The sequence below is a fragment of the Ruegeria sp. YKSF57 genome (assembly GCF_059612585.1).
Map to the genome: position 1 here is coordinate 1 of NZ_JBXWQW010000027.1, position 55,864 is coordinate 55,864.

51 protein-coding genes, 2 tRNA genes, 1 pseudogene and 2 riboswitches (1 of these 56 cut by a window edge) are annotated in these 55,864 nt (G+C 61.7%); of the genes and pseudogenes, 41 read left to right on the top strand and 13 right to left on the bottom strand.

The window, feature by feature from the left end:
* The 3 genes and pseudogenes from AC2FLX_RS12765 to AC2FLX_RS12775 form a co-directional block, all read left to right on the top strand.
* On the top strand, positions 1 to 474 hold a 474-nt coding region (locus tag AC2FLX_RS12765), incomplete at its 5' end, for a hypothetical protein (RefSeq protein WP_496875441.1).
* A 284-nt stretch (positions 475 to 758) separates the two neighbouring features.
* Positions 759 to 834 (top strand) — tRNA-Thr (locus AC2FLX_RS12770).
* A 127-nt stretch (positions 835 to 961) separates the two neighbouring features.
* Positions 962 to 1,284, top strand: a pseudogene (locus tag AC2FLX_RS12775) (transposase); the annotation flags it as partial.
* 283 nt (positions 1,285 to 1,567) lie between these two features.
* Here AC2FLX_RS12775 and AC2FLX_RS12780 read toward each other — a convergent pair.
* From AC2FLX_RS12780 to AC2FLX_RS12800, 5 genes are all read right to left on the bottom strand, one after another.
* On the bottom strand, positions 1,568 to 1,696 hold the full coding sequence (locus tag AC2FLX_RS12780) for a hypothetical protein (protein ID WP_496811000.1): 129 nt from the start codon (positions 1,694 to 1,696) through the stop codon (positions 1,568 to 1,570).
* Positions 1,697 to 1,720: 24 nt separating this feature from the next.
* Positions 1,721 to 2,644: an alpha/beta hydrolase gene (locus AC2FLX_RS12785; protein WP_496810983.1), complete on the bottom strand. Its 924-nt coding sequence runs from the start codon at positions 2,642 to 2,644 to the stop codon at positions 1,721 to 1,723.
* An 11-nt stretch (positions 2,645 to 2,655) separates the two neighbouring features.
* On the bottom strand, positions 2,656 to 4,545 hold the full coding sequence (locus AC2FLX_RS12790; RefSeq protein ID WP_496810984.1) for an acyl-CoA synthetase: 1,890 nt from the start codon (positions 4,543 to 4,545) through the stop codon (positions 2,656 to 2,658).
* A gap of 150 nt (positions 4,546 to 4,695) precedes the next feature.
* Complete coding sequence (locus tag AC2FLX_RS12795) at positions 4,696 to 6,516, bottom strand: ABC transporter transmembrane domain-containing protein (RefSeq protein ID WP_480751318.1); 1,821 nt, start codon at positions 6,514 to 6,516, stop codon at positions 4,696 to 4,698.
* Between the two features lie 135 nt (positions 6,517 to 6,651).
* Positions 6,652 to 6,725, bottom strand: a tRNA-Gly gene (locus AC2FLX_RS12800).
* Between the two features lie 519 nt (positions 6,726 to 7,244).
* Here AC2FLX_RS12800 and AC2FLX_RS12805 point away from each other — a divergent pair.
* Together AC2FLX_RS12805 and AC2FLX_RS12810 are read left to right on the top strand one after the other, a co-directional pair.
* Positions 7,245 to 8,888 (top strand): tetratricopeptide repeat protein, encoded by a 1,644-nt coding sequence (locus AC2FLX_RS12805; RefSeq protein WP_480751316.1) that lies wholly within the window; start codon positions 7,245 to 7,247, stop codon positions 8,886 to 8,888.
* Between the two features lie 197 nt (positions 8,889 to 9,085).
* A complete protein-coding gene (locus AC2FLX_RS12810; RefSeq protein WP_496810985.1) occupies positions 9,086 to 10,975 on the top strand; it encodes a PhoX family protein in 1,890 nt (629 codons plus the stop codon).
* Positions 10,976 to 11,046: 71 nt separating this feature from the next.
* Here the strand turns inward: AC2FLX_RS12810 and AC2FLX_RS12815 are convergent, their stop codons facing one another.
* Positions 11,047 to 12,057 carry an NAD(P)-dependent oxidoreductase gene (locus tag AC2FLX_RS12815; RefSeq protein ID WP_496810986.1) on the bottom strand — a complete coding sequence of 337 codons (1,011 nt, stop codon included), beginning with the start codon at positions 12,055 to 12,057 and terminating at the stop codon, positions 11,047 to 11,049.
* Positions 12,058 to 12,135: 78 nt separating this feature from the next.
* Between AC2FLX_RS12815 and AC2FLX_RS12820 the strand changes: the two genes are divergently transcribed.
* The 8 genes from AC2FLX_RS12820 (at position 12,136) to cobJ (ending at position 21,347) form a co-directional block, all read left to right on the top strand.
* Positions 12,136 to 13,020, top strand: a complete 885-nt coding sequence (locus AC2FLX_RS12820; RefSeq protein ID WP_496810987.1) for a LysR family transcriptional regulator — start codon at positions 12,136 to 12,138, stop codon at positions 13,018 to 13,020.
* A gap of 71 nt (positions 13,021 to 13,091) precedes the next feature.
* Positions 13,092 to 13,298, top strand: a riboswitch (cobalamin riboswitch).
* A 70-nt stretch (positions 13,299 to 13,368) separates the two neighbouring features.
* Positions 13,369 to 13,752, top strand: a complete 384-nt coding sequence (locus AC2FLX_RS12825; protein WP_496745665.1) for a DUF1636 family protein — start codon at positions 13,369 to 13,371, stop codon at positions 13,750 to 13,752.
* A gap of 3 nt (positions 13,753 to 13,755) precedes the next feature.
* Positions 13,756 to 14,811, top strand: a complete 1,056-nt coding sequence (cobW, locus tag AC2FLX_RS12830) for a cobalamin biosynthesis protein CobW (protein ID WP_480751308.1) — start codon at positions 13,756 to 13,758, stop codon at positions 14,809 to 14,811.
* Between the two features lie 15 nt (positions 14,812 to 14,826).
* A complete protein-coding gene (cobN, locus tag AC2FLX_RS12835; RefSeq protein ID WP_496810988.1) occupies positions 14,827 to 18,120 on the top strand; it encodes a cobaltochelatase subunit CobN in 3,294 nt (1,097 codons plus the stop codon).
* Positions 18,117 to 19,244, top strand: a complete 1,128-nt coding sequence (gene cobG, locus AC2FLX_RS12840) for a precorrin-3B synthase (protein ID WP_496745669.1) — start codon at positions 18,117 to 18,119, stop codon at positions 19,242 to 19,244. Before cobN ends, cobG begins: the two co-directional genes overlap by 4 nt.
* The gene (locus tag AC2FLX_RS12845; RefSeq protein WP_480751303.1) at positions 19,244 to 19,873 is read left to right on the top strand and encodes a precorrin-8X methylmutase; all 630 of its coding nucleotides are present in this window, start codon (positions 19,244 to 19,246) and stop codon (positions 19,871 to 19,873) included. The genes cobG and AC2FLX_RS12845 overlap by 1 nt, the downstream gene beginning before the upstream one ends.
* Positions 19,870 to 20,598, top strand: a complete 729-nt coding sequence (locus tag AC2FLX_RS12850; protein WP_480751302.1) for a precorrin-2 C(20)-methyltransferase — start codon at positions 19,870 to 19,872, stop codon at positions 20,596 to 20,598. Before AC2FLX_RS12845 ends, AC2FLX_RS12850 begins: the two co-directional genes overlap by 4 nt.
* A complete protein-coding gene (cobJ, locus tag AC2FLX_RS12855) occupies positions 20,595 to 21,347 on the top strand; it encodes a precorrin-3B C(17)-methyltransferase (protein WP_496810989.1) in 753 nt (250 codons plus the stop codon). Before AC2FLX_RS12850 ends, cobJ begins: the two co-directional genes overlap by 4 nt.
* Here the strand turns inward: cobJ and AC2FLX_RS12860 are convergent.
* On the bottom strand, positions 21,320 to 22,069 hold the full coding sequence (locus tag AC2FLX_RS12860) for a cobalt-precorrin-6A reductase (RefSeq protein ID WP_496810990.1): 750 nt from the start codon (positions 22,067 to 22,069) through the stop codon (positions 21,320 to 21,322). The genes cobJ and AC2FLX_RS12860 overlap by 28 nt on opposite strands.
* On the opposite strand from AC2FLX_RS12860, the gene cbiE reads away from it, so the two are divergent.
* The 9 genes from cbiE to AC2FLX_RS12905 all read left to right on the top strand — a co-directional run bounded on the left by cbiE (position 22,068) and on the right by AC2FLX_RS12905 (position 28,898).
* Positions 22,068 to 23,267: a precorrin-6y C5,15-methyltransferase (decarboxylating) subunit CbiE gene (gene cbiE / locus AC2FLX_RS12865; RefSeq protein ID WP_496810991.1), complete on the top strand. Its 1,200-nt coding sequence runs from the start codon at positions 22,068 to 22,070 to the stop codon at positions 23,265 to 23,267. The two genes, AC2FLX_RS12860 and cbiE, sit on opposite strands and share 2 nt — an antisense overlap.
* Positions 23,249 to 23,632, top strand: a complete 384-nt coding sequence (locus AC2FLX_RS12870; protein ID WP_496810992.1) for a cobalamin biosynthesis protein — start codon at positions 23,249 to 23,251, stop codon at positions 23,630 to 23,632. The genes cbiE and AC2FLX_RS12870 overlap by 19 nt, the downstream gene beginning before the upstream one ends.
* Complete coding sequence (gene cobM / locus AC2FLX_RS12875) at positions 23,629 to 24,423, top strand: precorrin-4 C(11)-methyltransferase (RefSeq protein WP_480751295.1); 795 nt, start codon at positions 23,629 to 23,631, stop codon at positions 24,421 to 24,423. The genes AC2FLX_RS12870 and cobM overlap by 4 nt, the downstream gene beginning before the upstream one ends.
* A complete protein-coding gene (locus tag AC2FLX_RS12880; protein WP_496745679.1) occupies positions 24,410 to 25,732 on the top strand; it encodes a cobyrinic acid a,c-diamide synthase CobB in 1,323 nt (440 codons plus the stop codon). The genes cobM and AC2FLX_RS12880 overlap by 14 nt, the downstream gene beginning before the upstream one ends.
* On the top strand, positions 25,729 to 26,457 hold the full coding sequence (cobA, locus tag AC2FLX_RS12885) for a uroporphyrinogen-III C-methyltransferase (protein ID WP_496807682.1): 729 nt from the start codon (positions 25,729 to 25,731) through the stop codon (positions 26,455 to 26,457). The genes AC2FLX_RS12880 and cobA overlap by 4 nt, the downstream gene beginning before the upstream one ends.
* On the top strand, positions 26,450 to 27,193 hold the full coding sequence (gene cobF, locus AC2FLX_RS12890) for a precorrin-6A synthase (deacetylating) (protein ID WP_496810993.1): 744 nt from the start codon (positions 26,450 to 26,452) through the stop codon (positions 27,191 to 27,193). The genes cobA and cobF overlap by 8 nt, the downstream gene beginning before the upstream one ends.
* A gap of 43 nt (positions 27,194 to 27,236) precedes the next feature.
* A riboswitch (cobalamin riboswitch) is annotated at positions 27,237 to 27,447 on the top strand.
* A 35-nt stretch (positions 27,448 to 27,482) separates the two neighbouring features.
* Positions 27,483 to 27,653: a CbtB domain-containing protein gene (locus AC2FLX_RS12895; protein ID WP_496810994.1), complete on the top strand. Its 171-nt coding sequence runs from the start codon at positions 27,483 to 27,485 to the stop codon at positions 27,651 to 27,653.
* A 3-nt stretch (positions 27,654 to 27,656) separates the two neighbouring features.
* Complete coding sequence (locus AC2FLX_RS12900; RefSeq protein WP_496810995.1) at positions 27,657 to 28,349, top strand: CbtA family protein; 693 nt, start codon at positions 27,657 to 27,659, stop codon at positions 28,347 to 28,349.
* Positions 28,350 to 28,415: 66 nt separating this feature from the next.
* Complete coding sequence (locus tag AC2FLX_RS12905; RefSeq protein ID WP_496810996.1) at positions 28,416 to 28,898, top strand: hypothetical protein; 483 nt, start codon at positions 28,416 to 28,418, stop codon at positions 28,896 to 28,898.
* Here the strand turns inward: AC2FLX_RS12905 and AC2FLX_RS12910 are convergent.
* Positions 28,886 to 29,245, bottom strand: a complete 360-nt coding sequence (locus tag AC2FLX_RS12910) for a DUF1636 family protein (protein WP_496745687.1) — start codon at positions 29,243 to 29,245, stop codon at positions 28,886 to 28,888. The genes AC2FLX_RS12905 and AC2FLX_RS12910 overlap by 13 nt on opposite strands.
* A 147-nt stretch (positions 29,246 to 29,392) precedes the next feature.
* Here AC2FLX_RS12910 and AC2FLX_RS12915 point away from each other — a divergent pair, with 147 nt between their 5' ends.
* The 7 genes from AC2FLX_RS12915 (at position 29,393) to mdoH (ending at position 38,887) form a co-directional block, all read left to right on the top strand.
* On the top strand, positions 29,393 to 29,857 hold the full coding sequence (locus tag AC2FLX_RS12915) for a DUF302 domain-containing protein (protein ID WP_480751282.1): 465 nt from the start codon (positions 29,393 to 29,395) through the stop codon (positions 29,855 to 29,857).
* A 77-nt stretch (positions 29,858 to 29,934) separates the two neighbouring features.
* Positions 29,935 to 31,554, top strand: coding sequence for a thiamine pyrophosphate-binding protein (locus tag AC2FLX_RS12920; protein WP_496810997.1), 1,620 nt, complete (start codon positions 29,935 to 29,937; stop codon positions 31,552 to 31,554).
* Positions 31,541 to 32,725: a CaiB/BaiF CoA transferase family protein gene (locus AC2FLX_RS12925; protein ID WP_496810998.1), complete on the top strand. Its 1,185-nt coding sequence runs from the start codon at positions 31,541 to 31,543 to the stop codon at positions 32,723 to 32,725. The genes AC2FLX_RS12920 and AC2FLX_RS12925 overlap by 14 nt, the downstream gene beginning before the upstream one ends.
* Before the next feature lie 180 nt (positions 32,726 to 32,905).
* Complete coding sequence (locus AC2FLX_RS12930) at positions 32,906 to 34,276, top strand: tetratricopeptide repeat protein (RefSeq protein WP_496875442.1); 1,371 nt, start codon at positions 32,906 to 32,908, stop codon at positions 34,274 to 34,276.
* Between the two features lie 29 nt (positions 34,277 to 34,305).
* Positions 34,306 to 35,523, top strand: coding sequence for an OpgC family protein (locus AC2FLX_RS12935; RefSeq protein WP_480751276.1), 1,218 nt, complete (start codon positions 34,306 to 34,308; stop codon positions 35,521 to 35,523).
* Positions 35,520 to 37,019, top strand: a complete 1,500-nt coding sequence (locus tag AC2FLX_RS12940; RefSeq protein ID WP_480751275.1) for an OpgD/OpgG family glucan biosynthesis protein — start codon at positions 35,520 to 35,522, stop codon at positions 37,017 to 37,019. Before AC2FLX_RS12935 ends, AC2FLX_RS12940 begins: the two co-directional genes overlap by 4 nt.
* Positions 37,016 to 38,887, top strand: coding sequence for a glucans biosynthesis glucosyltransferase MdoH (gene mdoH / locus AC2FLX_RS12945; RefSeq protein ID WP_496745697.1), 1,872 nt, complete (start codon positions 37,016 to 37,018; stop codon positions 38,885 to 38,887). The genes AC2FLX_RS12940 and mdoH overlap by 4 nt, the downstream gene beginning before the upstream one ends.
* Here the strand turns inward: mdoH and AC2FLX_RS12950 are convergent, their stop codons facing one another.
* Positions 38,888 to 39,712, bottom strand: a complete 825-nt coding sequence (locus AC2FLX_RS12950) for a CE1 family esterase (RefSeq protein ID WP_480751271.1) — start codon at positions 39,710 to 39,712, stop codon at positions 38,888 to 38,890. It lies immediately after the preceding gene.
* Positions 39,709 to 40,161, bottom strand: a complete 453-nt coding sequence (locus AC2FLX_RS12955; protein WP_496810752.1) for a rhodanese-like domain-containing protein — start codon at positions 40,159 to 40,161, stop codon at positions 39,709 to 39,711. The genes AC2FLX_RS12950 and AC2FLX_RS12955 overlap by 4 nt, the downstream gene beginning before the upstream one ends.
* 251 nt (positions 40,162 to 40,412) lie before the next feature.
* Here AC2FLX_RS12955 and AC2FLX_RS12960 point away from each other — a divergent pair, with 251 nt between their 5' ends.
* The 7 genes from AC2FLX_RS12960 to selD are packed head-to-tail and all read left to right on the top strand — an operon-like array spanning position 40,413 to position 48,507.
* The gene (locus AC2FLX_RS12960; protein ID WP_496810753.1) at positions 40,413 to 43,289 is read left to right on the top strand and encodes a monovalent cation/H+ antiporter subunit A; all 2,877 of its coding nucleotides are present in this window, start codon (positions 40,413 to 40,415) and stop codon (positions 43,287 to 43,289) included.
* 1 nt (position 43,290) lies between these two features.
* Complete coding sequence (locus tag AC2FLX_RS12965; RefSeq protein WP_480751267.1) at positions 43,291 to 43,650, top strand: Na+/H+ antiporter subunit C; 360 nt, start codon at positions 43,291 to 43,293, stop codon at positions 43,648 to 43,650.
* Positions 43,647 to 45,188: a monovalent cation/H+ antiporter subunit D gene (locus AC2FLX_RS12970; protein ID WP_496745701.1), complete on the top strand. Its 1,542-nt coding sequence runs from the start codon at positions 43,647 to 43,649 to the stop codon at positions 45,186 to 45,188. Before AC2FLX_RS12965 ends, AC2FLX_RS12970 begins: the two co-directional genes overlap by 4 nt.
* Positions 45,185 to 45,682 (top strand): Na+/H+ antiporter subunit E, encoded by a 498-nt coding sequence (locus AC2FLX_RS12975; RefSeq protein WP_496810754.1) that lies wholly within the window; start codon positions 45,185 to 45,187, stop codon positions 45,680 to 45,682. Before AC2FLX_RS12970 ends, AC2FLX_RS12975 begins: the two co-directional genes overlap by 4 nt.
* The gene (locus AC2FLX_RS12980; protein ID WP_480751261.1) at positions 45,679 to 45,948 is read left to right on the top strand and encodes a K+/H+ antiporter subunit F; all 270 of its coding nucleotides are present in this window, start codon (positions 45,679 to 45,681) and stop codon (positions 45,946 to 45,948) included. Before AC2FLX_RS12975 ends, AC2FLX_RS12980 begins: the two co-directional genes overlap by 4 nt.
* A 7-nt stretch (positions 45,949 to 45,955) precedes the next feature.
* The gene (locus tag AC2FLX_RS12985) at positions 45,956 to 46,342 is read left to right on the top strand and encodes a Na+/H+ antiporter subunit G (RefSeq protein ID WP_480751259.1); all 387 of its coding nucleotides are present in this window, start codon (positions 45,956 to 45,958) and stop codon (positions 46,340 to 46,342) included.
* Positions 46,343 to 46,347: 5 nt separating this feature from the next.
* Positions 46,348 to 48,507 carry a selenide, water dikinase SelD gene (selD, locus tag AC2FLX_RS12990; RefSeq protein ID WP_496810755.1) on the top strand — a complete coding sequence of 720 codons (2,160 nt, stop codon included), beginning with the start codon at positions 46,348 to 46,350 and terminating at the stop codon, positions 48,505 to 48,507.
* On the opposite strand, the gene mnmH is transcribed toward selD, so the two are convergent.
* Both mnmH and AC2FLX_RS13000 read right to left on the bottom strand, forming a co-directional pair.
* The gene (mnmH, locus tag AC2FLX_RS12995; protein ID WP_496810756.1) at positions 48,498 to 49,550 is read right to left on the bottom strand and encodes a tRNA 2-selenouridine(34) synthase MnmH; all 1,053 of its coding nucleotides are present in this window, start codon (positions 49,548 to 49,550) and stop codon (positions 48,498 to 48,500) included. The two genes, selD and mnmH, sit on opposite strands and share 10 nt — an antisense overlap.
* A gap of 52 nt (positions 49,551 to 49,602) precedes the next feature.
* The gene (locus AC2FLX_RS13000) at positions 49,603 to 50,277 is read right to left on the bottom strand and encodes an SOS response-associated peptidase (protein ID WP_496810757.1); all 675 of its coding nucleotides are present in this window, start codon (positions 50,275 to 50,277) and stop codon (positions 49,603 to 49,605) included.
* Positions 50,278 to 50,298: 21 nt separating this feature from the next.
* On the opposite strand from AC2FLX_RS13000, the gene AC2FLX_RS13005 reads away from it, so the two are divergent.
* Positions 50,299 to 52,122, top strand: a complete 1,824-nt coding sequence (locus tag AC2FLX_RS13005; RefSeq protein WP_496810758.1) for a tetratricopeptide repeat-containing sulfotransferase family protein — start codon at positions 50,299 to 50,301, stop codon at positions 52,120 to 52,122.
* Here AC2FLX_RS13005 and AC2FLX_RS13010 read toward each other — a convergent pair whose 3' ends face one another.
* Entirely contained in the window at positions 52,123 to 53,700 is a 1,578-nt protein-coding gene (locus AC2FLX_RS13010; RefSeq protein ID WP_480751253.1) for a bifunctional metallophosphatase/5'-nucleotidase, read from the bottom strand.
* A 131-nt stretch (positions 53,701 to 53,831) separates the two neighbouring features.
* Between AC2FLX_RS13010 and AC2FLX_RS13015 the strand changes: the two genes are divergently transcribed.
* The 4 genes in view from AC2FLX_RS13015 to arsC are tightly spaced (each overlapping or abutting the next) and all read left to right on the top strand, a layout consistent with a single transcriptional unit that may run on beyond the window.
* Complete coding sequence (locus AC2FLX_RS13015) at positions 53,832 to 54,170, top strand: DUF952 domain-containing protein (protein ID WP_480751324.1); 339 nt, start codon at positions 53,832 to 53,834, stop codon at positions 54,168 to 54,170.
* The gene (locus AC2FLX_RS13020) at positions 54,167 to 54,598 is read left to right on the top strand and encodes a DUF1330 domain-containing protein (protein ID WP_480751252.1); all 432 of its coding nucleotides are present in this window, start codon (positions 54,167 to 54,169) and stop codon (positions 54,596 to 54,598) included. The genes AC2FLX_RS13015 and AC2FLX_RS13020 overlap by 4 nt, the downstream gene beginning before the upstream one ends.
* Complete coding sequence (locus tag AC2FLX_RS13025; protein WP_496810759.1) at positions 54,595 to 55,653, top strand: quinone-dependent dihydroorotate dehydrogenase; 1,059 nt, start codon at positions 54,595 to 54,597, stop codon at positions 55,651 to 55,653. The genes AC2FLX_RS13020 and AC2FLX_RS13025 overlap by 4 nt, the downstream gene beginning before the upstream one ends.
* Positions 55,650 to 55,864, top strand: the 5' portion of a protein-coding gene (gene arsC / locus AC2FLX_RS13030; protein ID WP_480751249.1) for an arsenate reductase (glutaredoxin). It continues 127 nt past the right edge of the window; the window shows 215 of its 342 coding nt (coding positions 1–215); the start codon lies at positions 55,650 to 55,652; the stop codon falls past the right edge of the window. Before AC2FLX_RS13025 ends, arsC begins: the two co-directional genes overlap by 4 nt.

The following is a 55,864-nucleotide window of genomic DNA, read 5'->3' on the forward strand; positions in this document are numbered from 1 at the left end:
CCCATCATCGCCTCAGTTTGTCGCCTCGCTTCGCAGCCAATCCAGAACTCAATCCGTCCCAGCCGCTCCATCCAGCCCCCCAACAGCACCTCAGCGCCGCCGGTGAGGGGCTATTTACGTACTCCCATCGAACCTTGCAACCCCTCTTTTCAAAAAAAACACAAAACATCGCAACCTCAGTTAAAATCATTATTTTTCAATCAGGTAAAAGAACTTCAGAAACCTGACGCCGGCAATAAAGCGCGAAACTTGATGAAAAAAGGAAAGCCAGCGCCGACTCGGCCACGCAAAGGCGGAATACGGTGCCTCGCGAATATCGGCTTTTTGCGTTGCCGCAGCACGCTCACCGGTGCTGATTGTCAATATACCTGTAGCGAGCATGGCAATTCAAAAGGCATGAATCCGCAGATCAAAGCCGTTCAACAACATCGAGGATATTCTCTCTGGCGCCCGACCCATTCGTTCTTTCGTTAATCGGGCCTGGCTCAAATTCACCCGCGCCCACGCTTGCAGCCTCAAGGGCATGCAGCGCCACACGACCCAAATATCAGCTAGCGTCGCGAATATGCGGGAGACCAACATGAAACCGCTTGTCTCTGTTACGGGCCAGTACTATAGAGAGGCCCGGCGCGATCGCATCCGACTTGGAACAAGAAACTGCACATGATCAACGCCCGACTCGCCAAGGACAGATTTTGTCCGAGAGACAGGGCCACTGCTCAGCAGCCAGTGAAGATGGGAAGGCCGTACAAAAGGTTGCCGCTGTAGCTCAGCTGGTAGAGCACGTCATTCGTAATGATGGGGTCGGGGGTTCGAGTCCCTTCAGCGGCACCAGTTATTCCCTGAAAACAATAACTTAGAAAATGCGTGACGCTCATAGAGCGAAAGTTTCAATGTATCTACAATGAGGTGTGGCGCAGGTTCTAGGGCAACGGGGTGCACGTCTCCGTCTACCCCTTGCGCCAAGCCGTTCTTCGCCGGTCCCGAGGCGGTGCTGGCCTGTCTGTGCCGATACACCCATCGGGTAGCGATCTCAATTCAGCGCTTGGTCTGCGCCGGCGATGATACCGTGGCCTTCCGCTGGAAAGGCTACCGGATCAAATCGGGTGATTGCATGAAGGTCATGCGGCTCGACACGGGCGAGTTCATCCACCGGTTCCACATGCAGCCCTGCCCGATCGGTACCACCGCATCCGCCGCTACGGCCTGCTGGCAAGCGCCGCCCGCAAGGCCAACATCGCGAAGATCCGCACGTTGCTGGGCGAGGAAGCGACCGCGCAGGAAACAGGCCGCATGATGAAACGCCCGGCGATCCCATCCACCGCTCACCGGTTGCTTCGGTCAACTCGGCCGACCCCCCTTGTCCGCGGTGATGAGGAATGCCGCGCAGAAGGCGCCATCCCGCCTCTATCGCGCATAAATTCAGACCAGACCCACAGGCGGAACTCGCAGTCGGCTGCCTCAAGATCCAACACCATCGCCGCCTTCGCATTCACAGCCCCAGCCGACAGCGCTCTTTCCCCATTGGCAGAACCAAAACACTGCGGCTTCCTCCCTGAGAGGTTTGTCAACGCGAGCCGCGGTCAGTTCCAGCCAATCCCGCACGCAAGGGCCCGCGTCGAAAATCCTTCATTTTCCAGACGTTTTTTTTCATGCGCAGCCCTTTTTTGTCAGATGACCTGAAGGTCAAAGTCATCTGGCTTTCTCCTGCCTTACGGGATCAATCGTAGGACCAGATCCCCTGCCCCAGCGCTTCGATGGCGACAGTGATCCGTTCGAAACTGTCACGGGCGCGCCCGACGGAGGTTCGCGCCCGCAGATACCCGTGAACCAGCCCGGCTTCGTTGACCCACTGAACCAAACCGTCCGTTTCCTCGATCCGGTTCCGATAGGCTTTTCCATCGTCGCGAAGCGGGTCGCAATCGGCGGTGAAAATCACCGTGGACGGCAGGCCGGAATAGTCCTGATCCTGCAACGGTTCATAGGTCGGATCACCGGACGGTTCCGCGTCTTCGTGGCGGATGCTTTTGTAGAAAAGCACGTCGTCGCGCGTCAGCATCGGTGCTTGCGCATGTTCGATGTAGGAGCCGCTTTCAACATCTCCGCCCAAAAGCGGATAGATCAGGACCTGCCCCAGGATGCTGTCCAGACGCCCGCGCGCATAGTGGGCGACACAAGCCGCCAGAGTGCCCCCGGCGCTGTCACCGGCCAATATCAGCGGCTCTGCGAATTCGGAGGCGGCCCATTTCACCGCGGTCCAGCTGTCCTGAAACTGGGCCGGGTGGCGGTGTTCCGGGCACAGGCGATAGTCCACGGCGACCACCCGGTAACCGGTCTGGGCGCAGATATCGGCGCAGGTATCGTCGTGGCTGTCCAGCCCGCCCAAAACGAACCCGCCGCCATGGAAATAGACAACTGTCCTCGTCGGATCGCCTGCCGAATAGACGCGAACCGGAACGCCATTTGCCTCCCGGTCCTCGGATTCGACGCCATAGGGGCGTTCCTGCCGGAACTGGCGGCACATCTCGTCATAGACGCGCCGCTGTTCGGCAATCGACAGAGTTGCCGCGTCTTCCGGGTAACTCTCGGCCGTTCGAGCGATGAAGGCCCAGGTTTCTTCGTCGATCAGACGCTCATAGTCCATTGCCCCTCCGCTCAGGCTGCCCATTCCCAAGGCCGGGTAAAGGTACCCAGAACCTTGTTGACATCGTCCTCGGAGGAGCCGTTCGCGTCAAGCAGCGCGACAAGGCCGCGTTTCTTGTCATCATCGACGGAGACGACGCGCGCGGCGACACCGGCCTTTTCGAGAGCACCGTTGTAGACGCGGGTGATCGCCTGTTTGCGCAGTTCCGGCTTGAACACCTTGCCCACGGCGGTCTTGGGCAATTCAGGCAGGATGGTCATGTGCTTGGGATGCGCCGCGCGTTCGTGGACGTGGATCTTGCAGTATTCCAGCAATTCCGCTTCGGTCACGGTCTTGCCCTCGACAAGCTCGACAAAGGCGCAGGGCACTTCGCCGGAATGCGCATCGGGCTGTCCGATGGCGCCGGCAAAGGCCACCGCTTCGTGACCCAGCAGCGCCTCTTCGATATCGGCGGGATCGATGTTGTGGCCGCCGCGAATGATCAGATCCTTGGCGCGGCCGGTGATCCACAGGTAGCCGTCCCCGTCGAACCGGCCCAGATCGCCGGTGCGCAGGTATTTGTCGAAGTGATAAAGGTTCTTGTTCTTGTCGACCTCGGTATAGGTGTTTCCGGCATAGACACCGGGGTTTGACACACAGATCTCGCCCACCTCGTCCGTAGCGCATTCGCCCGGCCCGTCCGGTCCGTCCTTGAGGATCTTCACATCCGTGTAGGGGAACGGGATACCGATCGAGCCGATTTTCTTTTCACCATCCACCGGGTTGCACGAGACCAGGCATGTTGCCTCGGTCAGGCCATAGCCTTCGACGATGGTCACGCCGGTGGCCTGTTCGAATCGGCGGAAAAGTTCCACCGGCAGCGGCGCCGAACCGGAGAAAGCGGTTTTCACGCTGGAGATATCGGCATCGACCGGGCGTTGCATCTTGGCCGAGATCGCCGTCGGGACGGTGATGATGAAACTGACCTTCCAGCGTTCGATCAGCTTCCAGAAATTGTCGAACACACCATCGCCGCGATACCCGGCGGGCGTCGGGAATACCACATGTGCACCCGAGGCGACGGCGGCCATGACGATGACGTGGCAGGCAAAAACGTGGAACATCGGCAGCGGGCACATGATGATGTCCTCTTCGGAGAACAAAAGCGTATGACCAAGCCAGCCGTTGTAGATCATGCCCGAATAAGTGTGCTGCGCCACTTTCGGCATGCCGGTTGTGCCGCCGGTATGGAAATAGCAGGCCACCCGATCCTGGGCGCTGTCCGCAAAACCGAGCGTCGTGGGTTGTTTCGCCAGTTCCTTGTTGAAATCCAGATAGTCGGCGTGGGCCAGATGTTCCTTGTCTTCCAGTTTCGGGCGGATGAAAGGCACGATCCAGGATTTCGGCGGCGTCAGGTACCGGTTCAGGTCGATCTCCAGCACCGTATTGACGTGCGGGGCGTGGCGCACCGCCTCGGCCACTTTTTGCGCCACATCCGTTTTCGGAAAGGGTTTCAGCGTGACCACGACCTTGGCATTGGTTTCGCGCAGGATGGCGGCGATCTGTTCGGGTTCCAGCAGCGGATTGATCGGGTTCACGATCCCGGCCACTGCGCCGCCCATCATGGTGATCAGCGTTTCGTTGCAATTGGGCAGGACATAAGCGACCACGTCCTTTTCGCCCACTCCGAGCGTGCGGAAGAGGTTGGCGGCCTGATTGACCTTACCCAGCAGATCGAACCAGGTCAGCGTTTCGGCCTTGTCCTTTGCGCCGGACAGAATCTGGAAACTGATCGCCTTGTGATTGGGAAATTTGGCCGCTGTCCGCGACAGCAACTGGTGAAATGTCACCGGCAGATCACGGTCCTGCCACGGCATCTCGTTTTCAATACGTGCCTTGTCTTCCTTCCCAACGAATGCCATGCGGCTCCTCCCCTTATTGTCCCAGCCTGGCGCGGGTTTTCCACCCCAAGATGAGAGCAAATTCCCGCCAGTGCAAGCGAGGGTTAACGGGAGGGATTCGGGATGGATAGAATGACGCTGCGGCGATTGGCAAAGTGCCGGGGCGTCACCTTATTCAGCCGCGACACCATCGGTGAATTGCAGCCGCGCCAGCCGCGCATAGAGGCCGTCCTGCGCCACCAGATCGGCATGGGTGCCCTGCGCCACGATGCGGCCTTCCTCCATCACAACGATGCGGTCCGCCTTTTTCACGGTGGCCAGACGGTGCGCGACGATCAGCGTGGTCCGGCCCGCGCTGAGTTCATCGACCGCACCCTGAACCGCGCGTTCGCTTTCGGCATCAAGGGCTGAGGTCGCCTCGTCCAGCAGCAGCACCGGGGCGTCGCGCAGGATGGCGCGCGCGATGGCGATGCGCTGTTTTTGCCCGCCCGACAGCATCACCCCGCGTTCGCCGACGAAACTGTCATAACCTTCCGGCAGGGCGGCGATGAAATCATGCGCTGCTGCTGCGCGTGCGGCATCTTCGACCTCGGTATCGGTTGCCTCGGGGCGGCCAAAGCGGATGTTTTCGCGCGCCGACGTTGCAAATATGACGGGGTCTTGCGGCACCAGGGCGATGTGACGGCGGAAATCCGATCGTGCAAGCGTGCGCAGGTCAACCCCATCCAGCGTCACCGCCCCCTGATCGGGATCATAGAAGCGCTGGATCAACTGGATCACGGTGGTCTTGCCAGCCCCGGACGGGCCGACGAAGGCCACGGTTTCCCCGGGATTGACGGCAAGGGTCATCTCGTCGAGCGCCGCCACCTCGGGTCGTGACGGATAGCGGAAGCTGACATTGTCAAAACCGATGGCGCCTTTGACAGGTTGCGTCAGCGAAACCGGGTTTGCAGGGTCGGTGACGGCATCCTGCGCGTTCAACAGTTCGACAAGGCGTTCCGTCGCGCCGGCGGCGCGTTGCAGCTCGCTCCAGATTTCGGACAGCGCGCCGACCGATCCGGCCATGATCACCGAATAGATCACGAACTGGATCAGCGTGCCTTCGGTCATGATCCCGGCGCGCACGTCGTTCGCACCCATCCACAGGACGCCGACGATGCCGGTGAAGACCAGAAAGATCACGATGACCGTCAACACGGCTCGGGTATGAATTCGGCGCAGCGACACCGAGTAAGAGGTTTCGGTCAGGTCCGAGAACTGTTTGCGGCTGGCGGTTTCATGCGTGAAGGCCTGTACCGTCTGGACTGCGCCCAGCGCCTCGCCGGCATTGCCCGACGAGGCGGCGATCCAGTCCTGGTTTTCGCGGCTTATGCCGCGCAGACGGCGGCCCAGAACGAGGATCGGCACCACCACGACCGGGATCAGCAGCAGAACCATCGCCGTCAGCTTGGCCGAGGTCAGCAGCATCAGCACCAGACCGCCCAGGAACATCAGCATGTTGCGCAGGGCGATGGAGACGGAAGACCCCAGAACCGACTGGATCAATGTCGTGTCGGTGGTGATCCGGCTGAGCACCTCGCCCGTCATGATCCGTTCGAAGAATTCGGGGCTCATCCCGATCACCCGGTCGAAAACGGCCTTGCGGATGTCGGCGACGACGCGCTCACCCAGCCGGGTGACCAGCATGTATCTGACCCCGGTGCCCACCGCGAGAATCGCGGCGATTCCCAGCGCGGCCAGAAAATACTGGTCCAGCAATTCGCCGTCTTCGATCCGGAAATGATCGACGACCCGCCGTACGGCCAATGGCAGCGTCAATGTCATGCTTGCGGTGACGACAAGCGCCACGGTCGCACCGAACATCAGCAACTTGTAGGGCTTCATGAACGGCCAGAGCGATGCCAGAACGCCCAGTTTTTTCGAGACGGCCCGCTCTTCGCTGGCGCCGGGTGCCGGGGTTGCTGCCGATTTTGCCGCGCGGTTCCTTGCCATGTCAGGCCCTTGTCGTCTTGTCCGTCATAATCGCATGCTTCATGGCCGCAGCGCCGCATGGGGTCAAGGCAAAGGGGGCGAATCCTCGATGCAAAGACCGTTTTTGCCGCAGCGAACTGGAAAGATGGGCTGAGTTGGAGCGGGTAGACGGAATCGAACCGACATAGCCTGCTTGGAAGGCAGGGGCTTTACCATTAAGCTATACCCGCTCAGCGTCTTGGCTGATTATGTCACCGCCATGGGATCGTCAAGCGGGAAATCCATCGCGCGCGTGCCTTCTTTCGATCCGGTTTGCGCGGCACTCTTAAGATGACAGAACGGGTCTCGTGTGTTCAGATGGGTTTCCAAGGAGCTACGATTTCTCACCAAGTCGATCTGCGGGCAATTCCATGAGCAAGCCGTTACCGCGCAAGACCCCTGAACCGAAACCGGCAAAACGGCGGTGCCACCGATGTCACGGCTCGGGCCGGTCACCCTGTCAGATCTGCAGCGGTTCCGGTCAGGTTTTCAAAAGAAAGGATATTCAGGGCAAATCCCACTACGACCGCTGCACCGGATGTTTTGGACTGAAAATGACACGTTGCGTGACCTGCGGCGGTGAGGGGTTCCTCTGACGGCTGGTCAGGCGTTTCGGCAATGATCACGGTTTTGTGGTATCCTTGCCCATCCGCCGGTCGCGCAGCCAACAGGCCGCGTTTGCAGACTGGCCTTTTGTGGGGGCGCATATCATGACAGATTTTGACTTGGGAACCTATTCACGCAAGATCACCACCTCATCACCCGAAGCACAGCGATTGTTCGATCAGGGGCTGATCTGGCTGTATGGGTACAATCACGAAGCGGCGGCGGAGTGTTTTCAGAAGGCCGCCGATATTGACCCCGGCTGCGGCATCGCCTTTTGGGGCGTCGCTCATGCGATTGGCCCGAACTACAACAAGCCGTGGGAGTTCTTCGAGCCGGACGAGCGTGTTGCAACGCTGAAGCGGGCACATGAGGCGATTGCCGCCGCGATGGCGGCGCGTGACAAGGTTTCCCCGGTCGAGACGGCCTTGATCGAAGCGCTGGCAGACCGGTTTCCGACCGATCCGGAGATCGAGGATTACGGCCCGTGGAACGACGCCTTTTCGGATTCGATGCGTAAGGTTTACGCGGCGCACAACAAGGATCTCGACGTGGCCTGCATCTTTGCCGAGGCGCTGATGAACCGGACCCCCTGGCAGCTTTGGGATCTGGCCAAGGGCGAACCCGCCGAAGGCGCCTCGACCGTCGAGGCGCTGGCGGCGCTGGAAACCGCGTTTGACACCCTGCCCGGTGCCTGGGACCATCCCGGTCTGCTGCACATGTACATTCACCTGATGGAAATGTCGCCCACGCCCGAAAAGGCGCTGCGTCATGGCGACCGGCTGGTCGATCTGGTGCCCGACAGCGGGCATCTGGTGCATATGGCGACCCATATCGACGTGCTGTGCGGTGACTATCAGAACGTGGTCTGGCGCAATCACCGCGCGGCACAAGTGGATCGAAAATACGAAGCGATGGCGGGGGGTGAGAATTTCTATACCGTCTACCGCATCCACAATGTCCATTTCGAAGCTTATGGCGCGATGTTTCTTGGACAGCCGGATAAGGCGTTGGCCGCGTCCGAAGAGTTGATGCGAATGTTGCCGGACAATGTGGTGCGGTTTTTCCCGGACCTGTTCGAATCGTTTTATGGCAAGAAGATTCACGTGATGGTGCGGTTCGGGCAATGGCAGGACATCCTTGACGAACCCTTCCCCGAGGATCGTGAGCTTTACAGTTACACCACCGCCGCCATGCATCAGGCGCGGGCCATTGCGCTGGCCAATCTTGGCCGCGCGGACGAAGCCAAGGCAGAGCGCGAACGCGCGGTAGAGGCACGCAAGGCGGTGCCCGAGGGACGTCTGGTGTTCAACAACACCGCCGAGGACGTGCTGATGATCGGCGAAGCGATGATGGATGGCGAAATCGCGTTCAAGGCCGGGGACCGCGAAGGCGGGCTGGCGCACCTGCGCCGCTCGGTCAAGCTGGACGACAGCCTGGTCTATGACGAGCCGTGGGGCTGGATGCAGCCGACCCGGCATGCGTTGGGCGCGCTGTTGATGGAAGACCAGAAGTTCGAAGAAGCCGAGGCGGTTTACCGTGCCGATCTGGGGCTGGACGACACGCTTGCGCGCGCCTGCCAGCATCCGCGCAACATCTGGAGCCTGCACGGCTTGCACGAATGCCTTGTGCGGCGCGGCGAACTGACCGAGGCCAAGCATATCAAACTGCAGCTTGATCAGGCCGCGGCACGGGCGACCGTGCCGGTGCATGCCTCGTGTTATTGCCGCAGTCGAGCCAAAGCGGCCTAGGAGCCTTCCTGCCTTCCGATATGAAATGACCGAAATGCCGCCCCGTGTTCGGGGCGGTATCTTTTTCGGGCGACTGAAAAAACTGTGGAGCCCGGCAAAGCAATTGTCACTTGCCTGTTACACCCGTTCAACGAGTTGTCATACTCGCTCTCTACATCCTTGGCTCACCGACATATTACGCTAATTGGGAGGCATCCATGAAAGAAGTCGTTTCAAAAAACCTGTCTGCTGACGACTGGGACGAGATAAATTTTTCTCGCCCCGAAAAGAACGACTTTGACCGCGTCGTCGAAAGCGCGATTTCGCGCCGGGGCTTTCTGGGCGGCGTACTGGCCTTTGGGTCTGGTGCCGCGGCCATGGGCGCCGGGCTGTTGAAGCCAACGGCAGCCCATGCGGTTCAGGGGTCGCGTTTTGCCTTTGCTCCGATTGCGGCACAGACCGACGGAACCGTTCACGTGCCCGAGGGATATTCCTGGAAGGTTCTGATGCGCTGGGGCGACCCGCTGTTTTCCGAAGCGGACGGGTATGACATCACCGACGGCGGCCCGCTTGAGAACTCGGACAAGATTTTCGGTGAGAACACCGACGGGATGGAAACCTTTTCGTTTCAGGGGCGGGACCTGATCGCCATCAATCACGAATACCCGAATGAGGATATCAATCTGCCCGCGGCGCAGGATGGCAAGCCGATCAGTGCCCAGGATGTTCTGAAGCTGCAGAACATTCAGGGCGTGACCGTGATGGAGATTGCCGAAGGCCCTGACGGTTGGATCGTGGTCAGGGACAGCCCGTTCAACCGCCGTATCCATCACAACACGCCGATGAAGATCGTTGGCCCCGCTGCCGGGCATGACCTGTTGAAGACCAAGGCCGACCCGACCGGAACCAGGTCTCTGGGAACGATGAACAACTGTGGCGCAGGCAAGACGCCGTGGGGCACGTACCTGACCTGTGAAGAAAACTTCAACGGATACTTCGGATCGTCTGACGAGCAGGCCGGGTATGCTCCGCAGGTCGCAAGCGGCTATGAACGCTATGGCATCAAGGCGGAAAGCCGGAACGGCTACGAGCTTTTCGATCCGCGGTTTGACACGTCGAAAACCCCCAACGAGCCGCACCGCGCGGGATGGATTGTCGAGATTGACCCTGCCAATCCCCAAGGCACGCCGGTCAAGCATACCGGCCTTGGCCGGTTCAAGCACGAAAACGCCGAGGTCGTGGTGGTGCCGGACGGTCGCGTCGTCGTCTATATGGGCGATGACGAGCGGGGCGAGTACCTGTATCGTTTTGTCTCCAACGGCACCTACCGGCCTGGCGGAACCACCGAAGGGCTGCTGGATGACGGCACGCTTTTTGTTGCCAGGTTCAACGACGACCAGACCGGCGAATGGCTGGCCCTGACGCCGGATACAACCGGGATGAATGCCGCCGAGATCGCGATTTTTACCCGAATGGCCGCGTCTATCGTGGGCGGCACCACGATGGACCGTCCTGAGTGGGTGGCGGCGAACCCCGTGGCGGTCGAGGCCTATTGCTGTCTGACCAACAACAAGAATCGGGGCGTCAAACCAAATGCCGGTGGCGATGATACTTCGGCCAATGGCCCCAATCCGCGCGACACCAACCTCTATGGACAGATCGTGCGCTGGCGGCCCGCACAGGACGACCACGCGGCCGATACGTTCGAATGGGATCTGTATGTGATGGCGGGCAACCCGACGGTGCACAGTGATGCCTATGCCGGGTCGCCCAACGTGAACGCCGGCAACCTGTTCAACTCGCCCGACGGCATGGCCTTTGATACGACCGGGCTGGTGTGGATTCAAACCGATGGCGACGACAAAAACGAGGGCGATTTTGCCGGAATGGGCAACAACCAGATGCTGGTGGGTGATCCGGTAACCGGAGAGATCGCGCGGTTCATGACCGGTCCGAATGGATGCGAGGTCACGGGCCTTGCCTGGTCAAGCGACCGGCGAACGATGTTCGTGGGCATCCAGCATCCCGGCGGCAACTGGCCCGATGGCGGCACGCCGCGTTCGTCGGTGGTCGCGATCAAGCGCGACGACAACTCACCCATAGGCTGACCTGACCGTCATCCAAAGGAAACGCCCCCGAAACGCGGTTCCGGGGGCGTTTTGTTTCGGAGTGACTGAAATTATTCGGCGGCCTTCAGTTCTTTGCCTTGCGGAATGACCTCGTAACCGGGCTCTTCGGGTTCATCATCGACCATCTCGGGCGGGAAGCCCGGGGCGCGGATATCGAGGCCCGTTGCTTCTTCGAGGCGCTTGATGATGTTGGGAGACAACTCGCGGGGGCCAAAACGCGCGATCCCGTCGTTGAAGATGTCGATCAGAACCGGGTTGATCTCCAACGGCACGTTGGCGCGATCCGCAACTTCCTGGAACAGGCCGATGTCCTTTTTCACCAGATCCATTGTGAAGGAAATATCGCGCGAACCGTTCAGGATCACCTGGCTTTCGGTTTCATGCACGAACGAGGTGCCGGACGAGATTTTCATCGCCTCATAGGCGGTGTTCAGATCCATGCCCGCAGCCTTGGCAACAACCAATGCTTCGCAACAGGTCACAAGGTTTGCTGTCGCCAGATAATTGGTGAGAACCTTCAGAACCGAAGCCGACCCGAGGTCGCCAGTGTGCAGGATGCGGCGGCCCATCGTGGTGAGGAAGGGCAGGATACGTTCGAACGTCGCGCGGTCGCAGCCCGCGAAAATCGAGATGTTGCCGGTATCCGCCCGATGGCAGCCGCCCGAAACCGGGCAGTCCACCGCGGCACCGCCGCGCTCGATCACCATGGCGCCGAGCCTTTTGACCTCGGCCTCGTCGGTGGTCGACATCTCCATCCAGATCTTGCCCGGCTTCACTTCGGGCAGCATCTGTTGCATCACCGCGTCCGAGGCCGCAGGCGATGGCAGGCAGGTGATGACGGCGTCACATTCGCGCATCAGCTGTGCCGGACCGTCCGCGCGTTTGGCGCCACGCTCGACGAACATGTCGACCAGATTTTCATTCAGGTCATGCACCGTCAGATCAATTCCGTTCCGCAAGAGCGAGCCTGACAGTTTGTGGCCCACATTGCCCAGACCGATGAAACCAACTTTCATGGATTTGTCCTCCCCGGCGGGCGTATGCCCGCGTATACGATTCATGCGGTGAATATGAAGCTTTGAAACCGCCAAGAGAAACGAATAATAATGATCGCAATGGTCAAAAAATTTTGGTGATAAATGGACCGCCTTCCAAATCCGGCCTGGTTGCGAACGTTTGAGGCGGCGGCACGCCATCTGAACTTTACCACGGCGGCGAAAGAACTTGGGCTGACCCAGACGGCAGTGTCGCTGCATATCCGCTCGCTGGAAGAGGATTTGGGCGAAAAACTGTTTCTGCGCGCCGCGCGTCGGATCGAATTGACCGAACTTGGCCAATCCTATGCGCTGACCGTGCGGCGGGCGCTGTCGGATATCGCGCTCAGCACCAACAGCCTGTTTGGTCCGGCCACCCGCCAAAGCCTGACAATACGGGCAGCAATTTCGACCGCCACCTATTGGATCGCGGCGGAATTGCCTGATTTCAGCGCGCAATATCCGGAAATCCCTGTGCGGCTGGTGTCGCATATCTGGAATGACAGCGTCGCCCCTGCAGATGTCGATATCGAGATCCGGTTGGGATATGGCGATTGGCCGGGCGTCATGGCCGAGAAGTTGAGCGAGGAAACCATCGTTCCGGTCTGCCGTGCCGGTGACCCCGTTCCCACCATCCGGCAGATGCACAGCGGGCCGTTGATCCACATTCTCGGCTACGAGGACAACTGGGCGCGCTACCTTGAGGCGCATGGGCTTGACCACGACCCATCGGCAACCCGGCACGCCGTCGATACCACGGTCGCGGCGTTGCAACTGGTGATGGGAGGGGCGGGTTACGCCACCATCCTCGGCCGTTTTGCGCGCAATGCCATATCCCAGGGCGCACCGCTGCAAATTGCCGGGCCACCGATTCCCTTTGGGCAGTCGCATTACCTGATCCGATCCGACGCGGCGACATCGGTTTCCGGTTCAGCACGCCTTTTCGAGGCATGGCTGCGGGACAGGTTGGCTGGCGATGCCGCTGGTTAACGATGGCGGGTCGCTTTTTCACCCTGACGGTTCACAAGCCTGACGCCGCGCTTGACAAGTCCCCTGCCCTTGCCGCATGTCCGCGCTGTTGGTGTCTGCGCGAGCAGATGAAAAGGGAATGCGTCAGCGGTTCACCGTCAAACGCAGCCGCCCCCGCGACCGTGACCGGAGAGGGTGCCCAAATGCCACTGGCCGACAGGCCGGGAAGGCGGGACACCCGACAGGGACAAGCCCTGACATCCGTAAGCCGGGAGACCTGCCAGCGCCCGAAGACCAGACCGGACGGGGTGTTCCGGTGTCGGGCCGTGGCCCGCATGAAACCCCGTTCCCCGAAACCTGAATGGGGGGATGAGAGACGTGACCGAGCCTGCACCAGTCGAACTGCTGGTCTGCACCACCTGCCGCCGGGGTCTGCCCATCGAGGATGACGCCCAGCGCCCGGGCGCGCTGTTGCACAAGGCGCTGACCGAGGTCGAACTGCCCGATGGCGTTCTGCTGAAACCGGTCGAGTGTCTGTCGAACTGCGATCAGGGCTGTTCGATCGTGCTGCGTGGCGGGCCGTCGCGCTGGACCTTCGTCTATGAGAACCTGAGCGAAACAGACGATGTCGCGATCATCGTCGAAGGCGCGACCAAATACCTGGCCACCGAGGACGGGCTGGTAAAGTGGCGCGACCGCCCCGAACATTTCCGCAAGAACTGCGCCGCCCGCATTCCCCCGATTGGAGCCTGAGCCATGAGCACCCTTGAAAAACTTCCCGTCACCGTGATTACCGGCTTTCTGGGCTCGGGCAAGACCACGCTGATCCGCCACCTGATGCAGAACCCACAGGGCAAGCGGTTGGCCGTGGTGGTCAACGAATTCGGCGATGTGGGCGTCGATGGTGAGATCCTGAAAAGTTGCGCCATTCCGGATTGCCCGGCGGAAAACATCATGGAGCTTGCCAATGGCTGTATCTGCTGCACCGTGGCCGACGATTTCATCCCCACCATCGAGGCGCTGATGGCGCTGGAGCCGCGCCCCGATCACATCCTGATCGAAACCTCGGGTCTGGCGCTGCCGAAACCGTTGCTCAAGGCGTTCGACTGGCCCGACATCCGGTCGAAGATCACCGTGGACGGTGTGATTGCGCTGGCCGATGCCGAGGCGGTGGCCGCTGGTCGCTTCGCGCCGAACGTCGAAGCGGTGGACGCCCAGCGCATGGCGGACGAGTCCATCGACCACGAAACGCCGCTGTCAGAGGTGTTCGAAGACCAGATTTCCTGCGCCGATATCATCCTGCTGACCAAGCCCGACCTGGCCGGACCCGACGGCGTTGCGAAGGCCAGGGAAATCATCGCTGCCGAGGCCCCGCGCCCGCTGCCGGTGGTCGAGGTCGCCGAAGGGGCCGTGGACGTGCGCGTTATCCTGGGGCTGGAGGCCGCTGCCGAGGATGACATGGATGCCCGCCCATCGCACCACGACGGGGCGGACGATCATGAACACGATGATTTCGAAAGCGTCGTGATCGAGTTGCCCGAGCAATCCGATCCCGCCGACCTGATGGCCCGGATCGAACGTCTGGCAAACGAATTGAACATCCTGCGCGTCAAAGGGTACGCCGCCGTATCCGACAAACCGATGCGTCTGCTGGTGCAGGCTGTGGGCGCGCGTGTTCGCCACCAATACGACCGGGCTTGGAAACCGGGCGAAGAGCGCCGCTCGCGCCTGGTAGTGATTGCCGAGCATGACGACATCAACGAAGCCGCAATTCGCGGTATTCTCGAAGGTGTGGCCGAGGCCGCCGAATAAGGGACCGAGACGCCAATGCATGTCGTCTTTCGCGAAAGCCACGGTCTGGAAGAGACCGAAACACCGACCGATCTGGGCCAGAGCCCGGGCGATCTGGTGGTGCTGTCCTTTTCCGACAGCGACCTTGGCGCGTTCGCGGCGGGCTGGCATCGCGGCGGCGGAGCCGAGGGGCGGATGCCGTCATTGCGGCTGGCAAATCTGTCGGCGCTTAAGCATCCGCTGTCGGTCGATACCTATGTCGAACAGACGCTGGAGGGGGCCAAGGGCATCCTGATCCGGCTTATAGGCGGCGTGCCGTACTGGTCTTACGGGCTGCAGCAGGTTCATGCGCTGGCGCAATCGAAAGGGCTGGCGCTGGCTGTTCTGCCAGCGGACGGGCGTGAGGATACCCGGCTGGACGACTATTCCACCCTGCCGGTCTCGACCCTGCGCCGCCTTGCGCATCTGTGCGATACCGGCGGCGAGGTGGCGGCCCAGGCCGCGCTGGCACAGATGGCGCTGGCGACGGGATTGTATGCCGGACCGGTGATGGGGTCCAAAGCGCTGCCCGAATGCGGCGCGTGGTGCCCGGACCAGGGGGTAATCGCGGCAGAGACCGCCTTCGAAGATGGCAAGCCCCGCATCCTTGTCACGTTTTACCGCGCCTATCTCAGCGCGGCTGACACGGCGCCGATCGCCGCCTTGATCCGCGCGTTCCGGGCCCGCGGATATGATGCCGTCGGTCTGTTTGCACCGTCGCTGAAAGCGCCCGCATCGGCCAAATGGCTGGCAGAGCAGGTTGCTTCGCTGACACCTGCGGCCCTCGTCAACGCCACCGCCTTTTCCGGCAAGGGCGGCGGAGGCACATCGCCTCTGGATGCCGCGGGGGTACCGGTTTTTCAGGCCATGCTCGCCACCTCGAACCGCAAGGCGTGGGACGAGGCGGAACGGGGTCTGTCGCCTGCGGACCTGGCCATGCACGTGGTGCTGCCCGAAGTGGATGGCCGCATCACCGGCAGCGTGATCTCGTTCAAGGAGCCGGGGCAGCGCGACGCGCATCTGCAATTCGCACGTGCAATGCACGCACCCGAACCCGACCGGATCGGGGCGCTGGTGGATCGGGTGTCGGGTTGGCTTTGCCTGACGTCGAAACCCAAGGCAAAACAAGTGCCGGTGCTGGTGCTATCGACCTATCCCGGCAAGGACTGGCAGATGGCCCACGCGGTGGGACTGGATGCTCTGGCTTCGGCCGAGGCGATGCTGGAGGACCTGCGCGGCGAGGGGTATGACACCGCGCCGGCAGAGCCCATCGCCGATACCCTGCTTGACGCGCGGACAAGCTGGTCTTTGACAGATTACCGCGCGGCCCTGTCCACCTTGCCCGCTTCGCTGCGGCAAGATCTGGAGACCGTGTGGGGCAAGGCCGAAGACGACCCGGCTTTTGCCAACGGCGCCTTTCATTTTACTGCCCTGCGGCGCGGCAAGGCGATTGTCGCCCTGCAACCCGAGCGCGGCACGCCCGAGACGCGCGACGATGAATATCACGATCTCAGCCGGACGCCGCGCCATTCCTATGTTGCCTTCTACCTTTGGCTGAGCCATGCGGCGGGGGCCGATGCGCTCATCCATATCGGCGCGCATGGAACGCTGGAATGGTTGCCAGGAAAGTCGGTCGCGCTGTGCAAGGCCTGCTGGCCCGAGGCGCTGATCGGCGGTTTGCCTGTGATCTATCCCTTCATTGTCAATGACCCCGGCGAAGCGGCACAGGCCAAGCGACGCATCGGCGCCGTCACGCTGGGCCACGTACCCCCGCCGCTGCGCGAAAGCGGCACGCCGGATAGGATGGTGCGGCTGGAGTCGCTGTTGGACGAGTTTTCCAACGCCGACGGGCTGGATCCAAAGCGCCGCGACCGTCTGCAATCGGACATCCGCGACGAGGCACGGGTCATCGGGCTGGAGAACGATCTGGGCCTTGATCGCGCCACCAGTACCGCCGAAGCGATCACCCGGATCGACCGCTTTGTCTGTGACATCAAGGAAAGCCAGTTCGGCGACGGGCTGCACGTCTTTGGCCGGGTGCCCGAGGTGGCAAGCAATTTCGATATCGCACCGTCTGCCCATGCCGAGCGCGCCGCCTTGCTGGCCGCGCTGGCGGGCAAACGCATCGAGGCCGGCCCGTCGGGATCACCCTATCGCGGGCGTTCGGACGTGCTGCCTACCGGGCGCAACCTCTACACTACCGATCCACGCTCGGTGCCCACGCGGGCGGCCTATGCGCAGGGGGTGAAACTGGCCGAAGAACTGGTGCGGCGGCATCTGCAGGAAGAAGGTGATTACCCCAAAGGGTTGATCGTCGATCTGTGGGGGTCGGCCACCATGCGCACCGCCGGCGAAGAGTTTGCCATGGCCTTGCACCTGTTGGGCGTCAAACCGGTCTGGGATCAGGGATCGGAACGGGTATCGGGCATCGAGGTGCTGCCGATCACCGATCTGGACCGCCCGCGACTGGATGTGACCCTGCGTGTTTCGGGGCTGTTTCGCGACGTTTTCCCGACGCTCTCGGCGCTGTTCGGTCAGGCGGTGCGTGCGCTGTGCGCAAGGGACGAGGCGCCGGACTGGAACCCCTATGCCGGTCAGGAACCTGCGGCCCGTGTCTTTGGCCCCGCGCCGGGCAGCTACGGGCTGAACATGACGCATCTGTCCGAGACCTATACGGACGAGGCCCGCGCAGAGGCCGGGCAGGCCTGGCTTGACGCAAGCTCCTTCGCGCTGGAGGGCGAGCATATCGCGCACGATCGGGATGGCATCACGGATCGCGTCGCAAAGGCCGACAGTTTCGTTCACCTGCAGGACCTGACCGAAACCGATCTGCTGCTGGCCAACGACTATGCCACGCACGAGGCCGGGTTCGCGGCGGCCAAGAAGGTCACCGGTGGCAGCGCCCGGCTGTATCATCTGGACAACACCAACCCCGAAACCCCGCGGGCTCGAACCCTGCCCGAGGAAATCAGCCGCGTTGTTCATGCCCGCGCCACCAATCCCGGCTGGATCGCAGGGATGCAGCGACACGGGTTCCGAGGCGCGGCCGAGATTGCGGCGACATTGGATCACATGGCCTCGTTCGCGCATCTGTCGGGCACCGTCGCGCCGCATCTGTTCGACCTGTATCACGACGCGACACTGGGCGACCCCGAAGTCGATGCCTTTCTGCAGGATGCCAATCCGCAGGCCCACAAGGCGATGCATGACCGGTTCCGGGCGCTTTTCGACGCCGGGTTGTGGAACACCCGGCGCAACTCGATCCGTGCGGATCTGGAGGGGCTGAGATGAGCGCGCCCATCGTCCAGGGATGGTGCCCCGGCGCGCACCGGCCGATGATGTCCGGGGACGGGTTGGTGGTGCGCGTGCGGCCCCGACTTGCGCGTCTTGAGGCCGGGCAGGTTCTGGGCCTGTGCAAGGCGGCGGACCGATATGGCAACGGCACGATCGACCTGACCAATCGTGCCAACCTGCAACTGCGCGGCGTGGCCGAGGCCGATCATTCGGCCTTGCTGGATGACTTGGCGGCGTTGGGCCTGCTGGATGCGGAACCGGGCATTGAGGTTCGGCGCAATATCCTTGTCACCCCGCTCTACCGTGAGAGAGACCTGACGGCACGGTTGACCCGAAAATTGATCGACCGGTTGGCGGACCTGCCCAGATTGCCTGCGAAGTTCGGGTTTGCCGTGGACACCGGCCCGGACCGCCTGCTTTCTGGTGACTCGGCGGATATTCGGTTGGAGACCGGACCAGATGGCCTGATCCTGCGCGCTGATGGTGCCGATACGGGGCGTGTGGTGCCGGAAAGTGAGGCCATCGACAGGCTGATCGAACTGGCCCGCTGGTTCGCGGACAACCACGGCCAGGAGACCCGCCGCATGGCGCGGCTGGTCGCAGCTATCCCTTTGCCACAGAAATGGCAGGGTGCGCGGCCGGGTCCGGTTGGCAAACGGATGCAACCGGGGAATACCCCGCTTGGCCCGGTTTGCGGCGCGGTCTTTGGTCAGCTGCCTGCAGCCGAACTGGCCCGCCTGATCGTGGACAGCAAAGCCCCGGCCCTGCGCGTCACCCCTTGGCGACTGATCCTGCTGGAAGGCGGGGAGGCGATCCGCGCTCCGGACTTTGTCACCCGGGCCGATGACCCGTTACTGACAACCGATGCCTGCCCCGGCGCGCCGTTCTGCCCGCAAGCGCAGGCTGAGACCCGCGCCATAGCCCGCACGCTGGCCCCGCGCGTCACTGGCAGCCTGCACGTTTCGGGCTGCGCAAAGGGCTGTGCCCGGATGAGCGCGGCGGATGTGACACTGGTCGGAAATGACGGAACATTCGATATCGTAAAACATGGCCGCGCGGGGGATGAGCCCTGTCAGCGTGGCCTCAGCCCCGAAACACTGAAGAGCATGGACCTGACCTGATGCCCTATGAATACGAAACCAACGGTGCGGCGATCTATAAGCAATCCTTCGCCACGATCCGGTCCGAGGCCGACCTGGCCCGGTTTGACGCCGACGAGGAACAGGTCGCGGTGCGGATGATCCACGCCGCCGGTATGGTCGGGCTTGAGGAATTTGTACATTTCTCGCCCGGCTTCGTGCAGGCTGCGCGCGCCGCACTGGAAAACGGTGCGCCGATCCTGTGCGACGCGCGCATGGTGTCGGAAGGTGTCACCCGCTTTCGCCTGCCCGCCGAAAACGAGGTGATCTGCACGCTGCACGACGAGCGCGTCCGCCCGCTGGCAGAGGAAATGCAGAACACCCGCTCGGCGGCGGCGCTGGAGCTGTGGCGGCCCGTGCTGGAAGGCGCGCTGGTCGCAATCGGGAACGCGCCCACGGCGCTTTTCCACCTGCTCAACATGCTCGAAGATCCCGACTGCCCCCGCCCTGCCGCCATCATCGGCTGTCCAGTGGGTTTTGTCGGTGCGGTCGAATCCAAAGATGCCCTTTGGGAGGCGCAGCCGGTGCCGTCCTGTATCGTCAAGGGCCGTCTGGGCGGCAGCGCCATCACGGTTGCGGCCATAAACGCCATCGCAAGCAGGGCAGAATGAAAATGGGAACCATATATGGCGTGGGTCTGGGCCCCGGCGACCCGGACCTGATGAGCGTCAAGGCCGACCGCCTGTTGCGCGGGGCACGGCACGTCGCCTATTTCCGCAAGCCGGGCCGTACCGGGCAGGCGCGCAAGATCGTCAACGGCATGATTTCGGGCGATGCGGTGGAATTTCCGATGGAATACCCGGTGACCACCGAAATCCCGGTGACCGATCCACGTTACAACGAGCTTTTGGCGGCGTTCTACGAGGATTGCACCAAGCGGCTGAAGGAGCTGTCTGCTCAGGGCGAGGATGTGGTTGTTCTGTGCGAGGGCGATCCGTTCTTCTATGGCTCTTTCATGCATCTTTACAATCGCTTGCGTGATCAGGCCCCGGTCGAGGTTGTGCCCGCGATCACCGGCATGTCAGGGGCCTGGACCGCAACGGGCGATCCGATCACCTGGGGCGATGATGTGCTGACGGTTCTGGTCGGCACCCTGCCCGAAGAGATGCTGGCCGAGCGCATGGCACAGACCGATGCGCTGGTGGTGATGAAGATCGGGCGCAATATCGACAAGGTGACACGGGCGCTCAAGACCTCCGGGCTCTATGACCGGGCCTGGATCGTGGAATACGCGCAGATGCCGAACCAGACGGTGACCAAGCTGAGCGAGGCCTGCGACAGGATCACGCCATATTTCTCGATCATCATCGTCCACGGTCACGGGCGGCGGCCATGAGCGGCTGGGTCAAGATCGCAGGCCTTGGGCCGGGCAACGAGGCGCTAATCACGCCCGAAGTGACCGAGGCGCTGGCCGAAGCGACCGATGTGGTGGGCTATATCCCTTATGTCGCACGGCTGGCCGAGCGCGCAGGGCTGACGTTACACGCCAGCGACAACCGGGTCGAAATCGACCGTTCGCAACATGCGTTGCAGATGGCGGCGGAAGGCAAGCGGGTGGTGGTGGTGTCCTCGGGCGATCCCGGCGTGTTCGCAATGGCCGCGGCCGTATTCGAGGCGATGGAAAATGGCCCTGTGGAATGGCGCGATCTCGATGTCTCGGTAATGCCCGGCATCACCGCGATGCTGGCGGCCTCGGCCCGCGCCGGTGCGCCCTTGGGCCACGATTTCTGCGCCATCAACCTCAGCGACAACCTCAAGCCGTGGGAATTGATCGAAAAGCGCCTGCGTCTTGCGGCGCAGGCCGATTTTGCCATGGCATTCTACAATCCACGCTCGAAGTCCCGGCCTAAAGGTTTTGTAAGGACGCTGGAAATCCTGCGCCAGGAATGCGAGCCGGAACGCCTGATCCTGTTTGCCCGCGCCGTATCACGCAAAGACGAAGCTCTGCGCATCTCGACCTTGGCCGAGGCGACACCGGAGATGGCGGATATGCAGACAGTTGTCATAGTGGGATCTTCGCGCACGCGGATCATCGAAAGGCAAGGCACGCCAATCGTTTACACGCCGAGGTTCACCCCGGAATGAGCCAACCAGTCCACAACCTGCGCCACATTCGAAAACTCGGTCCGCTGCGGCAGAGCGGGACGATCGATCATCAGCACCGGCAGGCCCAGTTCGCGCGCGGCGTCGAGCTTGGCGCGTGCGCCAGAGCCGCCGGCGTTCTTGGACACAACAAGTTCGGTGCCGTGGCGCCGCATCAGGGCCAGGTCATCCGCAAACGTGAACGGGCCGCGCGAGACCACCACGTCGCAATCGGGCAATGGCAAAGCGCCGGGTTGGTCCACCAGCCGCAGCAGATAGCGATGCTGGGGCTGGGCGGCGAAATCTTCCAGATGCATGCGGCCCACGGCAAGAAAAACCCGTCGAGAGGCGCCCGAAAGAGCGCCAACCGCCGCCGCGATATCGGGAACGTGGCGCCAATGATCGCCGTCTTGAGATTGCCATTCAGGGCGGGTCAACGCCGCCAGGGCGGCACTGGTTTCGGCACAGGCAGCAATTGCGTTGCGGCTCATTTGCGCAGCAAATGGGTGGGTGGCGTCGATCACGTGCGTGATGCCATGATCGTGGATAAAACGAGCCAGCCCCTGCGAGCCGCCAAAACCGCCAACTCGTGTCGGCAGGGGTTGCGGACGGGGGGTCTCCACGCGGCCCGCGTAAGAGTACGTCGCGGTCAACCCGAGTTCTGCGATGGCTTTGGCCAGCGCATTGGCCTCGGTCGTGCCGCCAAGGATCAGGAGGTGGGACATGAGTGACGCTCCGTGGCTGACCGTTCTGGGTTTGGGCGAAGATGGACTGGATGGACTGACACCGGCAACCCGTCAAGTGCTGGATGCGGCGCAGGTCGTCATGGGGCCGCCCCGCCATTTGTCGCTGATCCCGGAATCCGGGGCCGACCGAATTGAATGGCCGGTGCCGTTTTCCGCCGGCCTGCCGCTGCTGCAAGGCTTGCGCGGGCGCCGCGTCGTAGTGCTTGCCTCGGGCGATCCGTTCTGGTTTGGAGCCGGTTCGGTGATCGCCCGACATTTCGATGCCGGTGAATGGACCGCCATTCCAGGCCAGTCGACCTTTTCCCTGGCAGCGGCGCGTCTGGCCTGGCCCCTGGAAGACACCCTGACATTCGGGCTGCATGCCGCGCCCCTGACACGTCTGCGCCCGCATCTGGCGCGGGGGTTGCGGGCGATTGTCCTGTTGCGCAACGGCGCTGCGGTGGCGGAACTGGCGACTTACCTGACCGAAACCGGCTTTGCCGACACCACGCTGCACATCCTCGAAGCGTTGGGTGGCCCGCGCGAGCGCATGCAGAAAGCCACGCTGACCGAAGCCTTGCTTGGCACATTCGCACATCCGATATGTGTCGCGCTGGAGGCGGCGGGCGCGGGTTTGGGCGTGCCCATGGCATCCGGAAAACCAGACGATATTTTCGAGACCGACGGGCAGATCACCAAACGCCCCGTTCGGGCGCTGACGCTGTCGGCGCTGGCGCCACAGCGGGGCGAACACCTGTGGGATATTGGCGGTGGCACAGGCTCGATCAGCATCGAATGGCTGATGTGCGATCAGACGCTGACCGCCACCACGATCGAACCGCGCGCCGACCGGGCCGACCGCATTCGCCGTAACGCCGACGCGCTGGGACAGGACCGCCTGAACGTGGTGCATGGCACCGCGCCGGATGCGTTGAGTGGATTGCCCAGACCGGATGTGGTTTTCATCGGCGGAGGGCTGAGCACCGCGCTTTTGGATTGGCTTGCCGCGAACCTGTCCAGGGGCACTCGGCTGGTCGCCAATGCGGTGACGCTGGAAAGCGAGGCGCTGCTGGCGCAGTGGCATGACAAGCTGGGCGGCGATCTGCTGCGGATCGAACTGGCGCAATCCGCCCCGCTCGGGCCGCGACGGGGCTGGAAATCGGCCTATCCGGTAGTTCAATGGAGCGTGACGCTATGATCGTTGCGGGGCTTGGATTTTCATCGACGGCAACGGCTCAAAGCCTGCGCGACGCCTATGACCGGGCCACCAAAGGGCAAACCGTCGCAGCCTTGGCAACGGTGGCGGACAAGGAGGGCCATCCTGCGCTGATCCAATTTGCCGCAACCACTGCCCTGCCCCTCTATTTCGTTGCGCCTGCCGATCTGAGCGGCCAGCGCACGTTGACCTGCTCGTCCCGCAGCCGCGCCACTTATGGCACCGGAAGCGTGGCCGAAGCTTCTGCCCTCGTCGCCGCCGGAACAGGTGCCCGACTGGTTTCACCCCGACAGATCTCGACCGACCGCCTGGCCACCTGTGCGGTTGCAACTGGAGAGCCTAAATGACCGTTCACTTCATTGGCGCCGGACCGGGCGCCGCCGATCTGCTGACCCTGCGCGGGCGCGATATCATCGCCTCGTGCCCGGTCTGCCTTTATGCCGGGTCGCTGGTGCCCGAAGAAATCCTGGGCCACTGCCCCGAAGGTGCAAAAATCGTCAACACCGCGCCGATGGATCTGAATCAGATCATGGCCGAGATCGAAATCGCCCATCAGGCGGGCCACGATGTGGCGCGGCTGCATTCTGGCGATCTGTCGGTCTGGTCCGCGATGGGCGAACAGATCCGCCGCCTGAAACAGATGGGCATTCCGGTCAGCGTGACGCCCGGCGTTCCTTCGTTTGCAGCCGCGGCGGCGGCCTTGGGCACCGAGCTGACCCTGCCCGGTCTGGCGCAATCGGTGGTGCTGACCCGCACGCCGGGCCGCGCCTCGTCGATGCCCGCTGGCGAGACGCTGGAAAACTTTGCCCGCACCGGCGCGACGCTGGCCATTCATCTGTCGATCGGCAATTTGGACAAGGTCATCGCCGATCTGGCCCCGCATTACGGAGCGGATTGCCCGGTGGCCGTGGTCTATCGCGCCAGCTGGCCGGACGAGCGAATCATCCGCGCAACGCTCGACACCCTGAAAGAAGCGCTGGACGCGAGCATCTCGCGGACCGCACTGATCTTGGTGGGGCCAGCGCTGGCCGGCGAAGGGTTTGACGAAAGCTGCCTCTATTCCAAGGAATACGACCGGCGCTATCGCCCGCAGAGCGCGGACAGCCCGTGGTCGAGCTGGAGTCATGGCGATGACTAACCCGCCGGGAGTTCTGATTTCGGCGCCCTCGTCGGGTACCGGCAAGACGACGGTGATGCTGGGCCTGCTCAGAGCGCTGGCCGAGGACGGGCTGACCGTTCAACCGTTCAAGAGCGGGCCGGATTACATCGACCCGGCCTTTCACCGCGCGGCGGCGGGGCGTTCCTCGTTCAACCTGGACAGCTGGGCGATGGGCGAACCGCTGCTGGGCGCGATCTCGGCCCAGGCCGAGGGTGCGGACATCGTGGTGGCCGAAGGGTCGATGGGCCTGTTCGACGGCGTTGCCAAACCGGGCGAGCTGGGCCATGGGTCGAGCGCCGAAACCGCACTGCGGATGGGTTGGCCGGTGGTACTGGTTTTGGATGTGGGCGGTCAGGCGCAATCGGCGGCGGCCACGGCGCTGGGGTTCCGGATGTACAACCCTGACCTGCCCTTTGCCGGGGTGATATTGAACCGCTGCGCCAGCCCCCGACATGAACGCCTGACCCGGTTGGGGATGGAGCGTGCGGGTCTGCCGGTGCTGGGCGTACTGCCGCGCCGGGGCGATCTGACCTTGCCTGAACGGCATCTGGGCCTGATACAGGCGGTTGAACACCCCGATCTGGAAAGCGCGATTGCCGGTTACGCGGCGTTTTTGCGAGAGCATGTGGATCTGGAGGCGATCAAGGCGGCGGCTTCATCAAGCCCGCAAGGGTCCTCGGCGTCGGCGCTGCCATTCCCCCCGGCGCAGCGCATCGCTTTGGCACGGGACGAAGCGTTTTCCTTTACCTATCCGCATTTATTGGAAGGCTGGCGCGCGGCGGGGGCCGAAATCCTGCCGTTTTCTCCGCTGGCGGATGAGGCCCCGGCGGCGGATGCCGATCTGGTCTGGTTGCCGGGTGGTTATCCCGAATTGCATGCTGGCAAGCTGGCAACAGCCGACACGTTCCTGACCGGTCTGCGCAAACATGCCGAGACAAAGCCTGTACACGGTGAATGCGGCGGTTACATGGCCCTGGGCGAAGCACTGATCGACAAGGATGGGGTAGGCCACAAGATGGCCGGGCTGTTGGGTCTGGTCACGTCTTATGAAAAACGCAAGTTCAATCTGGGATACCGCAAGGCGCGTCTGATTGCGCCGATACCCGGACATGGCGCGGGCGCAATGTTGCGCGGGCACGAGTTTCACTATTCGTCGATTGTCGACCAACCGGACGCGCCGCTGGCGCAGGTCTTTGACGCTGAAGGGGTCGAAGGCCCTCAAACCGGCTCGGTACGCGGCAACGTTACCGGCACCTTTTTCCACCTGATTGCGGAGGCTTCGACATGAGCGGCTTTGTCTCTTTCATCGGCTCCGGTCCCGGCGATCCGGAACTTTTGACGCTCAAGGCGGTGGACCGGCTCGGCAAGGCCGACGCGGTGCTGTTCGATGATCTGAGCAGCGGTCCGATCCTGACACACGCGCGCGAGGATGCCGATCTGGTCGGTGTCGGCAAACGCGCCGGTCGCCCCTCGCCCAAGCAGGACCATGTCAGCCGTCTGCTGGTCGATTATGCCCAGACCGGACAGCGTGTCGTACGGCTGAAATCCGGTGATGGTGGTCTGTTCGGTCGGTTGGAGGAGGAAATCGTCGCCCTGCGCGAGGCCGGTATCGACTATGAGATCATTCCCGGCATCCCGTCGGCCATCGCGGCGGCGGCGGCGGCGGGCATTCCGCTGACCCGCAGGCTGACGGCACGGCGGGTGCAGTTCGTCACCGGCCATGATGTCAGCGGCAAGCTGCCTCAGGATCTGAATTTACCTGCCTTGGCCGATGCTGGCGCGACCACCGTCGTTTTCATGGGCAAGCGCACGTTTCCATTGCTGGTCGAGGCTCTGAATGACCACGGGCTGCCGCTCGACACCCCGGCGCTGATGGCCGAATCCGTGTCGACGCCGGACCAGAAACTGCAACGCGCAACGATCGGAGCATTGGCGGAGCAACTGAAATCAGAGGTCGGCACCGCCCCCGCCCTGATCCTTTACGGCCCGTTGGCGGAGTTCGGGGATGTATGAGCTGAACCTGATCGGTATCGGCACCGGCAATCCCGATCACGTCACGTTCCAGGGGGCAAACGCGATACGGGCGGCGGACCTGATCCTGATCCCCCGCAAGGGCGAGAACAAGGCCGATCTGGCTGGACTGCGGGAGGAGATCATCGCGCAAGTGGCGGACGCGGCACCTCAGATCGCCTATTTCGATATCCCCAGGCGCCGCGCCGATAACGGCTATTTACGCGGCGTGGACGAATGGCATGACGCTATCGCCCTGCGCTGGCAGGAGACGATCGCCGGGTTTCCGCAGGCCCGGCAGGTGGCGCTGCTGATCTGGGGTGATCCATCGCTTTATGACAGTTCGCTGCGAATTGCGTCGCGGCTGGACCCGCAGCCGGTCACACGGGTGATTCCCGGCATCACCGCGCTGCAGGCACTGACGGCCGCCCATGCGATTCCGATCAACGACATCGGCGCGCCCTATGTCGTCACGACCGGCCGCCGCTTCCGGGACGAGGGCTGGCCTGACGGTGCCGACAAGGTTGCGGTCATGCTGGACGGCGAATGCTCGTTTCAAAGCCTTGATATGATGGCGTTCGACATTTGGTGGGGCGCGTATGTGGGCATGAAGGAAGAAATCCTGGTCAAAGGCCCTCTGGCGGACGTTGCGGACAAGATTCTTGAAACCCGTGCCCGGGCACGCGCCGATCATGGCTGGATCATGGACATCTATTTGCTGCGCAGGCGCGAAAAATGACCGAATGGGTCGCAAATGGGAATTGCGCGAACGACTGCATCGCGGCTAAATGAAAGGGTCTGGTCCTGCCGGAGAATTCCGGTGCTAAGAGGGAATTTGGTGCGGCCATCCCGGTGGTCAAATCCAAAGCCGCCCCCGCGACTGTAAGCGGTGAGCTTCTGTTCAACCAGCCACTCCCGGAACTGTCCCGGGGGGAAGGCGAACAGAGGCACCGACCCGCAAGCCAGGAGACCTGCCAGGCAAGAAACGAAACACCGGCCGTCGGGTGCGGCGGCTCAGGAGGACTAAAATGACGACCAAAACGCTCAAGGCATCTGCTGCCGGTTCGGCCTTCCTTCCGGCTCTGTTTGCTGTTGTTCTGGGTCTGGGGATCATCACCCTGACCGGCCATGTTCAGGCGTCCGCCCTGCACGACGCCGCTCATGATGTGCGCCACTCAACCGGCTTCCCCTGCCACTGACCCATGTTCAGTCGCATTCTGACCAGCGCGTTGTTCGCTGGCGCTGCAGCAGGGCTGATCACCGCCCTGCTGCAGCTCGTATTTGTGCAGCCCGTCCTGCTTCACGCTGAACTCTACGAGTCCGGCGAATTGGTGCATTTCGGAGCAGCCGCCGTTTCGGCACATCCGGATCTGCCGGGGTTCGACCTGATGCGCGATGGGCTGAGCATCGTGTTCACCATGCTGACCTATTCCGGCTATGCGCTGGTGCTGGTGGCCCTGATGTCGATGGCAGAACGGATGGGCCATGAGGTCAATGCCCGCACCGGCATCCTGTGGGGGTTGGCGGGCTTCATCACTTTCCACTTCGCGCCCGGACTGTCCTTGGCGCCTGAGGTGCCCGGTGTGGCCTATTCCGACATCACCGCGCGCCAGATCTGGTGGACCGGAACCGTGGCAGCGGCAGGTGTCGCCATGTGGCTGATCGCGTTCGGTGGCAATCTGATCAGCTACCTGATCGCGACCGTGCTGCTTTTGGCGCCGCACCTGATCGGAGCCCCCGAACCCGACAGCTTTACCGGCCCGGTTCCGACCGAACTGGGCGCCCTGTTCGCGGCGCGCGCCTTTGGTGTCGGTATGGCCGCCTGGGTTCTGGTGGGCACGTTTGCCGGATATTTCTGGCAGGCCGAAGGAAAACGCGCCGAAGCCAACGCGTAATCGTTTGCTGATGCATCCCGCCGGGCCAGACGCCCGGCGGGATTATTTATATCAAAAGGATACGAGATGTTCCGATCTCTCGCACTTTTCGGCATCGGCCTGATCTTTGGCGCTGGCGCAGGTTTCGTGACGGCGGCGGGTTATGGCGTGACATTTGAAGGCCACGATCACGGCGACCCGGCCCAACACGGCGAAGCCGGTTCACATGATCATGCCACAACCGTAAATTTTTCATCGGGCGCGGACGCACCGGGCCTTGAGGTCATGCTTGCCAAAGATCCGATGGCCGGTTGGAATCTGCATGTCATTCCGCGGAATTTCCGCTTTTCCCCGGAAAATGCCTCGCTGGCGGACAGGCCGGGCGAAGGCCATGCGCATGTCTATGTCAATGGTGCCAAGCTGGCGCGTCTTTATGGCGAGTGGATGCATATCGACGAATTGCCCAAAGGCGAAGTCGAGATCGAAGTCTCTCTGAACGCCAACGATCACAGCCAGCTGACCGTGGATGACGTGCCCGTCGCCGCCTCGGTCGCGGTTCAGGTCGACTGAATCGCCGGTATCCGCGCGCGCAGGCACAGGCGAAGCCGCCCGCATGGTCGGGCGTCTTCGATCCAGCCCGAGGCGCTGTCCAGATAAGTCTGGCAAGTGGCGGCGATGTCGTCAGCATCCTTGACCGGATCAAGGTCGGAAAAGACATACGAGGCCAGTCCCTGCCCCTGCAACCCCAGGGCAACCGGTTGCTCGCATGCGCTGAAACAGGCGTGTTGCGTAAGTTCGACCCGATCGGAAAGCCCGGCCTTTGCAAGCGCATCTGTCACGGCATCACGCTCGGCCTCGCGATCCCGCGCTCCAAGGCAGCTGGAACAGATCAGCAATCGAATACGTTGGGTGGTCATGTATGGCCCATGCTTGCGTCGGGCCGTTATTGCGGGTTTCGACCTGCATGCGCAAGCCGGGTTTGATCGGATGGACACGGGATTGTGACACCGGACATATGCAAAATCTGGCATCACAGTCTTGTCAAACCAACCGGAGCTGGAACGATGAAACGTCTGTGGACAATCCTTTGCCTTGCCGCCCTGCCCGCTTGGGCCGGTGATCTGGAACCCCGCGAAGGATGGGAAGTTCATCAATCTACCAAGACCTATGAAGATCTTGTCTCCGACACCGCGGCGGCGATCAAGGGCAACGGCCTGATCGTAGTGACGCAGGCGGGGCCGACCAAGGCTGCGGCGGCGCGCGGCATCACCATCCCCGGCAACCGTGTCATGGGGGCGTTCAATAACGACTATGCCGTGCGCGTGCTGGAGACATCGACGGCAGCCATGATCGAGGCGCCGATCCGTTTCTACGTCACAGAAAACGCGGACGGTACCGCAACGCTGTCCTACAAGACGCCAAGTTTCGTCTTTGCGCCCTATCTGGACGAGGGCGGCGATGAACTGGCCGCCATTGCACAGGAATTGGACGGAAAGTTCCAATCCGTGGCGGAATCGGCAGTAAAATAGTCACACCGGCGTGAAGGCGCTTGCACCTTCCTGCTCACTCCGCAATCTGCCTGTCGAAAACGAACGGAGCGTTTGAGATGCAGGAAATCGTGCCCCGCGCAGCGGATCTTTTGGCAAGACGGCTATACGAGGCCGGCTGCCGCCACGCCTTTGGCATGCCGGGCGGTGAGGTTCTGACCCTGGTCGACGCGCTGGAACAGGCTGGGATTCAGTTTCATCTGGCCAAGCATGAAAATGCTGCCGGGTTCATGGCCGAGGGGGTCCACCACCGCGACGGCGCGCCCGCCATTCTGGTTGCTACATTGGGTCCGGGCGCGATGAATGGCATCAACGTGGTCGCAAATGCGTTTCAGGACCGGGTGCCGATGATCGTGTTGACCGGTTGCGTCGATGCGGATGAGGCGCTGACCTATACGCATCAGGTGATGGATCACGCGCAGGTCTATCGCTCGATCACCAAGGGAACCTTCGTGCTAACGCCCAACGGGGCCGACATCGTTGCCGACAAGGCGGTTTCCTTGGCAACACAGGCCCGCCCCGGTCCGGTGCATATCGACGTGCCGATCTCGGTGGCCGATGCGCGCGTTTCGGTTCCGAGATTGCGGCGGCTGGCCGCTGCCGCGCCGGTGACGCCGCAGGGAACCTGCCTGGAAAAGGCCCGCCACTGGATGGCCGAGGCCGAGCGCCCCGTTGCGATCATCGGCCTCGATACGCTTTATGACGGGTCGCACCGGGTACTCAGGGCATTTCTTGAGCATTTCGGAATTCCTTTTGTCACCACCTATAAAGCCAAGGGCATTCTGCCCGAGGATCACCCGTTGTGTCTGGGCGGTGCCGGGTTGTCGCCGCTAGCGGACAAACACCTGCTGCCACTGGTGGAAAAATCCGACCTGATTTTCTGTATCGGTTATGACCCGATCGAAATGCGCCCCGGCTGGCGCGAAGTTTGGGACCCGAATGAACAGCGCGTCATCGACATCTCGGCGGTGCAGAACGATCACTATATGCATCAGGCGAGCCTGAGTTTTGTCGCCGACACCGCAGCGACGCTGGAAGCAATGGCCAAGGGCGTCCCGGCACGAGAGACTTGGCCGGACGGCAACCCGGAGCAGGTGCGCAAGGCGCTTGCGCTGGCTTTCCCGTCCGACGACGAATGGGGGCCTGCAGCCGTCATCGCCGAGACGCGCGCTGTCATGCCCGACAATGCGCTGGCCACGGCCGACAGTGGCGCGCATCGCATCCTGCTGAGCCAAATGTGGGAATGCTTCGAGCCGCGCGGGCTGATCCAGTCTTCGGCGCTGTGCACCATGGGCTGCGCCGTGCCGATGGCGATCGGGCTGAAACTGGCCGAACCGGATCGACCGGTGATCAGCTTTTCCGGCGATGCCGGTTTCCTGATGGTGGCCGGGGAGTTGGCAACCGCCCGCGAAATGGGTGGAAATCCGATCTTTCTGGTCTTCGTCGATGCGTCGCTGGCACTGATCGAGTTGAAACAGCGCGGCCGTCAGATGGCGAACCGGGGCGTGGATTTCGAACACCACGACTATGCCGCGATGGCGCATGCCTTTGGCGGGTACGGCCACACCGTGCGTAACCGGGCCGAGTTGCGGATCGCGCTTGAGGAAGCCGTGCAAGCGGACCGGTTTACGGTCATTGCGGCGGAAATCGAACGGGGGGGCTATGATGACCGTATCTGAAGGACCGCTGACAGGCGTCAAGGTGCTGGATCTCAGCCGCATTCTGGCCGGCCCTACCTGCACCCAGTTGCTGGGGGATCTGGGTGCAAACGTCATCAAGATCGAAAACCCCGCGACCAGGGGCGACGATACCCGTCAATGGGGGCCGCCCTATGTCGAGGATGGCGAGGGCAACCGCAGCGACCTCAGCGCCTATTTCATGTCCGCCAACCGAAACAAGAAATCCGTGGCCATCGACATAGCAACGCCCGAGGGGCAGGCGGAGATCCGGCGGCTGGCAGCGCATGCCGATATCCTGATCGAGAATTTCAAACCCGGCGGGCTGGCGAAATACAGTCTGGACTATGACACACTGTCCAAAGATCTGCCCGGTCTCGTTTACTGTTCCATTTCCGGCTATGGGCAGACCGGGCCGAACTCGGCCAAGCCGGGATATGATCTGATGGCGCAAGGCTATGGCGGGATCATGTCATTAACCGGCGAACCGGACGGCGCACCGATGAAAGTGGGCGTCGGAATCGCCGACGTGATGTGCGGGATGTACGCCAGCGTCGGCATTCTGGCAGCTCTGCGGCACAAGGAACGCACCGGTGAAGGACAACAGATCGATCTGGCGCTGGTCGACGCGCAGGTCGCTTGGCTGATCAACGAGGGCGTGAACTATCTGACATCGGGCCAGGTTCCACAACGGCGCGGAAACGGGCATCCGAACATCGTACCCTATGACGTGTACGAAACTTCGGACGGGCATGTAATCCTTGCCGTGGGGAACGACAGTCAGTTCAGACGGTTCTGCGGTTATGTCGGGCTGGACGCCCTGCCCGACGACCCACGTTTTGCCACCAATCCGGCGCGGCTGGAAAACCGCGATGCGCTGAACGCGTTTCTGCGACCTGCCTTGGTGCAACGGCAGACCGCGGATGTCATCACCGGCCTTGAGGGATTGAAGGTTCCGGTTGGTCCGGTCCGGTCGCTGGATCAGGTTTTCAGCTCGGATCAGGTTGCGGCCCGGGACATGCAGATCGACATGCAGGCGGTGCCCGGCGAGGTGCATCTGATTGGCAATCCTCTGAAGTTTTCGCGTACACCGGTGAGCTATCGCCACGCCCCGCCGGTTTTCGGAGCTGACACAGATCGCGTTCTGAGTGCCGATGACCCATTCAAAAACTGAAACACATCACGCCCGATATGCAGGGGTTTGCTGAAACATGCCGTTGAATCGGCGGATTATTTCGCGAAATCGACACACTTCCCTTCACCAATTCGCGAGCACCGTCGATACTGGTACGGGGGTCCAATAGAGTTTGTTAAGTCAAGCGCAGACCTAACACCCAATGGATTGGACCCACGCATGAAACAAGACGTATTCGGACAAATGAACAGCCTGTACCACGCGGACAGTGTCGAGGCGTGGGATGGCGTTCTGCTGGGGTTCATGGCGCATTCCGCAGTCACGCCGCAACATTTGGGCAAAGTACTGGAACTGGAACCCGGATTTGCCCTTGGGCATGCTGTCAAAGGGCTGTTCATGCTGCTTCTGGGGCGGCGCGAATTGTTCTCCATCGCCTCCGACGCGCTGGCGTCGGCCGAAGCGGCGATGGCAGAACAACCGATCTCGAAGCGCGAGCGCCATTTTGTCGAGGCGCTACGTCTGTGGCTTGCCGGTGGCCCGTCCAGATCAATTCAGGAGTTCGAAGCCATCCTGCGCGATCACCCGCAGGATACGCTGGCGATGAAGCTCAGCCACGCGGTGAGATTCGTTCTGGGCGATCCCGAAGGCATGCGGCGGTCGATCGAGCGTGTGATGCCCGCCTATGAACCGGATCATCGGGGCCGTGGGTATCTGCTGGGGTGCCACTCCTTTGCGCTGGAAGAAACCGGCGCTTACGAAAAGGCGGAAATCGCGGGCCGTCAGGCGCTGTGGATGGTGTCGGACGATGCGTGGGGTCTGCATGCGGTCGCCCATGTCCACGATATGACAGGAAATGCAGCGCAGGGTCTGGAATGGTTATCCGGACGCGAGGATGCCTGGAAGCACTGTAACAACTTCCGCTATCACGTCTGGTGGCACAAGGCGCTGATGCATCTGGATCTCGGCCAGATCGACCAGGCCCTGGATCTTTATGATCAGGAGGTTCGCAAGGACCGGACCGACGACTATCGCGATATCTCGAATGCGACCTCGCTGTTGAGCCGACTGGAGCTGGAAGGCATCGACGTAGGCGACCGTTGGCAAGAATTGGCCGACCTGAGTGCCGCCAGAACGGAAGATGGCTGCCTGATCTTCGCAGACCTGCATTATTTGCTTGCTTTAACAGGCGATAATCGTGATAGCGCAATCTCGAAAATGCTTCAGCGAATCCACCGAGATGCAAAGCTGGCCAATGATGATACAACACGCCGTATGGCAGACCCGGGAGTCGCGGCAGCGCATGGGTTGGAAGCTTTTGGTAACGCCCAATACGGGGTTGCCTTCGATCATCTGGCGGCCGCCCGTGGTTCGATGATACTTGCGGGCGGGTCGCATGCTCAGCGGGATGTGTTCGAACGGATCACAATCGACGCTGGAATTCGAGCAGGCAGACTGGATGCGGTCGAGCGTATTCTTGACGACCGCCGCGCCAAAAGATCAGGGGGTGAGGACAATTACGCCCTTGCCCGCCGCGCCTTGATCGACGCGGCACGTGGCGGAGAAGGCGCGCAAAGCGTTCCCGCCGAATAAACCAAAGAACCTGGAAGGACAGAAAACGCATGGCGACAATTTCGCCCGCAACTGATTTTGCACCGGCGGTGGCCAGATCCAAGGCCGCCGTGGGAACACGCGATCCGCGACTGGATTTCTATCGCGGCATCGCGATGTTTATTATCCTGATTGCCCATACGCCGAATGATCCTTGGGCAAAATGGATTCCGGCGCGGTTCGGGTTCTCGGACGCCACCGAGATCTTTGTGTTCTGTTCAGGCATGGCCTCGGCCATCGCCTTTGGTGGCGCGTTCGTACGCAAGGGTTGGTGGATGGGAACCGCGCGCGTCGCGTTCCGCACCTGGCAGGTCTACTGGGCGCATATCGGTCTGTTCTTCTTTGTCGCCATGTCCATGGCCGCGCTGGACATGTCCGGATATTTTGACAAAAGTTATGTTGCATCTCTGAATCTGCAGCATTTCTTCAACGATCCGATGCCGCAGATTGTCGGGATGTTCACCCTGACTTATGTGCCGAACTATTTTGACATCCTGCCGATGTATCTGGTGGTTCTGGCGATGATGCCGCTGATGATGGGGCTGAAACAGATCGGGTTCTGGGCAGTCGCAGCCGCGTCCCTCGGCATCTGGATGATCGCTCAGACCGGCGCCTTGGCGCTTCCAGCCGAGCCATGGTCGGACCGTCAGTGGTTCTTCAATCCCTTCGCCTGGCAGTTGCTGTTCTTTACCGGCTTTGCCTTCATGCGCGGCTGGATTCCAGCCCCCCCGGTATCGAAAACCCTCATGTGGATCTGCGTTCTGTTTGTGGTCTTGTCCGCTCCGTTCGGGTCGTGGAAAGTGTTCCTTTGGGTCGATGCCTGGAACAGCGATGTCGCAGACCAGATCCGCAAGACCTGGCCGCTGACCGAGGAGCTGCGTAGCAAGACCGAATTCGGCTTGTTGCGCTATCTGCATTTCCTTTCGCTGGCCTATATCGGCTGGGTAGTCGCGGGCGAGCATGGCTCGCGCCTCGTTGCCGAGGGCGAAGGGTTTGGAGCCCAGGTCTGGCGCTTTTTGCTGACCGTCATCACCAAGGTTGGACAGCAATCCCTTGCAGTGTTCGTGTTTTCCATGGCCGCCGCCCGCCTGATCGGGGTGGTTCTGGAACATGTCGAACGCGATGTCATCACCGTCTTTGTCATTAACATGATCGGCTTTGCCATGCTGATCGGCGTTGCCTATGTGGCGGGCTGGTTCAAGTCGCATCCCTGGAAGTCTCAGAAATGAAATTCACACGTCGCGCATTTCTTGCATCAACTTCGGCCCTGGCATTGACGCCCGCCGCATTTGCGACCGGGTCGGCAGTTCCGTTCAGCCATGACATGGTCATCGCCGAGGCCCGTGACCTGGCGAGCCGCCCCTATGCCGAACGCGAGTCGGTGCCCGAAGCGTGGCGCAACCTGACCTATGAGCAATATCGATCGATCCGGTTCCGGATCGAAAAGGGCCTGTGGTACGGCACGGAAACCCCCTATTCCATCGATTTCTTTGCGCCGGGGCTCTATTTCCCGCGCTCGGTCCAGGTGTTTTCGGTCCAAGGCGGAATGGCAACGCCGGTGGGGTTCGATCTGTCGATGTTCGACAAGTCCGACGAAGTCCCTGAACTGCCTGTCGGCGATACGCTCGGCTTTTCCGGCCTGCGCCTGCGCACTGAAATGCACCGGCCCGGCAAGACCGATGAGTTCTGCGTGTTTCAGGGCGCCAGCTATTTCCGCGCAATCGGCCTGCACGAGGCGTACGGCCTGTCCGCACGTGGTCTTGCGCTGAAAACTGGTGACCCGGATGGCGAGGAATTCCCTGAATTCATCCAGTTCTGGCTGGAGCGCCCCGCCGTGGGACAGCGCAACATGATCGTGCATGCGCTGATGGACAGCCCCAGCGTGACCGGGGCATACAGGTTCGACATCACGCCCGGGCAGGATTGTGAAATGGACGTGCAGGCGACGCTGTTCCCGCGCGAGGAGCTGCCCCACGTGGGCATCGGTCCTCTGACCTCGATGTTCCTATATGATCAGACCAACCGCACGCGGTTCGACGATTTCCGCCCCGCCGTTCACGACAGCGACGGGCTGATGATCCGCAACGGTGCCGGAGAGGTGATCTGGCGCCCGCTCGCCAACCCGAAAACCCTGCAGGTTTCGTCCTTTGTCGACCAAAACCCGCGTGGATTCGGCCTGATGCAGCGGGCGCGGGAGTTCTCGGATTTCGCAGATCTTGAGGCGCATTATCACAGACGCCCCGGTGTCTGGGTCGAACCCAAGGGGGATTGGGGCAAGGGAACCGTGACGCTGGTCGAAATTCCGGCGGATCAGGAAATCTATGACAACATCGTCGCCTATTGGCGCCCTGCGGAAGCTTACACACCGGGCAGCCAGATCGACCTGGCCTATCGTCTGCTTTGGGGAGAGGAACCCAAGCGCACACCGATGCCGCGCGTCATCAACACCGCGATGGGTGACAAGACATTCGGGTCTGGTCGGCTGGTCGTGATCGATTTCGAGGCCAACGAAGTGTTCGACGATCTGGACGCGCTGACCGTCATCGTTCAGTCACCCCATGTCGAAACCGCACCCCCGGTCCTGCAACGCAACCCCGATACCGGCGGCGCACGACTGGCGTTTTCCTTTGAACCGGGTGAACGCGACCATGTGGAGCTGCGCGCGCAATTGCGCAGCGATGGCGAGCCTGCTTCCGAAGTCTGGCTGTACAGGTGGACTGCATGAACCGCGATCTGCACATCATGCCGCCCGAAGCACCGCTGGCGATGCCGGCGCAGGATTTCGGGTGTGAGTTCCGGGATGCCAAGGCACCCGGCACGCAGCCCGCGCAGTCTATTACCCTGTGGCGAGCGCTTGCTTTTTCGCCCGCGATGGCAGCAACCCTGTTGTTGTTGTGGGTGATGCAGGACTGGTTTTCAGGCGACGGTTTCAGTGTGATCGAGGCTGTTCTGCTGGCTCTGATCTCGTTCAATTTCTTCTGGATCGCCTTTACCGTCAGCACCGTCGTCCTGGGCATGGTTTCGCTGTCGCGCCAGGGGAAACCGGAGCGTCAGGCCAAATCTCAGCCCCTTCGCGTGGCGCTGCTGATGCCGGTCTACAACGAGGTTCCGTGGTATGTGCTGGGCAATGCCCGCTCGATGCTGGAAGAATTGCACGCACGCGGCGGGGCACATCGCTATGCGATGTTCATCCTGTCCGACACGCGCGACCCCGCCATTGCCGCCGAAGAGCAGGCCAGTGTAGAAGCGCTGCGCACTACGCTCGCCCCCGATCTTGAGCTTTATTATCGCCGCCGTGAACAGAATACCGACCGCAAGGTCGGCAACATCGCCGACTGGGTCAGCCGTTGGGGTGGCGACTGGGATGCGATGCTGGTGCTGGATGCCGACAGCCTGATGACGGGCCGCGCAATCACCCGGCTGACCGATGCATTGTCCCGCGATCCGGGTGCAGGCCTCATCCAGAGCTTTCCGCAACTGATCGGCGCACAGTCGATGTTTGCCCGGATGCAGCAGTTCGCCAACGGTGTCTATGGGGTGGCCTTTGCCGAGGGGCTGTCGCGCTGGTGCGGACAAGAGGGCAACTATTGGGGCCACAACGCGATCATCCGGACCGAAGCCTTCGCCAGCAGTGCCGGATTGCCAAAGCTGCGCTCGCTGACCGGCGGTGAAAAGCTGATCATGAGCCACGATTTCGTCGAGGCTGGCCTGTTGCGCCGCGCCGGGTGGACCGTACGCTTTCTGCCGCGCATCCGTGGCTCGTACGAAGAAACGCCCCCGACCCTGATCGACCATATTCTGCGTGACCGCCGCTGGTGTCAGGGCAACCTGCAACACCTGAAACTGCTGAACTCGCGCGGATTCCGCCCGATTTCACGCTTTCACATGTTCCACGGCGCGGTCGGATACCTGATGTCGCCGCTGTGGTTTGCCCTGCTGTTGATGTGGGCGCTGATCGGTGAGGGCAAGGACGCGTCTGTCCTGCACTACTTCAGTCCCGACAATCCGCTTTTCCCGCAATGGCCCGAGATGTCCGAGACGCGTCATGTGCTGATCATTCTGGTTATGTATGCGATGTTGCTTGCCCCCAAGCTGCTGGGTATCGCCGCCCTGCCGCTGAGCGGAGCGCGCTATGCCGATTTTGGCGGCGGCTGGCGTTTTGGCGTTTCGTTCGTGTCGGAATTGATCCTGTCGATCCTCTATGCTCCGATCCTGATGGTACAACAGATGATCGCCGTGTTTCGTACCGCGCTTGGCCTGCAAAAGGGCTGGTCGCCCCAGGCTCGCGACGGAGGACGTTACAGCCTGACGACATTGGTCGTCTGCCATGCGCTGGAAACCGTCAGTGGTCTGGCACTGGGCGCGGGAATTTTCTTTGGTCTGGTCTCGGTTTGGCTGGCGCCCATCGCCATCAGCCTGGCGCTTGCCGTGCCTCTTTCGGCGCTCAGCGGAGTCTCGGCGGGCGCGGCGCGACGTTTGCTTGGTATGCGTGAAGAGTTCCGCGAACCCGCAATCACCCGCACCGCTCGCCGCCACCGTGGCGAACTCAAGGCGCTGCTGGAGGGCAAGGGTAACATGACCCCGGCGGAATGATCAGCCGCCGGGCAGCCCTTCGTACCAATCGACCATCATGTCGGCCCACCCACTGGGAACATTGTGCCCACCGGAATGCAGCGCAAATTCCAACGCGCTGCCATCTGAACAGCGGGTCCATTTCCGGCGCATGAACTGATCGTTGTTGCCGATGCTGTCGGGGATGTTGTCGACACATCCGTTTGCCGCACGCCAGATCTCCAGCCCGGCAAAGATATCCCCCTGCTGAAAGCGTCCGCCGCCCAGAAACCTGCCCTCAAGCGGGACCACGTTATCCGCCCAACCGTGGGTGTGAAACAGCTTTACCGGCCCTTTGCAGCTTTGCGGGTGCGGACGCCAGAATCCGCCGGACACCGGTGCATAGGCCGAAAACGCGTCTGGCGCGTCGCAGGCCAGGTAGTTGACCAAAAAGCCGCCTGCGGAAAACCCGGCCAGCACCACACGTTCCCCATCGACACCGAACCGTTGTGCGGCATCCTCGACAACCGAGGTCAGAAAGGCGGTCTCGTCGCGCCCTTCGCGGTCGCGGCCGGGATAAAAGTTCCAGCTGCGCCGCCGGTTGGGCCGCACCTCGCCCATGGGCGCCATCACCGCATATCCTCGTGCCAACAGCGGCTCGACCATGGTCCGGTTCTTCATTGTGCTTTCGCCGCTGCCGCCATAGCCGTGCAGGAAGATCACCAAGGGCGGATTGGTCTGCTCGGGCAGTTCGATGTGATATTCGCCCATGGCGGTTTCACATACACCCGCATCAGGGCCGCACATGGCGGATACCGCTGAGGCCGATGTTGCAAGGCACATGGCCAGACCAAGGGCTCGGATCATCCCGTCTCTCCGTCATACTTCAACACCGGCAATCCGGTTCTGACCCAACCGGGTCCGGCACGAGAGCCAAGCATGCCCTCGGGTACGTCGATAATAGCGGAAAACCCGGCCTGGGTCAGCTTGTTGCTCAGCCGGGCCGAGCGCACGCCGCGCGCGCAAATCAACGCGATGGGGCGGCTGGTGTCGCCCCCGACAATACTTGTCAGAGCGTCGATGAAATCCTCGCGCCGCATGTCGAGTGGTTTGGCACCTTCCCCGACGCCGGATGCGCGCCACTCCTGCGGTGTTCGGATATCGATCAGCAATATCTCGTTGTCCGTCGCTTTTTGGTGAGCTTCGGATACGCTGAGACGCCCACCGCCATAGTCTTCGGGAATCAGCCTGTATTCACGGACGCCCCAGCCGACTGCCAGTGCAGCGGCCGCCATCAATACAAGGCGGCGTGACAACTTTGGGGATCTGCTCAACTCAAAACCCATATATGAAACTCGACTTTTCCAAAAACACTTTTACCACAACCTGACGCCGCCCGCGCCCGTACTTTGCCGGGCCACGATCAAGAATGCGTCAAGACGCGCTTGGACTCATTTTCCTGCCTCCTTGGCCCTAGAAAAACCGGAAATCCCCTTCGAAACTGGACACTCGGGCAAAAATCCTTACTGATTTCCTTTAATTTGCGCGCAACACCCGGAGGCTACCGTTGTCACTCTTCCTCATCGCGGCCCTTCCCTTTATCGGAGCTGTCTTTCCCGCCCTGTTGATCCGCGCCGGCCGAAACGCCGCTGCATCGAGCGCCGGACTGACCAGTTTTCTGGCCCTCGCAGGGTTGTTGATTCACGTGCCTTCGGTAATGAGAGGCGAGTTGGTGACAGCCCGGTTCGACTGGATACCGGGTTTGGGTCTGAACGCGAATTTCATGCTGGACGGGCTGGGATTGCTGTTTGCCTCGCTCATTCTCGGAATCGGGCTTCTGATCATCCTATACGCACGTTTTTACCTGTCGCGCGAAGACCCGATGGGCCAGTTCTATTCCTACCTTCTGCTGTTTCAGGGCGCCATGGTGGGCATCGTTCTGAGCGACAACATATTGTTACTTATAGTATTTTGGGAGCTTACCTCGCTGAGCTCCTTCCTGTTGATCGGGTACTGGAAGCACCTGCCCGAAGGCCGTCAAGGCGCGCGCATGGCCCTGGCGGTGACCGGGTCGGGTGGATTGGCGATGATCGCGGGCATGCTGATTCTGGGCAATATCGTGGGGTCCTATGACCTGAGTACGATCCTGCAGAACAAGGACATCATCCAGTCCTCGCCGCTATACCTACCTGCGCTGATTCTGATTCTGCTCGGTTGCTTTACCAAATCGGCGCAGTTCCCGTTTCATTTCTGGCTGCCGCACGCGATGGCGGCACCCACACCGGTTTCCGCCTATCTGCACTCGGCCACGATGGTCAAGGCGGGGCTGTTTCTGATGGCGCGGATGTGGCCTGCGCTGGCGGGCACTTCCGAATGGTTCTACATCGTCGCCACCACCGGGTTGGTGACGATGGTGATCGGCGCGGTCATCGCGCTGTTTAAGGACGACCTCAAGGCGCTTCTGGCTTTCTCCACCGTCTCCCATCTGGGCCTGATCACCATGCTTTTGGGCTTTGGAACCCAGATTGCCGCCGTGGCGGCAGTGTTTCACATCATCAACCACGCCACGTTCAAGGCCGCGCTCTTCATGACCGCAGGTATCGTCGATCACGAGGCGCATACACGCGACATCAAACGATTGGGCGGGTTGCGGCACCTGATGCCGATCACGTTTACCATCGCCACCATCGCCGCGTTGTCGATGGCGGGCCTGCCGCCGCTGAACGGCTTTCTCAGCAAGGAGATGATGCTGGAAGAGACCGTGCACACCGTCTGGCATCACTCACACTATCTGGTTCCGGGCCTCGCACTGCTGGGTTCACTGTTTTCGGCGGCCTATTCGTTCCGCTTCATCGCGCATGTATTCCTGGGTCCCAAACGCGACGATTACCCGGCCACACCGCATGATCCCGGCGTCGGCATGTGGTTGTCGCCGGCGTTTCTGGTGATGCTGGTGATCGCCATCGGTCTCTTTTCCAAAGCGATTGTTGGTCCGCTGGTTGCAATTGCCTCGACTGCCGTCATTGGCGACGACCACCTGCCCTATTACTCGCTGAAGATCTGGCACGGCTTCACCCCTGCGCTTTACATGTCGGCAGTGGCAACCGTCGGCGGACTTGTCCTGCTTTGGCAGCACGGAACGCTCGAGCGGATCTGGAACAGCCTGCCGCGCCCCGAAGCAAAGACCATCTTCGACGCGGTTATCGGCGCCTTTACTGCCATGAGCCGCTGGATCACCGACAGTCTGCATAACGGTGTACTCAGCCGCTATGCCGTCATTTTCGTCGCGTTCACCGTGGGTCTTGGGTATTACGCCTATTCCAGCGGCAGCATCGGCGCCCCCACGCGCGTTCCCCTGCCCGCCCCGATCATCCCGATCATCGGCTGGATCTGTCTGGTCGGCGCGACGATGGCGATCATGTATTTCCACCGAAACCGCCTGCTGGCACTGGTCCTGATTGGCGTTGTCGGGCTGATCGTGTCGATGGCCTTCAACTATCTTTCCGCCCCCGATCTGGCGCTGACCCAGATCTCGGTCGAAGTGGTGACCATGATCCTGCTGTTGCTGTCACTGAACTTCATGCCGACCGTGACACCGTGGGACAGCTCTCCGCAGCGGCGATGGCGGGATGCAGCTATTTCTGTCGTGGCCGGATTGGGAACCGGCGGCCTGATCTATGCGATGATGATGCGGGATTTCGCCTTTCCGACCATCTCGGATTTCCACCTCGCCAACTCCTACAAGGGCGGTGGCGGCACCAACATGGTAAACGTCATCCTCGTGGACTTCCGCGGCTTTGATACCTTTGGCGAAATCATCGTTCTTGGCATCGCGGCCCTGGTGATCTTTGCCCTGACCGAGGCTGTTCTCGCGACCAAGGTTCGCGCCTATCTGCTGAACCGCAAACCGCACTGGCCGCAGTCGGGAGATTCGCACCCGCTGATGATGGTTGTCGTCACCCGCGTGATGATGCCCATTGCCCTTATGGTCGGCGCCTATATCTTTGTGCGCGGACACAACCAGCCGGGCGGCGGGTTCATCGCGGGCCTGATCGTGGCCATAGCCTTCCTGATGCAATACATGGCCAGCGGTTTCACCTGGGCCGCCGAGCGGCAGCGGTTCTATTACCACGCCACCATCGGCTGGGGCGTGCTGATCGCGGCGGCCACCGGCCTTGGCGCCTGGTTCAACGACATGCCGTTCCTGACCAGTGACTTCGGCTACCTCCATTGGCCGCCTCTGGAAGAGTTCGAGTGGGCCACCGCGATGCTGTTCGACACCGGTGTGTTCCTCGCCGTTCTGGGTGCGGTCATGCTGGCGCTTGAAAGCCTGTCGAGATTTGCCTGGCAGCCGGGCATTGCCCAGAAATACCCGATGGATATCAACCCGATGCGCGATAATCTGGATGAAGCCGAAGGAACCGGCGAAAGGGAGGAGGCCTGATATGGAAGCTTTGGTTGCATCCGCCGTTGGCATCATGACCGCCGCCGGGATTTTCCTGATCCTGCGTCGCCGCACCTTTCCCATGATCCTCGGGCTGTCGTTCCTGAGTTATGCGGTGAACGTGTTTCTGTTCGCCACCGGGCGGTTGGCCACGAACGCGCCTCCGGTTCTGAACAAGTACAAGGAGGTCGCTTATACCGATCCGCTACCACAGGCGCTGGTGTTGACGGCTATCGTGATCTCGTTCGGGATGACGGCGGTGATCGTGATCATCTCGCTCGGCGCCTATTTGTCATCCAAGGACGATCACATAGACATGACCGCCCACGACAGCGTGGATGAGGCAGGAGAAGAGGCATGAACCACTGGATCGTCGCCCCGATCGTTCTGCCCGCGATCCTGGCCCCGTTCATCGTCATGGTCCTGCGCCATCATCTGGACCTGCAGCGCATCTTTTCCGTCGCAGGCGCGGTCGGCTTGCTGGGCGTCGCCCTGACGCTGACGGCGCAAGCCGCGACCGGGGACATACAGATATACGAACTTGGAAACTGGCCGGCACCGTTTGGCATTGTTCTTGTGCTCGACCGTATGTCGGCCATGATGGTGCTGCTGACGGCGATTCTGGCGCTGCCGGTCCTGCTTTACGCCATCGGATCCGGCTGGGACAAACGTGGCAGGCATTTCCACCCATTGCTTCAATTCCAGTTGATGGGGGTCTGCGGCGCATTCCTGACAGGGGATGCCTTCAACCTGTTTGTGTTTTTCGAGGTTCTGCTGATCGCCTCCTACGGTTTGATGATCCACGGTGGTGGGTCGGTGCGGCTGAAGGCGGGCGTGCAGTACGTCACCTATAACCTGCTGGGATCCACCCTATTCCTTTTTGCTCTGGGCACGCTGTATTCCATCACCGGAACGCTCAACATGGCTGATCTGGCGGTGAAAGTTGCGGAACTGCCTACCGAGGACACCGCTTTGTTGCGCGTCGGCGCGGTGTTGCTGCTGCTGGTTTTCTGCATCAAGGCCGCAGTCCTGCCGCTGCATTTCTGGCTGCCCGCCAGTTATGCCAACGCGCCGTTGCCGGTTGCAGCACTTTTTGCGATCATGACCAAGGTGGGCGCCTACTCGATCCTGCGGATGTATACGCTGGTCTTTGGTCCCGATGTCGCGATATCGCACGGGCTGGTCGGGGATTGGCTGTTGCCTGCGGCGGTTCTGACGCTGGCGGTCGGCACCATCGGCATTCTCGGCGCACAGCACATTGCCCGTCTGGTCGCTTTTGCGGCCATCGCGTCCATGGGAACGTTGCTGATCGCGATTTCGCTGTTCAACGTCGAGGCGGCGGCCTCGGCGCTTTATTATATCGTGCACTCGACCTTTGCGACCGCCCTGCTTTTCCTCATCGCCGATCTGGTTATGGAGCGCCGCGGCGGCGCTATCGAGAGCAAACCACCGATGGCACAAAACGGCCTGATCGCCACGTTGTTCTTTATCGGCGCAATTGCTGCTGCCGGGATGCCGCCGCTGTCGGGTTTCGTGGGTAAGCTTCTGGTGCTGGATGCGGTGCGCGACGCCACCGATTATGCGCTGATCTGGGCGGTTATCCTGATCAGCTCTTTCGTCACCATCGTGGGACTGGCGCGGGCAGGGTCGCTGATCTTCTGGAAAAGCTACGAGGCGCAAAGCCCCTTGGAACCTGCATCGGATGCTGAGCCGGAAGATCCTGCACCGGTCGCGTCACCATCCGGGCTGGCCTTCACCGCCGTCTTCGGGGTTGTGGCCGGTCTGGTCCTGCTGACCCTCTTCTCGGGACCGGCATTGGAGTATGCTTCGGCCACAGCGGCACAACTCTTTGCGCCGCAAACCTATATTGATGCTGTTCTGAGCGGAGGACAGGGATGAAACTGATACGCCGGGTTTTCCCGCACCCTCACATGTCAGTGCTTTTGACTGTCGTCTGGTTGTTGCTGGCCAACGCACCTTCACTGAACTCTTTGGTATTCGGTTTGTTCCTGGGGATTGTCATCCCGTTTGTCACCCAACCCTACTGGCCCGACCGTCCCAAGCTGCGGAACTGGCCGATGGTGGCGGAATACATCCTGGTCGCGCTATACGACATCATCGTCGCCAATATCGCCGTGGCCCGGATCGTTCTGTTCAAACGCGATGCCGACCGGCAGCCCGCCTGGATCAGCATTCCGCTGGAACTGCGCACGCCCGAAGCTATTACTGTTCTGGCCGGCACCATTACCATGACCCCTGGCACCGTCAGCGCAGATCTGTCGGCACAGGGGCATTATTTGCTGGTGCACTGCCTTGACGCGCCCGATCCGGACGCTGTGCGCGACGAGATCAAGCAACGGTACGAACGCCGCCTGAAGGAGATTTTCGAATGATCACCTACGCGATCTATTTCACCTTTGCCTGTTTCGGAGCGGCCATCATCATGTGTCTATGGCGCATCATCACCGCCGACGGCGTCGGAACTCGGGTTCTGGCGCTGGACACAATGGTCATCAACACCATCGCCTTGCTGGTACTCTACGGGCTGTTCATCGGCACCGAAATATTTTTCGAAGCCGCGATGATCATCGCCATGCTGGGCTTTGTATCGACCGTGGCCTATGCGCGCTTCATGCTGCGCGGCAACATCATCGAGTGAGGGCGACATGGAAATTCTGTTCGAACTCCTGATCAGCTTTTTTCTGATCGTCTCGGGTATTTTCGGTTTTGTCGGCTCGTTCGGGATGATCAAGCTGAAGGACCCGATGTCGCGCCTGCACGCCCCAACCAAGGCAACAACGCTTGGGGTTGGCGGCGTTCTGCTTGCCTCGATAGGCCATTCCGTCCTTATCGAGCATCACTTGTCGCTGCATGAGCTGTTGATCACCCTGTTTCTGTTTCTGACTGCCCCGATCACGGCCCTGTTCATTGCCAAATGGCACATTCACCGTCATGTACGCCCCGAAGACCTGCCAAGTGTTGGCGAGGATGGCGTCTGGGCCACCCATGCCACCCCGCAGGACGAAGACGCACAGGACCCGACGACCAACTGACGCCCATGCAAACACCGCACCTGCCCCTGACCCGCGATCTGGTACTGATTGGCGGCGGACATACCCATGCCCTCGTTCTACGCAAATGGGGCATGAACCCTTTGCCAGGTGCGCGGCTTACCGTCATCAACCCCGGTCCGACCGCACCTTATTCCGGCATGCTGCCCGGTTTCGTGGCGGGGCACTATGACCGGTGGGAACTGGATATCGATCTGGTTCGACTTGCCCGGTTCGCCAGGGCGCGCGTGGTTCTGGGCATGGTCGAGGGCATCGATCTTTCCCGGCGCGAGGTGCTTGTACCCGGCCGGCCGCCCATCGGGTTCGACGTGGCATCGGTGAATGTCGGCATCACCTCGGACATGCCGGCGCTGCCCGGTTTCGCCGAGCACGCGATACCGGCCAAGCCGCTCGGTCCGTTCGCCGCGCGTTGGGCCGGATATCTGAATGGGGCGGGCCCTGCTTCGGTCGCGGTGATCGGCGGCGGCGTGGCCGGGGTCGAACTGGTGATGGCGATGGCGCATGCCCTGCGCAGTCGCAGCCGCGCGGCGCGGGTGACGCTGATCGACGCGGCAACGGCCCTGACCGCCACGCGCTCTAAAGCTGCCGCGCGGATCAGGCGGGCGATGGCGGACCTGGGTATCGACGTGATCGAGAATACCGGTGTCGAAAGCATCGAACTCGGATGCCTGACGCTGACGGATGGACGCCGGATCGAAGCCGAATTCGTCACTGGCGCTGCGGGTGCGCGCGCCTATGACTGGATCGCTGAATCCGGTCTGGCACTGCATGATGGCTACATCTCGGTGAACGGCTGTCTGCAATCCAGCGACCCGAATGTCTTTGCCGCGGGCGACTGCGCTCATCTGGCCGAAGATCCGCGCCCCAAGGCCGGGGTCTATGCGGTGCGCGAGGCACCGGTTCTGTTCGACAATCTGTGCGCCGCGCTGGGGTCGGGCCGAATGCGCCGCTATGTTCCGCAAAAGGACTATCTGAAACTGGTGAGTTTGGGCGGAAAATCCGCGCTCGGCGAACGGTTCGGAACATCTTTCAGCGGTCCGCTGATGTGGCGGTGGAAAAACCACATCGACCAGAAATTCATGAACCGGTTCCGCGACCTGCCCCGGATGTCGCTGCCGCCCCTGCCCCGCCACCATGCGACAGGCCTGCGCGAGGCGCTTGGCGACAAACCAATGTGCGGAGGGTGCGGCGCCAAGATCGGGCGAGGCGCGTTGCGCGAAGCGCTGGCTGCCCTGCCACACCACGAACGGGCAGATGTGACACCGCTGCCGGGCGACGATGCCGCCCTGCTCACGACCGGCGGGGTGCGTCAGGTCATGACCTCGGACCATTTGCGCGCGTTGGTGGCTGATCCGGTCCTGATGTCCCGTATTTCAGCGGTGCACGCACTGGGCGACATCTGGGCAATGGGCGCACAGCCACAGGCGGCAACCGCGACCCTGATCCTGCCACGCATGTCGGTCGACTTGCAGCGGCGCACAATGGCCGAGATCATGTCCGCCGCGAACTGCGTCATGCGTGCGGCCGGGGCGGAAATCATCGGTGGCCACAGTTCGATGGGCGACGAAATGACTATCGGCTTCACCGTAACAGGTCTGTGCGACCGCGACCCGATCACCCTGTCGGGCGGCATGGCGGGCGACAGCCTGATTCTGACCAAACCATTGGGCAGCGGTGTTCTGATGGCCGCCGAGATGGCCGGACAGGCAGACGGCGCCTGGATCGCCGCCGCGTACGAACATATGGTTCAGCCCCTAGGCGATGCATCTGCGATACTTTCGCAGGCTCATGCAATGACCGACGTGACCGGATTTGGCCTTGCCGGACACCTGCAAGGCCTGTGCGAGGCATCAGGATGCGGTGCTGAACTCGATCTGGATGTGATTCCGGTCATGGCAGGAGCGTTGGACCTGGCCGAAAAAGGCGTGCGATCCACCCTGTTCACGGACAACCGGGGGCTGACACCCGAGTTGCCCGAAGGTGGCAAGACCGATCTGTTGTTCGACCCGCAGACTTCGGGTGGCTTGCTGGCGGCTGTCTCCCCAAAGGATGCCGAAAAACTATTGCAAGAGCTACGAAACGCCGGATACCCGGCCGTAGTCATCGGTCGGTTAACCGACAGGCCCGGTCTGACCCTTCAGAGCTGAGACAGAATCCGTTCGATCTGTGCTACAGCGTGATCCAGGCCCGCACTATCCAATGATTGCGCGGTGACGCGCGCCAGCGGTTCGGCCGCACGCGCCCTGCGCGACCTCGTGTAGGCCGGGTCATAGTGCTGCTCCATCAGCAAGCGGGTCAGCCCTTGCTTGTCCTCGGCTTCAATCAGACCGAACCAGGTATCCACCACATCGTGTCCCCTATGAAACCGTAATGGGTTCAACCGGTCGCGCAACCGGTCGCCATCCGAAAGGATATCATCATAAGCACGAACGAGATACGCCGCCCGCGCCTCGATCGGGGCGGAGATTTCAATCCGGGGTGCCGCACAGAGTGATGACCACAGACTGGGCGGCAGGATGCGTTCACCCACCTTCGATGATTCCGCCTCGACCACGACGGGCCGTGTGGGATCAAGCGCGCAAAGCACCCCGGCAAGGGCCGATTCAAACGCTTTCTGGCTGGGTTGCCCGCCAGGCATTTCCCCCAATAGCGAGCCGCGATGATTGGCCAGCCCCTCCAGGTCTACCACCTGTGCACCGCGCGCACCGAGGCGCGCCAGAAGCTCGGTCTTGGCGGTTCCGGTATACCCATCCAGCGCAATGAAACGATGCGGCAGGGGATCGTCATAGAGATACCGGTTCACCAGCCGCCGATAGGTACGATACCCGCCCTCGATCACGTCGGCGCGCCAGCCGATCTGTTGCAGCATCCATGTGAACGATCCGGAGCGCTGCCCGCCGCGCCAGCAATAAACCAGTGGCCGCCAGTTGCCATCATGGTGGCTAAGGTGCTGTTCCACGTGACCCGCGGCGTTTCGGAATACCAGCGCGGCCCCCAGTTTGCGGGCCAGAAACGGGCTTTGCTGTTTATAGATCGTACCCACCCGCGCGCGTTCCTCGTTGTCGAGAACCGGCAGGCTGATTGCTCCGGGCAGATGATCCTCGGCGTATTCCGCCGGGCTGCGCACGTCGATCACGGTGTCGAAACCGTGGGCGTAAAGCTCGGGTAAGGTGTTGAAATTCAGTGCCATGATGACCGTCTATCCCGCCCGCAGACAAAGGGAAAGAGGCCGTAGGCATACATCAATCAGCGCCAGTGGCCAGGGGTTCGATCAGATCCGGCCCGCTGGCCCGGTTGGAATTGACGGTAACGCCAACCCGATGAAATCCCAGAACATCTTCACCTCCCGGCTGCATCAGGCGCGCTGCCCCCTTGCCCGCTTCTCCGAGCCACAAGGGCCAGTTTTCACTTTCCAGAACAAGCGGCATCCGGTGGTGAACGGCGCTCATCCTCTGATTGGCCTGCGTGGTCACGATGGCGCAGGTGGTTTCGCGGGCACCCTCGGGCCCCCAATCCTGCCAGACCCCGGCAAAGGCAATGGGGGCATCGTCGCGGCGACGGATGTACCAGGGCAGTCGTTGACCTTGATCCGACTTAGTCCATTCATAAAAACCGGTGGCCACGATCATGCAGCGGCGCTCGCGGCAGGCGGCGCGAAAGGCCGGTTTCTCGGCGATGGTCTCGGCACGGGCGTTGATCAGCAGCGGACCCGAGTTGTGCGATTTGTACCAGTGCGGGAGGAAACCCCACCGCATTTGTACAAGTTGTCGACCGGTTTCTGCCGCGCGGATCACATGCACCTGATTGGTCGGACAGACGTTGTAGTTGGGCACCGGCGGCAAAGCATTCGCTGGCTGCGCTGCAAACAGCTGCGCCATCGCGTCGCTTGGCAGGGTTATGGCAAATCGACCGCACATCCCCGCAGCTTAGGGCCGGAAATGACGAATGCAATTCCCCGGCTCACAGGATTTCTCTTGCACCTGTCCGTGATTGCCGGTGTAACCCGTGTCATGACACTCGAAAACGATCTGAAATCCACGGTGATGCTGCTCAATCAGGGGCGGCTCAAACCCGCTCTCAAGGGGGCGAAGGCGGGTATGAAACGGCACAAGTCCCATCCGGCCTTTCCCAATATCGCGGGCATCTGCCTGTCGGGGCTGGGCAAGCACAAGGATGCGGTGCCCTATTTCAAGAAGGCGCTCAGCCTTGATCCCGGGTTTCAGGACGCGCGCAAGAACATGGCGCAGACACTGGTGTTTCTGGGTCGGGCCGACGCGGCGATGCCGATGCTCGACAAGGTGTTGCAGGCTCATCCCAAGGATATCGGCGCGCTTTACATCAAAGCGCAGGGATTGATGGCACAAGGGGACAATGACGGCGCGATGGACTGCGTCTCGGAGGTTCTACGCCTCGAAAAACGGAACTATCGCGCCTTGCGGCTGCGGGGTGTGTTGCGCAAGGCTGTTGGTGACTATGAGGGTGCCGTTGCGGATTTCGAAGCGTTGTTGGCGATGAACGCCAATGACGTGGAAACGCTGGTCGATATCAGCCTGCCACTTGCCCGCCTGATCCGCAGCGACGATGCGACGGCGGCGGCGCGCAAGGCCGTGGCGCTGGCCCCCGACAACGCCGAGGCGCGGCACCGGCTGGCGACGCAGTTGCTGTCGAACGGGGACAGCGAAGGCGCTCGGTCAGAATGCGAAGCGGTTCTGGCACTGGTTCCGGGGGATCCGGTGGCGCTGGAAACGCTGGCACGGATGAACAGCGCTGAGCAAAATGCAGAACTTGCGCCCCGGGTCGAACAGGCGCTCAAGACCTTGCCCAAGGACGCGCCGGACCGGACCTATCTGCATTTTGCCCGCGCGCGAGTTGCCCAACAGGCGGGTGACATGCCGGGCTTTGCCGAGCATCTGGGCAAGGCCAACGCAGCGATGGCGGCAAAGGCCCCCTATGACGCAAATGAGACGGCGCAATCGCTGACATCGGTGCAAGTTCGGTTTCCGGATGAGAATTCCGTGACTTCGCCACTCGAACCCGCGTCGCCACGCCCGATCTATGTCGTCGGCATGCCGCGTTCGGGCACGACCCTGACCGAAGTACTGCTGTCGGCGCATCCCGATGTGGTGTCTTTGGGAGAGCGCGCGGTGCCCGCCTTGCTGCTCGATCACTATCTGACCGACAACACGCCCTATGACACGGATGCCGCGCGTGCCTATGCCGAGGCAGACCGTGCGCGTCTGCCGGAATTTGCACGCAAGGCGCAGGCTTATGTTGACAAGATGCCCGAGAATTACCGGTTGCTGGGCTTCCTGTCCAAGGCGCATCCCGAGGCGCGCATGGTCCAGCTCAGGCGCGATCCGCGCGATGTCGCCCTGTCGATCTGGCAGGCCCATTTTGCCGGGGGGTCGATGACCTATGCCTATGATCTTGCGGCCATGGCCGACCGGTTCAATTTTCACGCCCGCGTCATGGCGCATTGGCACAAGGTGATGCCGGGGCGGGTATTCGAACTGCGTTATGAAACCCTGGTTTCGGACATTGAGGGCGAGACAAAGAAGCTGGCAGAGTTCTGCGGCCTCGACTGGGTCGAGAATATGGCGCACCCCGAACGCCATGAGGGACAGGTTCTGACCTTCAGCGACACGCAGTTGCGCCAGAGCGTGCATTCCCGCTCGATCGGGAAGTGGCGCGAGCATGCCGAGATGCTGGCGCCGTTCATCGACGGGCTGGACCCGGGGCTGTGGCCCGAGATCCGCGACTGATCATTTCTGGATGATGCGGCCGTCCACGTAAGGTTGATAGGGCGCGTTTTTCGCCAGGTATTCCGCGGTGACATCGGCCAGGTCGGGACCGAAGTCATAGGCGTTCTTGTCGTCACCCGCGAACACGTCATAGCCGTCGCCGCCATTGCGGACATAGTTGTTGGTCACCACAAGATAAGTTGCCGCCGGGTCGATGGGCACGAAACCATCGTCGCTGGCCACCATCACCTCGACCACCCGGCCCTCGTTCGGTGCGATCGACGGGTCCCAGGTAAAGGTCATGCCCGCCACCTGCGGGAAGCGGCCCTTGACCTCTTCGACCTGGCTGACGCCGTTTTCCAGCGCGTCGATTATGCCCTGACCGCTGATCTGGAAGGTCGATAGCGTGTTCTGAAACGGCAGCACCGTCAGGACCTCGCCCATCGTCACGTCGCCGGGATCGATCGAGGCGCGCAACCCACCCGAGTTGGCGATGGCGATGGTCACGCCCTGATCCGCTACCCGATCCAGCATTGCGTCGGCCACCAGGTTGCCCATCTCGCATTCCTGCACGCGGCAAACCGAGCGGTCGCCCTGAATCGGAGCAGCGGCGTTGGCGACAACCTTGTTGCGGATCTCGTCCAACGGCTGCGCCAACTCGTCGATGCGCGCAACGGTAGCTTCGTCCTCGGTCACCGTGGCGTTCATGATCAGCGGCTCGCCCTCGGCGACGGTGACGTTGCCGTCGTCATCGAAGGTGACGTTCAACTCGCCCAGGAACTTACCATAGGCATAGGCCTGAACGATCGGCACTCCGTTGACCATGGTCGGATAGGGGCCGACCGCGTCTTCGAGCACGTTGGACAGAAGCGTATTGGAATGCCCGCCCACAATCACGTCGACACCCGAGGTTTCGGCGGCAATGCGTTTGTCGGCGGCATAGCCGGAATGGCTGAGCACGACGATCTTGTTGATGCCCTCACCCGTCAGCTTGTCGACCTCGGTCTGTACGGCGGGCACCGGATCGGAGAAGGTGACGTTGGGACCGGGCGAGGCGATTTCCGGCGTGTCGACGGGTGTAAGGCCGATCAGGCCGATCTGTTCGCCGCCCACCTCGATCACGGTAGATTTCTTGAGCACACCTTCGAGCAGTTCCTCGCCACTGAAATCGGCGTTCGACATCAGGATGGGAAAGTCGATCGCGTCGATGAAGCCGCGCAGAACCTCGGGGCCGTCGTCGAATTCGTGATTGCCCACGGTCATCGCGTCATAGCCCAGCTTGTTCATCATCTCGGCCGCGACCTTTCCCTTGTAATAGGTATAGAACAGCGAGCCCTGGAACTGGTCGCCGCCGTCGACAAGGATCGAGTTGCCGGCTAGCGCACGCGCGTTCTCGATCGCGGATACAAGCCGCGCGGTGCCGCCAAAGCACTTGCCCTCGGCGTCGTCCTCGGCATCGCAGGCGCTATCGTATTTGTTGATCGGCTCGAAGCGGGCGTGGAAATCATTGGTATGCAGAATGGTCAGCTTGTATTCGGCCACCGCCGCGCCGGCGGTCAGGCCAAGCGCGGCAACCGAGGTCAGAAATCGGGTGAACATCTGGTTGACTCCCTAAAGTTGTTTTTCTTTGGATCGTGCGCCGGGTCTTTGGCAGAGTCAAAGGGTCTGTGCAGGCGACGTAGGGGGAATTGCGGCTTGATATTGCCCCGGCCCCGAGGCATCTGGGCGTTATGCTGATCTACAAGATTTTCCGGGCGGACGAATGGGCCGTATTACAGACGCAGGGCGAGACCACTGGCGCGCCGGTCGATGTGGCCGACGGGTTCGTTCATTTCTCGACCGCCGAACAGGCTGCCGAGACCGCCGTCAAGCATTTTGCGGGGGCCGATGGGCTGACCGTGCTGGCCTGCGATGGCGACGCGATGGGCGATGCGCTGAAATGGGAAGTGTCACGCGGCGGTGCATTGTTTCCTCATCTTTACCGCAACTTGCGGCTGTCGGACGTAGTCTGGGCCAAGCCGCTGCCGCTGGTGGACGGGCAGCACCGCTTTCCGGATGAGATGGTATGAGCGGGTATGTCGATCCCGAGCGGGAGCAGTTCGAGGCCTTCAAGGCACTTGACCGTGATCACCCCATCGAAATGCTGAACCTTGTGAAATTTCGCGACAGGGCGATTTACCCCGAAGGTCACGAACTGGCGGGCGCGGGGTTGACCGGGGCCGAGGCGTACCAAAGGTACGGGGCCGAAACCGCGCCGATCATTGCGCGGCTCGGGGCCGCGATCGTCTGGCGCGGGGCGTTTCAATCCGTTCTGATCGGACCTCAGGAAGAGGCTTGGGACGAGGTGTTCGTTGCTCGCTATCCTACGGCACACACGTTTCTTGAGATGGTGACCGATCCGGTTTACAGGCAGGCCGTGGTGCACCGGCAGGCGGCGTTGGCAACCTCGCGCCTGATCCGCTGCGCCCCGGCCCAAAGTGGAAAGACATTCGGATGAAGATGATCGAAAAACTGGGGTTGGCCGCCCTGCACCGGATGGATCCGGAAGCGGCGCACGGGCTGTCCATAAGAGCCCTGAAGATGGGGCTGGCGCCCGCGCCGGGGCCTGTGACTTCACCCCGGTTGCGTACCACCGTCGCCGGTCTTGACCTGCCGAACCCTGTTGGGCTGGCGGCCGGGTTCGACAAGAACGGCGAGGTCCTGGGGCCGCTTTCGCGCGCCGGGTTCGGGTTTATCGAGGTTGGCGCGGTCACCCCGCGCCCGCAACCCGGCAACCCCAAACCACGACTCTTCCGGCTAAGCGAGGATCGCGCGGCAATCAACCGGTTCGGTTTCAACAATGACGGCATGGAGGTCATGGCCAAGCGGCTGGCGGGCCGTCCCAAAGATGCGGTGATCGGTCTGAACCTCGGCGCCAACAAGGACAGCGACGACCGGCCTAGCGATTTCGCCAAGGTGCTGGCACGATGCGCCGAATACCTTGATTTCGCCACGGTCAACGTCTCGTCCCCCAATACAGAAAAGCTGCGTGATTTGCAGGGCAAGGCGGCATTGGGCGCGCTGCTGTCCGGTGTGATCGAAACCCGCGACGGCCTGCCGCAGCGTTTGCCGGTGTTTCTGAAGATCGCGCCGGACCTGACAGACGACGAATTACAGGACATCGCCGATGTGGCGCGCGAAACCGGAGTGGATGCGGTGATTGCCACCAACACCACCCTGTCGCGCGATGGTTTGCGAAGTGTCCACAAGGGCGAGGCAGGCGGCTTGTCGGGTGCGCCCTTGTTCGAAAAATCCACGCGGGTTCTGGCTCGTCTCAGCCAATTGACCGAAGGCAGCCTGCCGCTGATCGGGGTTGGCGGCATCAGCACCGCCGAACAGGCCTATGCCAAGATCTGCGCGGGTGCCTCGGCGGTTCAATTCTATACCGCGATGGTTTATGGCGGTTTGTCGCTGGCCGCCGATATAGCGCACGGGCTGGACGACTTGCTGAAGCGCGACGGGTTAGACACTGTGGCGCAGGCTGTGGGCAGCAAAAGAGAGGACTGGCTGTGATCGAATATTGGCACAATCCCCGTTGTTCGAAATCCCGCGCGGGACTGGCGCTTTTGCAAGAGCGCGGCGCAACGATCACCGTGCGCAAGTACCTAGAGGATGCTCCCAGCCTTGAGGAGTTGAAGGCGGCCCAAGCCGCGCTGGGGCTTCGCGCGGTAGAGATGATGCGCACCGGCGAGAAGGTGTTCAAGGAGCTTGAGCTGTCGAAAAC

What these genes read in the sequence shown, in the direction of transcription:
- cobA (WP_496807682.1), top strand. Translation starts at nt 25,729, where the DNA reads ATGAGCGGCTTTGTCTCTTTCATCGGCTCCGGTCCCGGCGATCCGGAA.
- AC2FLX_RS12880 (WP_496745679.1), top strand. Translation starts at nt 24,410, where the DNA reads ATGGCGATGACTAACCCGCCGGGAGTTCTGATTTCGGCGCCCTCGTCG.
- cobN (WP_496810988.1), top strand. Translation starts at nt 14,827, where the DNA reads ATGCATGTCGTCTTTCGCGAAAGCCACGGTCTGGAAGAGACCGAAACA.
- cobJ (WP_496810989.1), top strand. Translation starts at nt 20,595, where the DNA reads ATGAGCGGCTGGGTCAAGATCGCAGGCCTTGGGCCGGGCAACGAGGCG.
- AC2FLX_RS12850 (WP_480751302.1), top strand. Translation starts at nt 19,870, where the DNA reads ATGAAAATGGGAACCATATATGGCGTGGGTCTGGGCCCCGGCGACCCG.
- AC2FLX_RS12825 (WP_496745665.1), top strand. Translation starts at nt 13,369, where the DNA reads ATGAGAGACGTGACCGAGCCTGCACCAGTCGAACTGCTGGTCTGCACC.
- AC2FLX_RS12935 (WP_480751276.1), top strand. Translation starts at nt 34,306, where the DNA reads ATGGCGACAATTTCGCCCGCAACTGATTTTGCACCGGCGGTGGCCAGA.
- cobF (WP_496810993.1), top strand. Translation starts at nt 26,450, where the DNA reads ATGTATGAGCTGAACCTGATCGGTATCGGCACCGGCAATCCCGATCAC.
- cobM (WP_480751295.1), top strand. Translation starts at nt 23,629, where the DNA reads ATGACCGTTCACTTCATTGGCGCCGGACCGGGCGCCGCCGATCTGCTG.
- mnmH (WP_496810756.1), bottom strand. Translation starts at nt 49,550, where the DNA reads ATGGCACTGAATTTCAACACCTTACCCGAGCTTTACGCCCACGGTTTC.
- AC2FLX_RS12895 (WP_496810994.1), top strand. Translation starts at nt 27,483, where the DNA reads ATGACGACCAAAACGCTCAAGGCATCTGCTGCCGGTTCGGCCTTCCTT.
- AC2FLX_RS12910 (WP_496745687.1), bottom strand. Translation starts at nt 29,245, where the DNA reads ATGACCACCCAACGTATTCGATTGCTGATCTGTTCCAGCTGCCTTGGA.
- AC2FLX_RS12915 (WP_480751282.1), top strand. Translation starts at nt 29,393, where the DNA reads ATGAAACGTCTGTGGACAATCCTTTGCCTTGCCGCCCTGCCCGCTTGG.
- AC2FLX_RS12900 (WP_496810995.1), top strand. Translation starts at nt 27,657, where the DNA reads ATGTTCAGTCGCATTCTGACCAGCGCGTTGTTCGCTGGCGCTGCAGCA.
- cobG (WP_496745669.1), top strand. Translation starts at nt 18,117, where the DNA reads ATGAGCGCGCCCATCGTCCAGGGATGGTGCCCCGGCGCGCACCGGCCG.
- AC2FLX_RS13000 (WP_496810757.1), bottom strand. Translation starts at nt 50,277, where the DNA reads ATGTGCGGTCGATTTGCCATAACCCTGCCAAGCGACGCGATGGCGCAG.
- AC2FLX_RS12815 (WP_496810986.1), bottom strand. Translation starts at nt 12,057, where the DNA reads ATGAATCGTATACGCGGGCATACGCCCGCCGGGGAGGACAAATCCATG.
- selD (WP_496810755.1), top strand. Translation starts at nt 46,348, where the DNA reads ATGCAAACACCGCACCTGCCCCTGACCCGCGATCTGGTACTGATTGGC.
- AC2FLX_RS12790 (WP_496810984.1), bottom strand. Translation starts at nt 4,545, where the DNA reads ATGGCATTCGTTGGGAAGGAAGACAAGGCACGTATTGAAAACGAGATG.
- AC2FLX_RS12870 (WP_496810992.1), top strand. Translation starts at nt 23,249, where the DNA reads ATGGAGCGTGACGCTATGATCGTTGCGGGGCTTGGATTTTCATCGACG.
- mdoH (WP_496745697.1), top strand. Translation starts at nt 37,016, where the DNA reads ATGAACCGCGATCTGCACATCATGCCGCCCGAAGCACCGCTGGCGATG.
- AC2FLX_RS12980 (WP_480751261.1), top strand. Translation starts at nt 45,679, where the DNA reads ATGATCACCTACGCGATCTATTTCACCTTTGCCTGTTTCGGAGCGGCC.
- AC2FLX_RS12785 (WP_496810983.1), bottom strand. Translation starts at nt 2,644, where the DNA reads ATGGACTATGAGCGTCTGATCGACGAAGAAACCTGGGCCTTCATCGCT.
- AC2FLX_RS13010 (WP_480751253.1), bottom strand. Translation starts at nt 53,700, where the DNA reads ATGTTCACCCGATTTCTGACCTCGGTTGCCGCGCTTGGCCTGACCGCC.
- AC2FLX_RS12950 (WP_480751271.1), bottom strand. Translation starts at nt 39,712, where the DNA reads ATGATCCGAGCCCTTGGTCTGGCCATGTGCCTTGCAACATCGGCCTCA.
- AC2FLX_RS13015 (WP_480751324.1), top strand. Translation starts at nt 53,832, where the DNA reads ATGCTGATCTACAAGATTTTCCGGGCGGACGAATGGGCCGTATTACAG.
- AC2FLX_RS13005 (WP_496810758.1), top strand. Translation starts at nt 50,299, where the DNA reads ATGACGAATGCAATTCCCCGGCTCACAGGATTTCTCTTGCACCTGTCC.
- AC2FLX_RS12860 (WP_496810990.1), bottom strand. Translation starts at nt 22,069, where the DNA reads ATGTCCCACCTCCTGATCCTTGGCGGCACGACCGAGGCCAATGCGCTG.
- cbiE (WP_496810991.1), top strand. Translation starts at nt 22,068, where the DNA reads ATGAGTGACGCTCCGTGGCTGACCGTTCTGGGTTTGGGCGAAGATGGA.
- AC2FLX_RS12970 (WP_496745701.1), top strand. Translation starts at nt 43,647, where the DNA reads ATGAACCACTGGATCGTCGCCCCGATCGTTCTGCCCGCGATCCTGGCC.
- AC2FLX_RS12805 (WP_480751316.1), top strand. Translation starts at nt 7,245, where the DNA reads ATGACAGATTTTGACTTGGGAACCTATTCACGCAAGATCACCACCTCA.
- AC2FLX_RS12810 (WP_496810985.1), top strand. Translation starts at nt 9,086, where the DNA reads ATGAAAGAAGTCGTTTCAAAAAACCTGTCTGCTGACGACTGGGACGAG.
- AC2FLX_RS12965 (WP_480751267.1), top strand. Translation starts at nt 43,291, where the DNA reads ATGGAAGCTTTGGTTGCATCCGCCGTTGGCATCATGACCGCCGCCGGG.
- AC2FLX_RS12925 (WP_496810998.1), top strand. Translation starts at nt 31,541, where the DNA reads ATGACCGTATCTGAAGGACCGCTGACAGGCGTCAAGGTGCTGGATCTC.
- AC2FLX_RS13020 (WP_480751252.1), top strand. Translation starts at nt 54,167, where the DNA reads ATGAGCGGGTATGTCGATCCCGAGCGGGAGCAGTTCGAGGCCTTCAAG.
- AC2FLX_RS12820 (WP_496810987.1), top strand. Translation starts at nt 12,136, where the DNA reads ATGGACCGCCTTCCAAATCCGGCCTGGTTGCGAACGTTTGAGGCGGCG.
- AC2FLX_RS12940 (WP_480751275.1), top strand. Translation starts at nt 35,520, where the DNA reads ATGAAATTCACACGTCGCGCATTTCTTGCATCAACTTCGGCCCTGGCA.
- AC2FLX_RS12845 (WP_480751303.1), top strand. Translation starts at nt 19,244, where the DNA reads ATGCCCTATGAATACGAAACCAACGGTGCGGCGATCTATAAGCAATCC.
- AC2FLX_RS12905 (WP_496810996.1), top strand. Translation starts at nt 28,416, where the DNA reads ATGTTCCGATCTCTCGCACTTTTCGGCATCGGCCTGATCTTTGGCGCT.
- AC2FLX_RS12930 (WP_496875442.1), top strand. Translation starts at nt 32,906, where the DNA reads ATGAAACAAGACGTATTCGGACAAATGAACAGCCTGTACCACGCGGAC.
- AC2FLX_RS12795 (WP_480751318.1), bottom strand. Translation starts at nt 6,516, where the DNA reads ATGGCAAGGAACCGCGCGGCAAAATCGGCAGCAACCCCGGCACCCGGC.
- AC2FLX_RS12780 (WP_496811000.1), bottom strand. Translation starts at nt 1,696, where the DNA reads ATGACTTTGACCTTCAGGTCATCTGACAAAAAAGGGCTGCGCATGAAA.
- AC2FLX_RS12985 (WP_480751259.1), top strand. Translation starts at nt 45,956, where the DNA reads ATGGAAATTCTGTTCGAACTCCTGATCAGCTTTTTTCTGATCGTCTCG.
- AC2FLX_RS12975 (WP_496810754.1), top strand. Translation starts at nt 45,185, where the DNA reads ATGAAACTGATACGCCGGGTTTTCCCGCACCCTCACATGTCAGTGCTT.
- AC2FLX_RS12920 (WP_496810997.1), top strand. Translation starts at nt 29,935, where the DNA reads ATGCAGGAAATCGTGCCCCGCGCAGCGGATCTTTTGGCAAGACGGCTA.
- AC2FLX_RS13025 (WP_496810759.1), top strand. Translation starts at nt 54,595, where the DNA reads ATGAAGATGATCGAAAAACTGGGGTTGGCCGCCCTGCACCGGATGGAT.
- cobW (WP_480751308.1), top strand. Translation starts at nt 13,756, where the DNA reads ATGAGCACCCTTGAAAAACTTCCCGTCACCGTGATTACCGGCTTTCTG.